This is a genomic window from Cupriavidus sp. FW305-26, assembly GCF_058787975.1.
In genome coordinates, this window is the sequence record NZ_JBYTAH010000003.1 from 171,952 (window position 1) to 225,222 (window position 53,271).

Below are 53,271 nucleotides of genomic sequence, written 5' to 3' on the forward strand. Positions count from 1 at the left end.
GACTAATGCGGAAACCTGAAAGGAGACCAGTCAATGCAATCAGGTCCTATGGCATGGCGTCTAACGACCCATGTCCGACAAACACATAACGGAAGTGATCACCTGCCCGAGCGATCGCGACGCCAAATAGTCCTTGTCACGATGGGTGCGTCAGCGGAGCAATGAAATGGCAACGATCGCAAGTCTTCCCCAAATGCTGTCCCTTCACGCTCAGCGCACGCCGAATAAGATCGGCGCGCAGGATCTCGAGCGAAGTCTGACGTTTCGCCAGTGGCATCAGCGGTCCCGCAAGCTGGCCAACGCGCTGTTGGGGCTTGGGCTTAAGAAGGGGGATCGCGTTTGTGTCCTCGCATACAACAGCATCGAGTGGTTAGAAATCTATGCCGCAACGGCGATTGCGGGACTCATCGCAGTGCCGGTCAATTTCCGTCTAGTTGGTACCGAAATTGCCTATATCGCGCAAAACTGCGATGCGCGAGCATTTCTCGTGCAAGCCGAATTGCTCGGGCCGTTCGAAGACGCGCGCAGGGAATTGTCCTTGCCTGAAAGGAACTGCATCGTCTTTGGGAGCAGTCAACCAGCAGCCGGCTTTAGTCAATACGAAGCATTGATCGCTGCAGCAGCGGACACCGAGCCGGCATCACTGCTCGCTGCGGATGATCCCTGGACGTTGATGTACACGTCGGGGACTACAGGCAAGCCTAAGGGTGCGCTCCGAAGCCATGCGGGCAGCGCATCGCTTTCGCTTGCCACGCTGGCTGAGATGGGGCTCAGCCATGACGACGGCGCCTTGCTCGTCATGCCACTCTGCCACGCTAACTCCTTGTACTTCTTCGGCGCCTTTCTCTATGCAGGCGCCACCTGTACGGTCTACAGTCGCAAGAGCTTTGATCCCGAGCACCTGCTACAAACCTTCTCGACAGGCGAGAGTACATTCACCTCTCTGGTGCCGACGCACTACACCATGATGCTCGGTTTGGAGCCGCAGATTCGCAATCACTACGATGTGAGTCGAGTCCGAAAGCTGATGATTTCATCAGCTCCAGCTCGTCGCGAAACCAAGCTGGAGATTCTCGAATACTTCAAGAATTCCGGCTTGTACGAAATGTACGGATCCACCGAAACCGGTTGGGTGACGATGCTTCACCCGAATGAGCAGCTTTCGAAGCTCGGCTCTGTTGGGAGGGAATGCGTGGGAGGCCGGAGAATCCGCTTCCTTGACCAAGACGGCAACGAGGTTCCCGATGGTCAGCCCGGCGAGCTCTATGCAAGCAACCCCTACTTATTCGACGGCTATTGGGGGCTGCCAGAGAAGACGCAAGATGCTTTCCGTGGGGAATACTGCACCGTAGGGGATTTCGGATTCAGAGATGAGGACGGCTACATTCATCTTGTTGACCGTAAGAGCAACATGATCATCTCTGGCGGGGAAAACATCTATCCCTCAGAGGTCGAGACCATGCTTGCCGCCCATCCGAAAGTCGGAGACGTTGCTGTCATCGGTTTGAGCGATGAGAAGTGGGGGGAGCGGGTACACGCGGTGGTGGTCCCTCGCGTGGGGGAAACACTGACGCCTGACGAGGTGATTGCCTGGTGCAAGGACCGAATCGCGGGCTACAAGAGGCCGCGCTCCGTCTCGTTCATCTGTGACGGCGAAATGCCCAGAACCGCGACCGGAAAAATTCAACATCGTCTATTAAGAACAAGGTTTGCCGAGCGCGACGGCAATCATTGACGCACGAGGAGAGTAGTCATGAGTCTCAATAAGCATCAGGACGTCAATCAGGACGTTAATAGTTGTGCTGCCTGGATCGCCAAATTTCTGAAGGCACAGGGTATCGATCGTGTATTCGGCCTGCAGGGCAGCTATCTGCAACCGCTGTGGGACCATATCGGTCGAACCGGGATACAGATTGTCGATGTGCGCGACGAGGATGCCGCGGTTTATATGGCGCATGCTCATGCGGAGTTGACAGGACAGATTGGAGTAGCACTGGCCACCGCCGGTCCCGGCGTCACCAATACCGTTACGGCTATGGCGAACGCCTTTGTATCGCGTGTACCTGTACTGTTAATCGGCGGTTGCCCGTCGCAGCAGCAGTCAAATATGGGGCCGTTGCAGGACATCCCTCACGTCGACATCCTGAAGCCCGTCACGCGTTATTCGCGGACGGCTCGCATCGCCGACCATGTCGTGCGCGAATTCAATGAGGCCTTCGCCTGTGCCGCTGGCTATGTGCGTGAACCGGGACCGGCATACATTGAGGTACCTACTGATGTGCTGCGCACCCCGATACTGCCACAACTGATTCTTGATGACTGGATGCAACCCACGCCGCGACGGCCCATGTACCCGGATCCCGTCGCGACGCGCGAAGCCATGGAGGTGTTCTGGGCGGCAAAGCGACCGGTAGTTATTACCGGCCGTGGTGCGAAAGGCGCTGGGGACGCGATCGTCCGTTTGCTGGAAGCCACCGGCGCTCTGTATCTCGACACGCAAGAGAGCCGTGGCGTCGTGCCCTATGACCACCCGGCGTCGGTGGGCGCGGCGCGGTCTCAGGTGATGACTGACGCCGACGTGGTGCTGCTGGTCGGTCGAAAGCTGGACTACCAACTCGGCTATGGTTCTCCCGCGGTGTTCCCGCATGCGCGCTTCATTCGCATTGCCGACGCGCCTGGTGAATTGTTCGACAACCGGCGCGGGCGTCCTGAAATTCTGGCTTCCGCACGAGAGACCATCGAATCGATGCTGTCTCTGGCGGACGGTCGATCCGCAGCCGTGGATGTGTCGTGGGCCGCGAATGTGCGCGACCGGCATCTGTCGCGGGTGGCCAGAGCGGCTGCGCTGGAGCAACGCGAAACGCTCGGCAGTGACGGGAAGATCCACCCGCGGGTGATCTTCGATGCCATCGCCGAAGTGGCATTTCAGGACTACATTGGCGTTGCCGATGGCGGAGACTTGTTGAGCTTCGCGCGAACCGGGCTGCAATCCAATACTTACATGGATTCGGGGGCATTTGGGTGCCTCGGCGCGGGCGTTCCGTTTGCCATTGCCGCAGCGCTTGCGCAACCCGGCCGTCAAGTGATCTCGGTGAATGGAGACGGCGCGTTCGGCATCAACGCGATGGAGATCGACACAGCGGTCAGGCATGGCGCCAAGGTGGTCTTCATTGTCTCCAACAATGCGGCTTGGAACCTTGAGCGAATCGATCAGGAAATGAACTATGGCGGACGTGTCGTGGGGACGACCCTACGTCATTCCGACTACGCCGGATTGGCGCGATCACTCGGCGCCCATGGTGAACGCGTGGAGAAGCCAGAAGATATGGTGGGCGCATTGGAGCGCGCACTCGCCAATGCTCCGGCCTTGATCGACGTCGTGACCTCACAATCGGTGGTTTCCTCAGACATGCAGAAGGGCTTGAGTCTGGTTCCTGACTATCAGGCTTTGATGGCATGGGATGAAGCCGAACGCCGCCGACGACAGTAGGTCCGTCGGCGGCCAGGCGATCTGGCCGCCTATCCTGCTTTCGTTCGCTGGCACTTCGGGTGGTCAAGGCAGGCCGTGACATTGCCGGGATCGGGCGTCGCAAACGATGGGTATCCGTTGATCTGCAGCGATTCTCACGCTGGAGAAGCGGTCACCTGTAGGCGCCTGGTGCCGAGGCCGAGCGATCTCGTTGTCTGCGTTTCTCACCTTGTCGTCGAAAAGGCGCCGACAGAAGCGCCGGTCACCCCGCCACGTGCGGTGGAGTGATTGTTGTTGCCGGGTCTGGTGAGGTCACCACGCCGCCGGCTACTCATCCATCATGCGCGGACCGCCGGTCCGCAAGGAGACTCATATGCAACGAATAGAAGCGCTATCCCCAAGTGGGCTGGTCAGTCTGGAGACCGTCGCCTATCGCAAGGTCATGTGGCGAATCATTCCGCTGATGGCGGTCTGCTTTGTCTTTGCATATCTAGATCGAGTCAATATCAGCTTCGCGAAGCTTCAGATGCAGGCCGATCTCGGGTTCTCGGACGCGGCCTATGGGCTGGGCGCCAGCATCTTCTTTGTGGGCTACTTCATATTTGAGGTACCTAGCAATCTGATACTCGCCCGGACTGGAGCGCGGAGATGGATTGCGCGCATCATGATCTCGTGGGGCATCGCCTCTGCCGCCATGATGTTCGTCACCAATGAAACATGGTTCTACATCCTGCGCTTCCTGATCGGTGCAACTGAAGCCGGCTTTCTGCCGGGCGCAATCCTGTACTTCACGTACTGGTTTCCCGCCCCGCGGCGCGCGCGTATCACCGGCTACTTCATGACATCGATCCCGATTTCCGGCGTATTGGGCGGGCCGCTTGCCGGTATCATCATGACCAATTTTGCAGGAATCAATGATTGGGCAGGGTGGCAGTGGCTGTTCCTGCTTGAGGGAATACCAACCGCATTGTTGGGCTTCGTGGTGCTGTTCTGCCTAACCGATAAGCCAGCTCTGGCGACATGGCTGTCCGAGGAGGAGAAGAGGGTTCTGCAAGCCAACTTGGCCGGCGATGCAACCGGAACATCGGTACACAAGTTCGGTCTCGCCCTGCGTCAACCGGCCACCATTTTTCTGGCAGTCGTTTATATGTTCATCCTGATGGGCATGTATGGGCTGACGTTCTGGATGCCGCAATTGATCAAGAACACGGGGATTGCCAGCACCGAGGTCGTCGGATTGTTGAGCGCCATCCCATATGCAGCAGCCGGTATCGGGATGGTGTGGATTGGGCATCGGTCGGACCGTACAGGGGAGCGCCGCTTGCATCTGGGCCTTGCCGTGCTAGCCGGGGGAATTGGCTACATCATTTCTGCGGCATTTGGTGCGCACACCGGAATCGCACTGGCGGCCCTGACATTGTCCGCCGTGGGAATCATGGGATGTCTTCCGGTGTTCTGGACGCTTCCTCCCAAGTACTTCCGTGGTACGGCTGCAGCCGGTGGTATTGCGTTGATCAATTCCGTGGGCAATCTTGGCGGCATGATCAGCCCTTATCTGGTGGGTAAGGTCAAAGACCTGACCGGCGACACGACCCTCGGGCTCTATGCGGTTGCCGCATTCACCCTTCTGGCAGCGTTGCTGATTCTCTTTGCCCTGCCGCGCACACTGGCGGGACAGGATCCCACCGCGGCCGACGCGTAAGGCAAGCGGCGCGTCGCACAGACGCGTGACGGAAGCCCGTCATCCCGCGGGTAAGTGGTCGCATGTCCTCGGATACCCGGGCACTGCAGCGGGGTGATACAAGCTTGTCTCCGTGATCGCGGTTCGGGGGCGCCATTGCCATACTGCGGATCTCCGTTATGGCGAAGAGATTCAGATCCGCCTGCCATGCGCATCACGACCGACGCGCCGCAGTTGTTCGGCGGCTACGGCTATTGACAACCACGACTATCGCGTTGAGCGCCTGCGCGACGCCAAAATTACCCAGATCTGGGAAGAGATCAATGTAACCGTCAGCGGAACCCGTCTGGCGAGCGACGGTAAGCGGTGGGGGCTACAGGTCGACGACCTTGCGCAGTAGCGCGAAGGAGACCCGCCAGTGGCCTTCGTTCGGGTCGCACTCGATGGAGGCGGTTTTCTGGTTGATGCGCACGATGGTGCCGATGCGTTCGCTGAGGTGCTGGTCGGTGAAGGTGACGGTATCGCCGACCCGGAAGTCCGCGCGCTGCGCCCGGGGCGGTGGTGGCGGTGAAGCGTGCGGTGGTTGCTGCGCGGCGGTAGTGGGCTCGGCGAGCACGGCGGCGTAGGGCAGGATCCAGTGGCGGCCGCTGCTGGTGTCCTGGACCAGGGCCTGGGTCTGACGCAGCTCGAGGACGCGCCCCTGGCGCAGCGGCTGGGTCAGGTCGTCGGCGACGTAGCCCACGGTCATGCCGATATGCAGGTGCCTGCGGGCCTCGAGGATACGCTTGGGATCGTTGATCATTCGCCCGATGGTCAGATACAGGCGGTACAGGTCGGCACTTGGGGCCAGGCGCAGGGCGTCAAGGATGTCCATGACGCGCAGTGTAGCGGTTAGCGCGCCAGCGGCAGCAGTTCGTGGACCTGGCTGTGGGGTGGGCCGGCAGGCGCTCCAGCGTGTCCTTGAGCCAGCCGTAGGGCTCGATGCCGTTCAGGCGGCAGGTCCCGAGCAAGGAATACATCGTGGCAGCAGTGCGCCCGCCGCGCCCGCGAACATCCAGCTCGCCCTGCCGAGGGCAATCGGGCGGATCGCGCGCTCGAGGCGGTTGTTATCGGGCTCGAGGATGCCGCTCTCGGTGTAGCGCACCAGCGCCTGCCAGTGCCGCAGCGCATAGCCGAAGGCTTGTGCCAGCGGCTGCCTGGCAAGCAGGCCGTGGGCATTGCCCTGCAGCCACTGGTGGAACTGCGCCAGCAGCGGCACAGCCTCGGCCTGGCGCGCCGCCAGCTTGTGCTCCGGTGACTTGTCCTTGATGTCGGCCTCGATGGCATACAGCCGGGCGATCCACGTCAGCGCCTGCGCCGCCAGCCCTGGTGTCTTCTGGGCTTTGGCGATCTCGAAGAAGCGTCGACGGCAATGCGCCCAGCATCCGACCTCGATGATCCGACCGGTACGGTAAAGCGCATCGTGGCCACTGTAGGCATCAGCCTGCAGGTAGCCGTGGTAGTCGCGCAGGAAGTTCAGGAGGTAGGTCCCGGTGCGGGACTCGGCGAACTCGAACAGGACCGCCGGCGGGTGGTCAACCCACAACCCGTTCTCCTGCCGCTGCCCGGCCCCGAGGTAGCCCCACAGATGGGCCTGCCGTGTGCTTGTGCGACCGCGTTCGAGCAATGGCAGCGTGGTGTCGTCCAGATGCACGCGCGGCGCTCGCAGGACGTGGTTGCGCAAGGGCGGCAGCAGCGTTGCCAGCAGCTCGGCAGAAGCCAGCTTCCATTCGCACAGGGTGGCCCTTGGCAGGTGCACCCCCAGGCGCGCATAGCGCGTTTCCTGCCGATTGATCGGCAGGTGGTCCACGAAGGTGTCGACCTGAATGCTGGCCAGCAGCCCTGCGCTGGCGTTGCTCTTGGGCAGCGGCGAGGGCTGCGCGGCAGCCGTCACGATGGTGGACTCGCCGCCCTTCGTGGCCACGTATTTGAAGCGGATGTGCTCGATCACGCTGAGCCTGGCCGGCTCGTAGTGCAGCGTCTCGCTGCGCTCCTCGCCGATGCGCTCCAGGGAGTCGAAGCTTGCCTTCTGCGCCTCGGACAGGTCGTATTCGATGCGCGTGCGTGGCAGGTCCTTGGGCAAGGCAGGACGGCCCTTGCGGATGTGGCCAGTCACCTTGACCTGCGGCGCCGCCGGCGGTGATGGCAAGTCCAGCGGCTGCGTAAAGAGTTCGGCCTGCCCCGGCAGGCGCTCGGAACTGGCGCCGAACCGCGCACGGTTAAGCTGCGCGACCTGATGCTTCAATATCTCCAGTTGCTCCCACAGCGCGCGGGCGACCCGGTTCTGCTCCAGCGCGAGAGTACGTACCGCCTCGAGATCGGCTGGCAGGTCGGAGGGTGTCAGTACCGGAAGCATGGCGCCATGATGCGCCAGCGCCGGCAGGTTTACAAGTCACGAGATGCGCGTGGCCGTGACAGTGCGGTGGGGTCGAACCGCCGGGATCTCGATGCCTTCGAGCCAAGCGTTCAATTCGGCCAGTGTGAAGCCACGCTGGGCTAGTGTCGCGGGCGAGGGAAACCGGCCGTGCGAAAGCCGCTTGTACCACAACGCGAAGCCGGTGCGGTCCCCCAATACAGAATCTTGACCTTCGATCGATCTCGGCCGACGAAGACAAACAAGTGCCCCGACAGCGGACTCTTGGCCAGCAACGGCTCCACCAGATACGATAGGCCGTCGATGGACTTGCGCATGTCGACCGCGTCACGGCAGATGAAAGCCTGCACATCGCCGCCGATCAGCACCGGCCGCCTCCCAACTGCCCCAGCACGAAGCGCACGATGCGTTCGGCATGCATCCCACTCAGCTCGATACGCGCGCCGCCGAGCGTGACGACCACTTGGTCGCGAGACTTCGACGGTAGTGGGTCGCTCGCCGACACGACAGTCGGTACTGCGACCGTTGCCGCGGCGATGAATGCCGTGTCCGCGGTCAATGCCATTGGCGGCACCACGGGCAGTTGCTGCTCGTGGCTCAAGCGCTTGCGCCACAAACCGAAAGTGCTGACCGCCAAGCCGTGCTTCCGGCAGAAGGCGCGGATGCTCCCGCCACTGTTCCCCCATTGCGCCAGTAGATCGCGCCAGAAAGCTTCATCGTGGCGGTCATACCTTGCCCCGGCTCGTCCGCTCTTGCCTTCCCGCTGATTGGCCATCGCTTCACTCCCAGTGATCGTGAAGCTCCTACCTTCTCATCGCCGCCCTCTACTCGCCAGACGGGTTCCGCTGACGGTTACAGATCAATCAGGTGCACCGCCAGTTGATTGGCCGCAGCTTCCTGAGGAAATAGGAGACGGATATGACAACCATTCAAACCGTCGGCGTCGCGGGCGCCGGCACCATGGGGGCGGGCATTGCGATCGTTGCGGCCCGCGCGGGATTCCGGACCATTGTGTTCGACATGCGACAGGAAGCGCTGGATCGTGCCCGGGGCCAGACGGAAGCGTTCCTGACGAGATCTGAGCAGCGCGGCAAGCTGCCGGCAGGCGCCGCCGCTGCCGCGATGCAACGCTGGAAAGGAACGACGGAGCTGTCTGGGCTGGCCGAGTGCGACCTTATCATCGAGGCCATCTTCGAGGATTTGTCGGTCAAGCATCAATTGTTCGGTAAGCTCAACGAGGTTTGCCAGCCAAGCACCATCTTCGCGTCCAATACGTCGACGATATCAATCACCCAGATCGCCGGCGGATCCGGCCGCCCGGACTGCTTTGTGGGCATGCATTTCTGCCTGCCGGCACAGTTGATGAAGCTGATCGAAATGTCGCCTGGCCTGGCCACCTCGGACGACACCTTCCAGAAGGCGTGGGCCTTCGCCCAGGCCATGGGACAAAAGCCCGTGGCCACGCAGGATACGCCGGGGTTCATCCTTAACTATTTCCTGATTCCCTTCAACAACGACGCGATTCGTCTGGTCGAACAAGGGGTGGCCGAGCCCGCCGATATCGATGTCGCCATCAAGACAGCCATGGGCTATCCGATGGGACCCCTCGAACTGCTGGACCTGGTCGGCATGGATACGCAAAAGCTGCTGTGTGAAGCCATGCACGGCCTCACCCACGAGCCGCGCGCGGCCTGCCCCCCGCTGGTGCGACGCATGATCGCGGCCAACCGCCTGGGCAAGAAGACCGGACAGGGTTTTCGCACTTATGACGACACCAAGATGTTTGGAGCCTGATATGCGCTACGAGATCGTACAAGCCGGCCAGAGCCGCTCCTTTCCTTCCGCCCACGCGTTCTTGGAGCAAGCCGCGCCACAAGGCGAAGGCCTGTGTTACCTGGGCGCCAAGGCAGGTCGGGCATACAGCCGGGGCGCCGGGCACGCGTCTCGCACGTTCGTCGCCATTGAGCTGGGAGCCGAATGCCTGGGCTTCCACACCGGCGAAAGCCGGGGTCTCGAAGGGTCCAACGTGGTGGGCTTCGCCCGCTTCCGTCTGGGCGATGGCGAACCCAGCCCCCTCGTGGAACTGGTCAGGCAGCCCGGCACGCATCCCGCTGCGCTGCAGGCGGCCAAGGCGGCCTTCCAGGCGGCCGGCCTGGTCGTGGCGGTGTGCAATGATTTCCCGGGACGTATCGTCGACAGGCTGATCCGCCCGTATTTCAATGCGGCGCTGCGCCGGCTGGACGAGAAGCTGGCCAGCGCGGACGACCTCGACAAGACCCTGTGCCTGGGCCTGGGCTATCCGGAAGGACCGATCTCGCTGCTGGAGCGCACCGGCCTGGTCCACCATTTCCACGTCACCCAGGCGCTGCATGAAGCGCTGGGGCAGGAGCCCTACGCCCCTGCGCGTCGTGCGCGGGTGGCCGCCGAGCGTGATGACCGGGTCAAGCGGGGAATGCCATGATGCAGCCACAGAGCGGTGTCGAGGTGCTGGACTTCAGCACCCTCCTGCCCGGGCCACTGTGCTCCCTGCTGCTGGCCGAAGCGGGCGCCGACGTCATCAAGCTCGAGCGCACGGTGCGTGGTGACGAGATGCGCCTATGAGCCAAAGGTCGACGCGGACAGTGCAAACTTCGTGCTGCTCAATCGCGGCAAGCGTTCGATTGCCATTGACCTGAAGTCGCCCGACGCGCTCGACCAACTGACGCCGCTGATCCGGGATGCCGACGTACTGATCGAACAGTATTGTGCCAGTCTGATGGAGCACCTCGGACTGGGCTATGCGGCCCTGGCGGAGATCAATCCGTGGCTGGTCTACTGCTCGATTACCGGCTTCGGGCAACACGGTCCCCGCGCCGCGGAGGCCGCGCACGACGTTGGGGTTCGCAGGGGGATTCTCGGCAATCCTCGACTATCGTGTTCCGGATTTCATCTCTGCGATCAGTCTGGCTTCGGCTGGGTACGGCGTGGCTGTCATACCCGAGTCCATGCGGAATTTTCTACAGCCGGAGGTTTGTTACAGAGCCATCCAGGACTTTGAATATGCTGTTGATTTGGCAATCGCTAGCCGGAAGCGAGAGCTTTCCCCTGCAGTTCGCGCCTTTGTTGAGGAGTCATTGTCTTGTGAAACTCGGTCATAGCATTGCCGTATTCAAGTGACGGGCTTTTTCGGCTTGTCTCTCGCAGAGCAGGGTGGTCTTCGACTGGGTCTGCGGGCCGCAGCCGATCCTTCGGGCACCCGAGCACTGATTGATACCGGCATCAATTGGGCGTCTAATGGCCCATAAGGCGGGCCGGAGTGGTCGAGAGGTTATATGCGCTGCACAAAATGTGGGTTCGAGAATCCCATAGCGGCAAAATTCTGCGAAGAATGCGGCGCCAAGCTGACATGCGTCTGTCCACGCTGCGGCCACGAGTCGAGCCCAACAGCCAAGTATTGCAGTGAGTGTGGCGCGTCTCTAAGTGCAACCCCGCTTGCGGAGTCTGCTGCCCCGGTTCATTACACGCCACCCCACTTGGCCGAGCGCATCCTGGCCGAACAGGCAACGCTGGAGGCCAGGGGGGAGAGCGCGGGCGAGCGCAAAACGATCACGGCGCTGTTTGCCGACATGGCCGGATCGACTGCGTTGATCCACGACCTGGATCCCGAAGAAGCACGCCATCTCATTGACCCTGTGGTGGCACTTATGATGGAGGCCGTGCATCACTACGAGGGCTACGTCGCCAAGTCCCTGGGCGACGGGATCCTGGCGCTGTTCGGTGCGCCGATTGCCCATGAGGACCATCCTCAGCGAGCGTTGTATGCGGCACTACGCATGCAGGACGCGATGCGCCGCCATGCCGACCGTGTTCGCCTGGAACGGGGTATTGCACTGCAAATTCGGGTTGGCATTCACACGGGCGAAGTGGTGGTCCGCTCGATCCGCAAGGACGACCTGCGTACCGACTACGACCCGGTGGGGCATACGATTCACATTGCATCCCGGATGGAGTCGATGGCCGCGCTCTCGTCCATCCTGGTGAGCGAATCGACATATCGATTGACCGATGGATACTTTGATTTCAAGGCATTGGGGGCGATTCAGGTCAAGGGAATCCCCAAGCCGCTCGATGTCTACGAGGTCCTGGGCCTCGGCCCGCTGCGGACCCGGCTGCAGGTGGCGGCACATCGGGGCCTGGCCCGGTTCGTGGGCCGCCAGGCTGAACTGGACCATATGCACCACGCGTTCAGGGAAGCGGCGGCGGGGCAGGGCCAGATCGTCGGCGTGGTGGGCGAGGCCGGGATAGGGAAGTCACGACTGTTCCACGAGTTCAAGGCGCGTTCGCAGCGCGGCTGCCTTGTGCTGGAAACCTTCTCGGTTTCTCACGGCAGGGCCTTTGCCTATTTGCCGCTGATAGAACTCTTGAGGAATTACTTCCAGATTAATGCGCAGGATGAGGAGCGGGAGTGTCGGGAGAAGGTTACCGGTAGGGTCCTCACGCTTGAGCGCGGTCTGGAGGATCTGGTGCCCTACCTGCTCTATCTGCTAGGTATCAACGAGCAAGGCTCGGCGCTGGGCGACATGGACGCCAGTATCCGGCGCGAGCGTACCTTTGATGCGATCACGCGCCTGCTGGTGCGCGAAAGCCTGAATCAGCCGATCGAGCTCCTGTTCGAGGACCTGCAATGGCTGGACGCCGAGACGGAGGCGTTCCTCACATTCTTGGCGGAGCGCCTGGCGGATGCCCGCATCCTTCTCCTGGTGAACTACCGGCCCGAGTACCAACCGACTTGGGGCCCAAAGTGCCGCCACACCCAACTCGTGCTGGCGCCCTTGGGGCCGGCCGAAGCGCAGGGTTTGCTCAGTACCCTGTTGGGCGATGATCCCGGACTCGCCTCTCTCAAGCAGAGAATCCTGGAAAAGACCGAGGGCAATCCGTTTTTCATCGAGGAGGTAGTCCAGACACTGGCCGAGGAGAAGGCGCTGCTGGGCGTGCCCGGAAACTACCGAATCGAGAAGACGCCCGCCAGCTTGCACATTCCGACAACGGTGCAAGGGGTGCTCGCCGCCCGCATCGACCGGCTTCCCCTGGCGGAGAAGGCGCTGCTGCAAACGCTTGCGGTGATTGGCAAAGGGTTCCCTCTGAGCCTGATTCGGCAGGTTGTCGGGCAGCCGGAAGATGAGCTTCGTCGTTTACTATCCCGCCTCGAGACTGGCGAGTTCATCTACGAGCTGCCAGCCTTCCCTGAGGTGGAGTATTCGTTCAAGCACGGCCTTACGCAGGAGGTCGCCGGCCGCTCCCTGCTTACGGAGCAGCGCATTGCGCTACATGAACGCACGGCCCAAGCTATCGAGGCGTTCTACCCCTCCCGGTTGATGGACTATTGCAGCGTACTGGCTCACCACTACAGCCTGAGCGGCAATATTCCGAAAGCGGTGCAATACCTGCACTGCGCGGGGCAACAGGCCCTCCAGCGCTCATCCAATTCTGAAGCGGTTCATCACCTGAACGCGGCCCTTGACCTGCTCAGGCGCCTGCCCGATTCGCCGGAACGGGGCCGCCAGGAACTCTCAGTGCAGGTTACGCTCGGGCCGGCCTTGATGGCGACGAGGGGTTACGCCGCCGCGGAGGTGGAAGCGACTTATACGCGCGCGCTCGCATTGTGTCGGCAGATTGGGGAAACTCCCCAACTTTTCCCGGTGCAACAGGGACTGCGGCTGATCTATCAGTTGCGAGCGGAGTACGAGACCGCAAGGGAAATAGGTGAGCAGTTCCTCCATGTTGCCCGGAATGCCCAGGATCCGGAACTGCTTGTGGAGGCCCATTGCGGACTTGGGGGGAGCGCATTCTGGCAAGGGGAGTTCGTTCCCGCCCGTGCTCATCAGGAGCAGGCGCTTGCCCTCTACGACCCCGAACTGCATCGTGCGCATGCTTTCATCTACGGTCTGGATCCGGGCGTCCGCGCCCTGGACTTCGCGGCTTTGAGTCTGTGGCAGCTGGGCTATCCGGATCAGGCCTGCAAAAAAAACCAAGAGGCACTTGCCCTGGCCCAAAAGATTTCCCACCCGCTTGGCTTGGCCTTCACGCTGGTCACCACGGCCATGTTTCGCCAGTTTCGACTTGAAGCGGGTTTGACCCGGGAGTACGCGGAGTCGGCAATCACGCTTTCGACCGAGCAGGGGTTTCCGCTGTACCGGGCTTGGGGAACCATCCTCCGGGGCTGGGCACTGGCAGAGCAGGGGCACGGCGAGGAGGGGATCGCTGAGATACTTCAGGGTCTGGAAGCCTACCAGGCCACAGGGGCGGCTCTGGGTCGGTCGTACTTTCTGGGGCTGCTTGCCGCAGCCTACGGGCACGCCGGACAGGTGCAGGCTGGGCTGAAAGCGCTGGACCGGGCGCTCTCGGTAGTGGAGGGGACGGGAGAGGGTTATTACGAGGCGGAACTGCATCGCCTCAAGGGAGAATTGACCCTTCGTCATCAGGGTGGTCAGTCTAAGGAGTCGCCGGGGCTACAGGAAGCAGAAGCGTGCTTTCATCAGGCAATTGCAGTGGCGCGCCACCGCGGTGCAAAATCTCCTGAGCTTCGCGCCATACTGAGCCTGGCTCGTCTTTGGCAACAACAGGGCCAGCGGGAGCCAGCCTTGCACATCTTGACTGAGATTCATGGCTTCTTCACCGAGGGGTTCGAGACTGCCGACTTGAGCCAAGCGAAAGCGCTGCTTGACGAATTGGCGCAGATCGATGGGCCATAGCGGGAATAGGTTTGATGCGCAACTGAACGTTGCGTCACGCGCAAAGGCAGCTTTTTGTACAAGATGGTCCGTGCTGGCAAGCTGACTTCCCGCTTATCGGCTTATCGTTGCGTGGGACGCAAAGCAATTACCCAGATCAGCTGGATTGTCATGTCTGTGTGGCGGCTCCAAAGTATAGCCATCACATGGAGATGCTCATGGACACCCAGCTCACACCCACTCCCCGCCCTGCCCACCCGGCGCGCCGGGCTCTGATTATCGGTGGTTCGCTCGGCGGCCTTTTCGTGGGCAATCTGCTTCGCCGCATAGGCTGGAACGTCGACATATATGAGCGTTCCGCCCATGATCTCGACAGCCGCGGCGGCGGCATTGTCCTGCAACCGGATGTGGTCGAGGTCTTCCGCCGTACCGGCGTTGACCTGAGTACCGTCGACCTTGGCGTGCGTTCCGCACATCGCACGGTCTTTCACCCGGACGGCTCGATCCAGTCCAAGCAATACGCTCCCCAGACTCAGACGTCCTGGTCGCTGATCTATACAACTCTGAAAGCGGCCTTCGGCGATGCAAATTACCATCGGGCGAAGACCCTGTCGCGGATCGAGCAGGATCAGCAAGCCGGCACTGTCACGGCATATTTCGCTGATGGCTCTAGCGAAACCGGTGACCTGCTAATTGGCGCCGACGGCGGCAATTCGGCGGTACGCCAACAGTTCTGGCCGGACCGCGTGCCAACCTACGCCGGGTATCTCGCCTGGCGCGGACTTGTTCCTGAGGACGAGATGCCGTCGACTGCGCGGGAAATGCTGCTTGGCGATTTCGGCTTTGCCAACAATACGGGTTCGCATATCCTGGGCTATCTAGTGCCGGGCGAGAACAATGATGTGCGTCCGGGACACAGGCTCTACAACTGGGTCTGGTACCGCGTTGCTGACAATCGCCTGCTAGGCGAGATCATGACTGACCGAGAAGGTCACCGTCGGGGCTACTCCATTCCCGAGGGAATGCTAGATGAACGTTGGCTGGCTCATATCCAGCGCGATGCCAGAGCGCTACTGCCACCGCCTTTCCGCGACATCGTTGAAGCGACAGCCCAGCCCTTTGCCCAGGCTATCCGCGATCTGGTGTCCGAGCACATGGTGTCGGGCAGGGTTGTCATATTGGGCGACGCCGCGTCGATCCCCCGCCCCCACACGGCGGCCAGCACCTCCAAGGCCGCAGCGAATGCGCTGGCCCTGGCCGATGCGTTGCAAGGCTCGCCGGATGATGTGCCGGCAGCGTTGGCGCGTTGGGAACCCGAGCAGATCGCGATTGGCAAGGTGCTTCGCCGACAAGGCGTAGAGGCTGGAAACTATCTGCTTTTTCATCGACGCGCCGCGGTAAGTGGTTGAATTCACGTCAGACTAGGCCCGTTGGTTCCAAGCGTCTATTGGACCAAGGCATGCGGACCAGTCGGTGGTCTTGGCCAACAAGGGAAGAGAGGCCTCCTGCGCCAGGCGGTCTCTCAAGCTAGACTCAGATAGTCCGCCCCGAGCATTCGAAGCCGCACCCGTTGCGGCACCACCATGAGCCAAGCCAAATCCAGCGACACGCCAGTCGCCTCCAACTTTCTGCGCAGCATCATCGATCAGGATCTCGCCGCTGGCACGTACGCCGGTCGCGGGGACGTGCAAGGCGATCTGCTGCCGACGGTCATCACCCGCTTCCCGCCCGAGCCCAATGGATATCTCCACATCGGTCACGCCAAGAGCATCGTCCTGAATTTCGGCCTGGCGCGCGACTACGGCGGCCGCTGCCATCTGCGCTTTGACGATACCAACCCGGTCAAGGAAGACCTCGAATACGTCGACGCGATTATCGATGCCGTACGCTGGCTCGGCTTTTCCTGGGACAACGGACAGCCCGGCGGCTCGCCGTACTTGTATTACGCCAGTGACTACTTCGATCAGCTCTATGCTTTTGCTGAGACGCTGATCGAGCGCGGTGTCGCCTACGTGGACAGCCAGAGCGCCGAGCAGATTGCCGCCAACCGTGGCAACTTCTCCGAGCCGGGCAAGCCGTCGCCGTATCGCGACCGCAGCGTCGAAGAGAATCTGCAACTCTTCCGTGATATGCGCGCCGGCAAGTACCAGGATGGCGAGCATGTGCTGCGCGCGAAGATCGATATGGCGGCGCCGAACGTCGTGATGCGCGATCCGGTGCTGTACCGCATCCGCCACGCGCGCCACTACCGGACTGGCGACAGGTGGTGCATCTACCCGATGTACGACATGACGCAATGCATTTCCGATGCGCTGGAGAACATCACCCATTCGCTGTGCACGCTCGAGTTCGAGAACAACCGCCCGCTCTATGACTGGGTGTTGGAACACCTGCGGAACGCCGGCATATTCCACGATCCGCTGCCGCACCAGTATGAATTCGCCCGCCTGAACCTGACCTATGCCATCACCAGCAAGCGCAAGCTCAAGCAGCTGGTGGACGAGCAACGCGTGGGCGGCTGGGATGATCCGCGCATGCCGACCATCGTGGGCATGCGCCGGCGCGGCTACACACCGGACGCCATCCAGCTTTTCTGCGATCGCTTGGGGGTGGCCAAGGCTGACAGCTGGATCGACATGAGCACGCTCGAAGGCGCCGTGCGGGATGACCTGGATGCCCGCGCCGCCCGCGGCGTGGCTGTGCTTGAGCCGCTCAAGCTGATCCTGGACAACTACCCCGAAGGCCAGGCCGAGGAGTGCTCGGCACCGGTCCATCCGAAGAAGCCGGAACTGGGCAAGCGCGTGTTCCCGCTCTCGCGCGAGCTGTGGATCGAGCGCGAGGACTTCAACCAGGCCCCGCCGAAGGGCTATTTCCGGCTGTTCCCGGGCAACAAGGTGCGCCTGAAGTACGGCTACGTGATCGAGTGCACCGGCGTAGACAAGGACGCCGACGGCAACGTCGTGGCCGTGCATGCCAACTACCTGCCCGACACCAAGAGCGGCACGCCGGGCGCCGACAGCGTCAAGGTCAAGGGCGTGATCCACTGGGTCAGCGCCGCCGCGGCCTACGAGTGCGAAGTGCGCCTGTACGACCGCCTGTTCAATGACCCGAACCCGGATGCCGGCGGCAAGAACTTCCTCGAGGCCCTGAACCCGGACTCCAAGAAGGTCATCACGGCCTACCTGGAACCGAGCCTGCGCGAGGCAAAGCCGGAAGACCGCTTCCAGTTCGAGCGCCACGGCTACTTCGTCGCCGATCGCGTCGATTCGCAGCCGGGCAAGCCGGTCTTCAACCGCATCGTCGGGCTGAAGGACAGCTGGGGCAGGTAAGCGCCGAGGAGACCACTACGGCTTCGCTCGAGGGGGGGTCTCCGCCCCGAGCGCCCTGTTGAGCGCAGCGCTACATATTCAGCGCCCGTTTCTGCACCGCAAGCGCTGCTTCGCGCATGACTTCGGATAGCGAGGGATGCGGGTGACTGATCATGCCGATGTCTTCCGACGCTGCCTTGAACTCGAGCGCAGCCACGGCTTCGGCGATCAGGTCCGAGGCATTGGCCGAAATGATATGGACGCCCAGCAGCTCGTCGGTCTTTGCGTCCGCAATCATCTTGATGAAACCGTCCGGGCGGCCGATGCCGAGTGCGCGGCCATTAGCCATCATCGGGAACTGGCCCGTTCGGACCTCCCGTCCTTCGGCACTCAACTGGGCCTCGGACTTGCCCACCCAGGCGATTTCCGGCTCCGTATAGATTACCCACGGAATGCAGTTGTAGTCGATGTGCGGCTTCTGCCCATCAATGATTTCCGCAACCATGACGCCTTCGTCTTCGGCCTTGTGGGCCAGCATCGGGCCGCGTACTACATCGCCAATTGCGTAGATCCCCGGCACGGACGTGCGGCACTGATCGTCAACTGGAACGAAGCCGCGCGGGTCGGAGGACAGGCCCACGGTGTCCAGTCCGAGATTGTCGGTATTGGGGACCCGGCCGATCGACACGATCAGGCGATCCGCATCAAGTTTCTGGTCGGCGCCGTCCTTGTCCGTGTAGGCAATGCTGACCCCTTTGGCGCTCGCGTCGATCTTGCCAATACTGACCCCAAGATGGATCGTCAGTCCCTGCTTCTTGAATAGCTTGGCCGCCTCCTTCGCCACGGACTCGTCGAGCGCCCCAAGGAAAGTTGGCAGCGCTTCGAGCAGGGTCACCTCGGCGCCGAGTCGCCGCCACACCGAACCAAGCTCAAGCCCGATAACGCCCGCACCGATCACCGCGAGCTTCCTGGGGACTGTGTCGAACGACAGCGCGCCCTCGTTATCCGACACGATCTTGTTATCGACGGGAACGTCAGGCAGATGACGCGCCTTGGAGCCTGTCGCAATGATGACGTTACGTGCCGTGACTGTCTTGGTGTCGTTGCCTTCGATCGCTTCCACGGCGATCACGCCGTCGGTGCCGCGACTCTTGAACTTGCCATGGCCCTTGATCCAGGTCACCTTGTTCTTGCGGAACAGGAATTCGACACCGCCCGTGAACTTGTCAACAATGGCAGCCTTTCGCTTGATCATTTGCGCAAGGTCCAGCGCCACTTCCTTGACCTTTACGCCGTGCTCGGCGAGCCCGTGCAGCGCATGTTCAAAGTGTTCCGAGGACGCGAGCAGCGCCTTGCTCGGGATGCAGCCGACGTTCAGGCAGGTGCCCCCGAGCCGGGGCTTGCCCGCGCCGTCTCTCCATTCCTCGATGCAGGCCACGGTCTTTCCCAGCTGTGCTGCGCGGATCGCCGCGATATAGCCGCCTGGGCCGGAACCGATCACGATCACGTCAAAATCAGCGTTGGCTGAAGCGGGTGCGCCGCCTCCAGCAGTCGTGTTGACCTGCGCAGCGACTGATGTGGGAGCCGGCGTTGACGTGGGCGTCGCTACAGGTGCGGAGGCAGCAGGGGCAGCCACGGTTGCCTTGCCTTCCGTATCAACCAGCGCGATCACTTCGTCGGCATGTACCGTGGCGCCATCGGGCTGGAATATTTTGGCCAGCACACCGTTGGCCGGACAGGGCACTTCGAGTGTCACCTTGTCCGTTTCCAGTTCCACCAGAATCTCGTCACGCTGGACGGCCTCGCCGGCCTTCTTTTTCCACTGAATCAGTGTTGCCTCCGAAACCGATTCAGAGAGTTGGGGCACTTTCACTTCGATCGCGGCCATGTGCTCTTCCCTTGTTTTTTGCGTGGCGAGGGTTTTTCAGTTTAGGCGAGCTTACCCTTGACGGGTAGCGACTTGTCTCGGAGGAGTGATCTCAGCCGCGATGCCCGCTCTAGGCCGTCAATGTCCGCTGAAATCTCCTCATGCTCTGCGCTATCTGTGAGACGTACTGGTCCGAAATGCCGCGGTCCGCCAGGGCTGTGTCGAGTCCCAGTATGTAGTCCGCATTAGATCCGAATACACCGGCTGCCTTCGCCGCAAGCCGTGCAACGGTAGGTACCGATGCATCGGCTTCATAAAGCGCCTGTTCGGTGTTCGCGGCAAAGACAATGGCCTGCACCTTCTCGCCATTTTCGAGCACCAGCGGGTTCCAGATCGGCCGATACACTCCGCTGCACATCTCCCTTGCCCACAGGAGGCGCAATTCGTTCAGCGCCTGATCGTCGGGCAGCCGGTACGCAACCCCTTGCGTATTCCCGCCAGGTTCCAAGCCAAGCACGCGCCCCGGCTGCTCCGGCGTACCACGCGCAGATATGGAGCGAATGCAGAAGCTGCGGCGCCATCCTTCGAGTGTGGCAGTCCGGTGCTCGTCGAAGGCGATCAATGGGTTCCAGATTAACGAACCATAGGCGAAGACCCAAATCGAACCAGCGAGGCGCGCATTGAGCGTTGCATTAAGCGATTGCTCGAGAGCAGCGTCGGTCCACGACAGGTCAGCAGGCATGGCAAGTCTGCTGCGGATACTGCCGTCGACAAGATCTTTTCGGGTCAGATTGCCCATGGGGTGCATTTCACGGAGAGTCATGGCAGCCGGCTGGCAACTTCTGCCGCGGAGAGCAGCCAGTATGGCCAGTTGGAACTTGGGACTTTCGCCGTGCCCTTGCTTGGAGATGCGGACACCCGGGGGCAGTGTCTTTCATAAGGACACTGCCCGCATTCGATCTCAGGCTGCCCCGACTTGGTCCTTGCCCGGAGTCCATGCCGTCCCTCGCACCAGTTTGCGTCCAAAGCGGTGCAGCAGGTGCGGAAAATCGGCCAGGGTCGCTGCCTGACGGTCCGCTTCACTGATTAGTTCCAGCCGGACGGCGTCGCCGGCGCGCGGGTCTACGCTAAGGGTTATCTGGTCCCCGCGCCGCAGCAGCAGGTCTTCGCCACTATCGAGCCAGTAGTCCTCTGGATCACCTTCGCGTGTCATCCACAGGTCGGTACCTGCGGCCTCGTCCACGTGGAGGCGCTGTGCCGCATGTATCGACAGCGTGGTAACTTCGCCAGGCCTCAGGGCGAACTCTGTCTTTGTGAGAAAAGCTTGCATGATGGATCTCCTGTCCGCCCCCTGTGGCGTTGTTGCCGGAGCTGTGCTGCGTCCATTCTGACTAGACAATCAAGGGGCGGAAAAGCAGAAAAGTTGGTGCGCCGGTCAAGCGAATTCTAGAGATCGCTCGGCCGCTGGCAAAACGAAATATGTTTCCAGTTGTTGATAATTTTCCTCACATAAAAAAGTGCTCGTGCGATTGGGGAACGAGGAGAGAATGGGCCTGTGGCAGTGCCAAAACGTGGCGCCCTTCCGCGTACAGGCCGACGTCCACTCAATCAATCCCCGTATCTGCTTGTCCAGCTCATGCCGCTGTCGGATAGTCGATGTAGCCGTTGGCACCGCCGCCAAAGAAGGAACTGGCATCGGGCGTGTTCAAGGCGAGGTTCTCCTTCAGGCGTACCGGCAGATCCGGATTGGCAATAAACGGGCGGCCAAAGGCAATGATGTCGGCGCGGCCGCTGGCCAGTGCGCGTTCCGCGCTCTCACTGTCGTAGCCGCCGGCGAGCATCAGCACGCCGCTGTATTCCGCACGCAGGAGCCGGATGATCGCGTCCCAGCGGGGATCGAAGTTCTCGTCCTTGACGGTCCCGACCATCGCAGGCTCGACCAGGTGCAGGTAGGCCAGCTTGCGGCTGTTGAGCTGCCGGACGATAAAGCCGAAGGTAGCCTCGGGCGTATCGTCGCCCATGCCCATGAAGCGGCCCATGGGCGTTAGCCGTACCGAAACGCGTGACGAGCCAATTTCCGCGCTGATGGCGTCAACCACCTCCAGAAGCAAACGGGCTCGATTCTCGATCGTGCCGCCGTAGGCGTCGGTGCGCTTGTTGCTGTTGGAGTTGATGAACTGGTCGAGCAGATACCCGTTGCCGGCATGAATCTCGACCCCGTCCATCCCCGCAGCGATGGCGTTGAGGGCTGCCTTCCGGTAGTCCTCGACGATGTCGCGAATTCCGCTGTCAGTCAGTTCCTGAGGAACAGGAACATCGCCCCAGACGCCGTTGCCATGCTCGTCGATGATGAATGTCTTGCCAGGAACCGGCAGGGCACTGGGCGCGACAGGCAGCGCCCCATTCGGCTGGAAGACCGGGTGCGACACGCGTCCAACATGCCAGAGTTGCAGGAAGATCGTGCCGCCCTCGTTGTGAACCGCTTTGCTGACGGCCTGCCAGGCCTCGACCTGCTCCTCGGTGTGAATTCCCGGTGTCCAGGCGTAGCCCTGGCCTTGCTGGGAAATCTGGGTTGCCTCGGTGACGATAAGCGCCGCGCCGGCGCGCTGGCGGTAATACTCGACGTTCATCGCGGTCGGGAGGTTGCCCGGCTGGCCGGCACGCGAACGGGTCAGCGGTGCCATGGCGACACGGTGGGCCAGGGTGTGGTTGCCGAGACGAATCGGATTGAAGAGATGCTTGGTCATGGTGGTTTTCCTGTAGTCGGAATGGATCGATCAGCGGGAGACTGTTCGTGCTCTGCTTGCGCTTGAATCTCGTTCGAGATTTCCTAAAGGTTAGGCGCCAACCTGTTTGAAGAGAATCGGAGTGCGACGCAAGATTGCGTTGCGTGGGCAGCAATCCGGAAGCTGTGTGTGGCCAAGGAGGACAGCCACGACAGACGGCCACGCCCTGTGGGGCATCTCCGTCTGTCGAAGCATGTGGATTCAGTGTCGCGCGATGCTCATGATGCGGTTGCCCATGCCGATTCCCCATTCAGTCATCTGCATGCCTTGCTCTAGACGGTCCTGCTCCCAGGTCCGCAGTGCGCGCCCGAGGTTGGTGACACCGTCCAACGCCTTCGCCAGGGAGACGGCGTCGGCGGCGGCCTTTGCCGTGCTGCCTGCGGTGTGGGGACGCGGGATGAACGCCGCATCGCCCGTCAGCAAGACTCGACCGAACCGCATGCGCGGCACCTGCAGGTCCTGAATCTCCTGGACGAAGATATCCTGGGTGCTTTCGATCAGGGCCTGGAATGCCGGATTGGCGTGACTGGCGCCCATCTGTCGAATCCACTCCTCCTGGTCGGCCGCAAGCGACCCGGGCGGAACAGAATGACTGCGCCGGTTCCCCTCGCGATCGGTCAGCACGCCGCCGAGCTCTGCGCCTGGCTCGGCCTTCAGGTACCAAAGCCAGTTGTAACGACGGTGACCCGGGGCGGTCGAACCGTCGACGCCGGGCACCATGTACTGCAGCATCATGGAGCCTGGGTCGTGCTGGAACACGAAGTTCTCGTAAAGCAGTGGCTTTGCGGCTTCAGGCAGTCGATTTTCTTCGATCAATCCGCGCCATACAACATAGCCCGCATAGGTCGGCGACACATCGGGGAGCATGAGCTTGCGCACAACAGAGTTCGCCCCATCCGCGCCAATCAGCAAGTCGCCGGTTTCCCGGCGCCCATCGGAGAAGGTGGCGTATACGCCATGTTCGTCCTGCTCGACGCCGGTGAGCTGGGCGCCCCGATGATAGTGCTCCTTGGGGAAGTTCTTGAGCAGTGTGGAATAGAGCGTATTCCAGGAAGTCTGAGTCTGCGGGGAATGTTGCCGCTGAATCACGTCTCCGCTTTCGTCGAGGTAGAGCCTGTCGTGGGATCGCACGCCTAAGGCCCCGTCGGGAACAATGCCTGCAAATGAAAAGGCGCGCAGCACTTCCGGCTGTAGAACGATGCCGCCCCCACGGCTGATGAGGTTTGAGGGAGAGCGCTCGAAGACTTCCACGTCCCACCCGACGGCGCGCAGCGCGGTCGCCATGAACAGCCCGCCCAGCGAACCGCCGGCGATCAGGGCCTTGCGCGGATTCCCCGCAGATATGGTTGGCCTGCCCTCGGCGGGCGCCAGCGGCTGGGCATTCGAGGATCGATTCGCGTCCATGTGTTGCTCCGATTTGCGATTGGATGGCGTGAATCGTAGAAGCGCCTGCCCGAATCCAGAATGGGGTGGCAATGCAAGGCTGTGTTGCGGGGAAGGCAAGGACACATTCTCCACGACAGTTGGAGAACCGCCTTGCACGCAGCGTTGTGGCACGAGCAATGCAGGTTTGCACGGCCATGCCATTCTGTTCATTGCCGGCACAGCCTAACCTAGCTCCATCATCAATCGCATGGAGTGGTCATGAAACCCGTTGAAATCCAGGTCACCTATGACTTCATTTGCCCGTGGTGCTGGATCGGCCATCAGAACCTCAAGCTCGCGACGCAACGCGTGAACAGCGAGGTCGCGCCCAGGATTTCCTATTCACCCTACGAGCTCAATCCGGATATGCCCAAGGCCGGCGTCGACCGCAAGGCGTACCGGACCGCGAAGTTTGGCAGCTGGTCGCGCTCCCAAAGCATGGATGCGGAGGTCGCCCTTGTAGGCAAGAGGGTGGGGTTGGCATTCAACTACGACGCAGTGGCGATCACTCCCAACACCCGGCTCGCGCACCGCCTGATGGCGTTTGCTCAGCGCACCGGCAGTGCGACTATGGTCGAGGGCTTGTTCGAGGCGATCTTCGCCGCGTATTTCTCTCGTGGCGAAAACATCGGGTTAATCGATGTGCTGGCGCCGCTGGCAGCATCCGTCGGCTTTGACGAAAAGGCCGTGCGCGATTACCTGGTGAGCGGGGAAGGGGAGGCTGAAGTCATTGCCGAGGAGATGCGCGCGAGCCTGAGTGGGGTCCGCTCAGTGCCGACGATTCGGATCGGCGATGCAATGATCGGTGGTGCGCAACCGCCGGCAGTGATGGAGCAGGCCCTGCAAGCCGCTTCTGCCAAAACATCTGCTGCACTCGAGACGCTTTGAACCTGGAGAACTGAAATGGACAAGCAAGCAACCCTTCACTATGTCTATGATCCCTATTGCGGATGGTGCTACGGGCTCGCACCTCTCGTGAGCGTTGCGGACGAGATGCCCGGCCTGAAGGTGGTCCCGCATAGCGGGGGCATGCTGGCTGGACCCCAGGCGCAGATGATGTCGCCTGAGTGGCGCGACTTCGTCCGTCCCCACGAGGAGCGCATCACTGCGCTGAGCGGGCTGAAGTTTGGCGAAGCATATCAGCAAGGCACCCAGTTTGACTATGACGTCAAGCTCGATTCCGGGCCGCCGACAGCAGCGATGCTCGCTGCGGAGTCGCTGGCCGGCGCGGGACTGAAGATGCTAAAGCGGCTCCAGACAGCCTATTACGTGGAAGGCAAGCATATTTCCGACCCAGAGGAACTGGTGCGCATTGCCGTCGAACTCGGGCTGGATGCGAAGGCATTTACCAGCGCCTACGAAGCGGCTACGCTCGGCCTTGATGAACACTTCAAGAATACGCAAGGCTTTCTTGATGCGTTGGATGGGCGCGGCTACCCGACCCTGGCAATTGAGCAGGACGGGAAAGTATCGAGGCTTCACCTGGGCCGGTATTTCGGGAAGCCAGAGCAGTTCCGCAAAGCGCTTGCAGACATGCTGACGCCTTCGAAAACCTAGCGCCAAGGAAGGCGCGCTCCGCAAGTCTGAGCAGCCTCTCCTTGGGCGGCGACTTTGCAAGGCAATTCCTTTGCCGCATGCAGGTCGCTGCCCCTCGGGCCAACTAGTAGTCAGCCCGACAGACAGTGGTTGGGGGCATTTATCGGCCAAGGCGTTGTACAAACGGCTTGTCGAGCGACAAAGAGCGGATTGTCCCTATCTTGTCGCGAGCTCGCTGGTCAATGCATCCTCCATAAGCCTGAGTCGCTTGTAGAGATACGAACGCGAGATGCCAAGCTCTTCCGCAACGCGCTTTTTGTTGCCACCAGTACGGCGCATCGCCTCCAGGATCATCTCGGACTCGACGCGCTCCATTGCTTTGCGCATGTCCGGGTTGGCGTTCTCGCCGTTCCGTGGCAGGCTACTCACGGAGCCCATTGCCAGCACCGAATCGGCGCTTTCCAGATTGCCGAAATCTGCGATGGAAAGAATCGGGCCGTCGCAGAAGATCGCAGCCCGTTCGATAGCATGCTGCAATTGCCGGACGTTGCCCGGCCATGCGCAAGATTGCAGGAAGCGGATTGCGGAGTCGGAAATCGCCTTCTTTGGCGCACCATGGCGGGTGCCAAACGCCTCCAGGAACTTGTCGGCCAACTCGGGGATATCCTCCAGCCGATCACGCAGAGCGGGCAGGCGCAATGTCACTGCGCTGATGCGATAGAACAGATCCAGGCGGAAGCTTGACTTGGCGATCATGGCACTGAAATCGCGGTTACTCGCGGAAATCAGCCGGAAGTCGGAATGCCGCGCCCGCTCCCCGCCGATACGCTCGAACTGCCCATCCTGCAGCACCCGAAGCAGCTTGACCTGCATGTCGACCGGCATGTCGCCGATCTCATCCAGGAACAGCGTACCGGTATCGGCGGCTTCGAACTTGCCTTTGCGCCCTTTGCGATCTGCGCCCGTAAAGGCGCCGGGCTCGTACCCGAACAGCTCACTTTCCACCAGGTTCGGCGGCATCGCCGCGGAGTTTACTAGCACCAGTGGCTTGTCGCTGCGCGGGCTCAGCATATGGATGGCATGGGCAACCAACTCCTTGCCCGAGCCACTTTCCCCCGCTAGCAGGACGGGTACGTCCAGCGGTGCCACGCGCAGAATGTCTTCCTTGAGCCGGCGCACCGCGTCGCTGCTCCCGACAATCTGATCCAGCCCGTAGGTACGATTTCCGATGCCGGAAAGCTCTCGGCGGTAGAAATCCAGTTCCTGACGAACTTGCGCCAACTCGGTCGTCACTGCCTGCATCGCTTCCGGCCCTTTGAACATCACCTGTCCTATCGCGGCAACGACACGCTGATTGCGATCCAGGACCGGCAGGCGCGACACCACGCGCTTGATGCCGTTCATTTCCTGTAGCTGGCCAACCTGACCTTTGCCAGTCACCGCGACCTCTTGCAGCTTCGTATTCTCGATCACGGTGGTGACATGCCGACCCAGAGCCTCGCCGCGCTTGAGGCCAAAGAACCGTTCATGGACCGGGCTCATGTACGTGATCTTGCCCGCGGTGTCCACCACCACCATGGCCTTGTAGGGATCGGTGATGAAGTGGCGAAGAATGTCTTCCGCCGAGTCGACAGTCGCCAGGAATTCGCTCAGCTCGTTGGCTTCCTGTAAGGCAAAGATCAGGAAGCACACCGCGTCCCGTGATGGAATGGCGGCGATTGTCATGGGGTGTTCCAAATCGGTCATGGCAGACACGCGCTTGAGAGGAGTCCGCATGCGGTCCTGCCAAAGGCGGACGAGGTGACCCGCGATCAAGGCGTCGTGCCCGAGTCCGCTGGCGAACTTCATGGTCCCGTCCGCATCGAGAACGAGGATGCCTTCTGCTTCACGCTTCATTGTCTCTCACCATGGTCACGAGTCGCCGTCATGGACTCCACTGCGTCAATTGCCATTGCCGGGCGTTGCCGGCCGCCCGCTGCTTTGAGCGGTGCGGCCTATTAATTATCGTGCGAAAATTAACATCGGTGCCAGAGTGTTAGGGTAATTACTACCCTGCGATGGGAGCCTCACTCCGCATTCTGACCATATGTAATCGATCGATCACCAATGTGTGGCCGTAGATGCTGGGTAGAATCTGATCATTGATGTTGGGCGTGCAGACTGACCATGTGCATCCAGGACCCGTCATGGACTTGCGACAACTACCAAATCTGAGCTCTCTGAAGGTATTCGAGGCCGCAGCCCGCCTGGAGAGCTTCTCGCGGGCTGCGGAAGAACTGTTCGTCACCCACAGTGCCGTCAGTCATCAGATCCGTTCACTGGAAGCCGACCTTGGCATCGCGCTGTTCAAGCGGGATGGCAGGCGAATAACGTTGACCGATCGCGGGCGGCGCTATGCGGAACAAATCCGGTCTTCTCTGTTCGATATCGCGTCGGCAACCGAGTCGATGCGCTCGGGTGATCGCGAAAAGCGTCTTGTGATCAGCTTGCTCCCATCGTTTGCCGCGCGCTGGTTGACGCCCCGCATTGGACGCTTCATCGAGCAGTACCCCGAACTCGACGTCGAACTGCAGTCCACGCATACGCTCACCGATTTCAACCGTGATGACGTCGATGTCGTGCTGCGTTTCGGGGACGGCAATTATCCGGAGCTATTCGTCGAGCCGCTGCTCGACGAGGTCTTTTTCCCGGCCTGTGCCCCAACGTTCAATGGCGGGAACTTGCCAAAGACGCCTGAAGACCTGGCTGGCGTGACCTTACTACGCCACGACTACGAGATGTGGAGGGCCTGGTTCCTGGCCGCGGGCCTGGAAGGATGGACAGAACCGCGACGCGGCGTGCTGTATCAGGATGCGTCGCACCTGATACAGGCGTCGATGGATGGTCAGGGCGTTGCGCTGGTGCGGCGCTCGTTGGCCATGCAGGACGTCGTCAATGGACGCCTCGTCCGCTTGTTCGACATCGATGCGGCTAGCCCGTGGGCCTATTGGTTCATCTGCCCCCAACCCTTGCTGGAGACATTCAGGGTCCAGGCGCTGCGTAAGTGGCTACATGAGGAAACTCGGCAATTTCAGGCGATGTACGCGCGAAGCCCGCACGCTGTGGGGAAAGCGGGGAAAGCCGGTGAGGTGATGCGACAAGCAAAGAAGGAGCATAGCCGCGAAGCCCCGAGCCAGGATACTGATCAACGCATCAGCTGACACAGGCGGCGCTGGCGGAGGACCTGAGGGTAACGCCTTCCGATGGATTCTGGGAAGGCTCCAATCCGCCGAATGCAATCCGCATTTCGCTGGGCGGCGCCCAGGACCGCGCACAGTTATCGCAGGCATTGCGCAAACTGGCAGCATTACTGGAGCGCAGGCCGACGCCAGGGGCCGGAGCTGGTCCCGAATGCTGCCAAAGCACTACGCGGCGCCGGGCGGCCAGAGCATCACGCCTTGCCTTTGATGCAACGCAGCGTTGCACGCCACCGTCATTCACCGCGCAGAGTCGCCGGACTATCCTTGGTCACCAGATCAGATACCAGGGAAATTCGGAATGGACACGCAAACACACTCAGGAACCAGCGGTCGCTGGGCCAACACGCAGTTCCTTGTCATGGCCTACACGCTGAGCGCCATCATGGCCGGTGCAACCGTCGCCAGCCCGTTATATCCCATATATGAAGAAGTGTTTCATATCGGGCCGGGCGGCGTGACGATTGCCTATACCGCTTACATGGTCGGCACGCTGTTGGCATTGCTGTTTCTCGGTCATCTCAGCGACCATCTTGGCCATATCCGGACGTTGCGGGTGGCAGCGACACTCGCACTTGCCGGACTCGTCCTTTCCGGAGTCGCTCCGGATCTTCTGATTCTTTCGATCGGGCGTTTCACAATCGGAGTCGCCGCAGGCATTGCTTCCACGTCAGCGACGGCCGGACTGGTAGCGGCTTCGCCGCCAAACCGACTGAGGCAAGCTTCATCGATCGGGTCATTGATGACCATTGTCGGCCTAGGCCTAGGACCACTGGTTGGTGGTTTTATCGCGCAAGACTTGCCATTCCCGCTGCACCTGCCTTACGGCGTGCTGGGCGGTGCGCTGTTGCTGGCTCTTGTGGCATTGGGCAGCCAGAGACACGGGCAACCTTCAACAATCGCCGGCTTCTTTCCGCGTCTACGCTTTCATTTGCCCGACATGCATCAGGTCAAGCAATTTGCCACGGTGGCGGTCATCGCGTTTATTGGCTACACCCTTTTCAGTCTCTTTGCATCACTGGCGCCTTCATTCTTTGATACCTTTCTTCCATGGGACGGGCCGGCCGTTGGCGGCATTGGGGTCGCCATGCTCTTTGCGGCATCAGCGGCTGCTCAAGTTACGTTCACTGGGATCGATCCTAAAAGAGGGCTTGTGGTGGGTTCCCTTCTCGTGACCGCCGCCCTGGCGATGCTGGCAGCATCAGTGAAGTTTTCCTCCGGGTTGTTGTTCATCGCAAGCGATGTACTCGGTGGATTCGGTCAGGGCCTTACCTTCATGTCCGCTCTGCTGGTCGTCAATGCCATGACGACGTCTGTGCGCCGGGCAGGAATGATTTCATCCTTCTTCACTATTGCCTATCTCGGCGGCATTGTTCCCGTGCTTGGTCTTGGGGTTGCAGCAGACCGGCTGGGGCTTGACGCGTCTCTGATTGGACTATCGATCCTCATGGCTGCCATCGCTGGTACGCTCACTTTCGCCGCGCAGCGTCTGGTTTCCAATGTTCAGTGTCACAGCCGCTAGAACGACGAACTCACTGATTGCCCACGCTCGCGCAGTTTGACGACTTCGCGAGCATTATCGTTCGTGCAGGCCTGTCAGGCAGTACGCGTTTCCATTGTACCGAACGCACATGGCCCAGTCTTCCACGCAATCATCGATGGTCAAGTTTTACTCACAAGACGACAAAGAAAGTTCATTTTGCCGGCGCAGACGGCATGGCTATCATCTGTACATCCCTAGTCATCAGGAGAACGCGGGTAATGACCACCGCTGAAGGAACTTGCCACTGGGGCATCCTAGGCTCTGCGAGCATCGCAAAGAAGAACTGGCATGCAATCATTAATGCCGGTAACAGCCGTATTGTCGCGGTCGGTAGCCGCTCGGCTGAGAGCGCACAACGGTTCATCGATGAATGTCAGGCGTCGGTGCCCACGCCTTACGCCGTGGAAGCAGTCGAAGGGTACGAGGCGCTGATCGCGCGTCAGGACATCGACGCCCTCTATATTCCGCTTCCGACCGCCGTCCGGACCGAATGGGCGGTCAAAGCGGCGCAGGCAGGCAAGCATATCGTGATCGAGAAGCCTTGCGGTATCACGGCGGCCGACCTGCAGCGGATCATCGATGCGGCCAACGCCTCCGGCGTGCAGGTAATGGACGGCGTCATGTTCCAGCACTCGACGCGCTTGCAGGCGATGCGCTCAGTGCTTGATGACGGCATCAGTGTTGGCGAGATTCGCCGTATTGCCACGCATTTCAGCTTCATTGGAGATGACGGATGGATTCAGCGCAACTGCCTGACGGAACCAGCCGGCTGCCTTGGTGATGTGGGTTGGTACAACATTCGGCTTATCCTCTTCGCCCTGAACTACGACCTGCCTGTTGAAGTGCGTGGCCGCATCCTGCAAGGCGTGCAACGACCCGACGGCTCAGGTGTGACGCCTGTCGAATTCTCGGGTGAACTGTTCTTTGGCAATGGGGTTTCGGCGACGCTCTACAACGCTTTCAACACCAGCCGCCAGCAGTGGGCCTACATCAGCGGATTGAATGGCTACTTGCACCTGAAGGACTTTGTATTGCCGCACTACGGAAATGAGATCTCGTTTACGGTAGGCAACGACAGCTTCGGCGGGAACGGATGCTTCTTCAACCTGGAGAAACACGAGCGTACGATCTCGCTGCCGGAGTACAGCAACAACCACACGACCGCGCAGGAGTCGAACCTGTACCGGACGTTCGCCGAACTCGTCCTGTCGGGTAAACGCGATCCGTTCTGGCCAGAGGTGGCGCAGAAAACGCAGCGCGTCCTGGATGCGCTGCTGGAATCCGCCAACGCTGGCGGCGTCTCCATCATGCTGTCCTGAATTCAGCCAAGCTCGCCAAGCCGAGAGGAGGGATCTGCATATGTCTGCCAGATTGCAGCTCTACGTAGATGCTAACTTCGTCAGCCCATTTGCAATGCCGGTGTTTGTTGCCCTGCACGAGAAGGGGTTGCCATTTGACCTATGCACCATCGACCTCGGCAGGAAAGCGCAGCATACGCCCGCCTATGCAGCCGCGTCACTGACAAGCAAGGTGCCTACTCTGGTCCATGGTGAATTCGCGTTGTCCGAGTCTTCCGCCATTACGGAGTACATCGACGAGGTGTTCGCGGGGACAGCGCTATATCCCCGAGATCCGCAGCAGCGGGCGCGGGCGCGGCAGGTCCAGTCGTGGCTGCGTACGGACCTGATGCCGCTCAGGCGTGCCCGTACGTCGGACAGGCTCTTCTGCAAGACTTGGGCAGAGCCCTTGGATAGCGAAGCAGAAGAGGCTGCGAACAAGCTGTTCGCCATCGCTGACAGGCTGGTCCCTGCCGGCGCGCCACAACTGTTCGGTGAATGGAGTGTGGCCGACCTGGAGCTGGCCATCATGCTCAATCGCCTGATCCTGAGTGGCGATCCTGTTCCGCAACGACTGGTCGACTACGCTGGGCACCAGTGGCAACGACCGTCCGTGCAACGCTGGATCAATTTGAAACGGCCGGCTCCCGACCCGCTGCCTGTGTACAGGCATGAGTGAATCTGCCGGTGTGACATCGACAGACCCGTTGCCACCCGGAGTGACGAAATGAACAATCCTCCCGATTACATGCCGCCCAAAGTCTGGACCTGGAACAGGAGCGGTGTCAGTTTGAATCGGCCGATTGCCGGCGCTACCCGCGAACAGGCGTTGCCGGTCGGCCGTCATCCGCTGCAGTTGTACTCGCTTGCTACCCCGAACGGCCAGAAGGTAACGATCCTGCTGGAGGAGTTGCTGGTGCTGGGTCACGCCGCCGCGGAGTATGATGCCTGGCCGATCCGGATCGGCCAGGGCGAGCAGTTCGGCACCGGTTTTGTCGCGGTCAATCCAAACTCGAAGATCCCGGCACTGGTCGATCGTTCCGGCGCTGAGCCCTTGCGAATCTTTGAGTCCGGGGCAATCCTGCTTTATCTGGCCGAAAAGTTCGGCGAGTTCCTCCCGACCGACGCCGCCGCGCGCGCCGAATGTCTGTCGTGGCTGTTTTGGCAAATGGGAAGCGCCCCTTATGTCGGTGGCGGATTCGGACACTTCTATGCCTATGCCCCGACCAAGATCGAGTATGCAATCGACCGCTTTGCCATGGAGGCCAAGCGCTTGCTCGATGTGCTCGACCAGCGGCTGGCGCAAACCGAATACCTGGCAGGCGGCCAATACACGATTGCCGACATCGCGACATTTCCGTGGTATGGGGGACTGGTGAATGGCTGGCTCTACGACGGCGCCGAGTTCTTGTCGGTGCAAGACTACCGGCACGTGCGGCGCTGGGCTGATTCCATTCTGGAACGGCCGGCGGTAAAGCGGGGCCGCATGGTCAACCGCTTGAGCGGAGAGGCTGCCGGCCAGTTGCATGAGCGCCATGACGCCAGCGATTTTGAGACCCGAACACAGGACAAGCTGGGGGCGGTGCGCTGAGATCGTCCGGGTTCATGCCAGGAAGCGTGTGAGAAGTACTGTGGTCACTCGTCGCTCCTGCTGGCGGGGTTGCTGATGTTCCTGCTGATCTTGAGGAGCGGCCGGCGGGGCATCCCGAACGGACAGGATGCTCCGCCGGTTGCGATGCCTCAGCTCACCTGCTCATTCAGAAAGGAATGTTGGTGCTGCGCCCGAAATGCGTTGCGATGCAGTTGCGGGACACAGCGCAGATACTGGGGGACAGCGGTAGCCGTTCCACCAAGCGCGGCGGCGGCATGCCACGGCCATCGCGGATCGTAGATCACCGTCCGGGCCAGGCCGATCAGGTCGGCGTCGCCGGCGGCGACAATCGCATCTGCATGGGTGGGTTCGGAGATTAGGCCGACGGCGACCACCGGAATCTTCACCGCGGCCTTGACGGCGCGTGCATGCGGCACCTGGTAGCCCGGCGCGAGCACAATTTTCTGAGCGGGATGCAGGCCGCCAGTCGACACGTTAATGGCATCCGCCCCGCGGGCTTCGAGCATCTGCGAAAAGGCGACAGCCTCATCGAGCGTGAAGCCCCCTTCAACCCAGTCGGTCGCCGAGATGCGGACCGAAACGGCGCGGTCGGAAGGAAAGGCATCCCGAACCGCGTCGAGGACTTCCAGCGGAAAGCGGGCGCGGTTCTCCAGAGATCCCCCATATTCGTCTGTGCGCTGATTCGAAAGTGGCGACAGGAACGTGTGTAGGAGATAGCCATGCGCAGCGTGAATCTGGACGGCATCGATGCCGAGCCGGGCGGCGCGTCTGGCCGCGGCGGCGAATGCATCTCGCACCCGCTTTAGGCCGTCCTTGTCGAGAGCGGTTGGTGGCAGATAGGAGGAATCCAACGGAATGGCAGATGGGGCCTCAGTTTGCCAGCCGTTTTCATGATCCGGCTGAATCTGACTGCGTCCAAGCCACGGGATGTCTGTCGAAGCCTTGCGGCCAGCGTGGGCCAGTTGGATGGCAATGGGCATATCTGACCAGCGTCGCACGCCTTCGAGGGTCCTGGCCATGGAGGATTCTGTTGCGTCATTGTAGAGACCGACGTCGCCGTAACTAATGCGGCCCTCCGGCACCACAGCAGTTGCTTCGATTGTCAAGAGCGCGGCCCCGGAGAGGGATAGCTGTCCGAGATGGATCAGGTGCCAGTCACTCATGCAACCATCGGTAGCCGAGTACTGGCACATCGGGGAAATGACGATGCGATTCGGGAGATCAAGATTCCGCACGCGAAGGGGGGTGAAAAGGGCTGGTGACAAAGGAGGATTCTCCATTCAGGATAGACACGCCCACACCAAGATATGACCTCGAATCAAGCGAGGTTTCATCGTAGAGGTGGGTTTGAAAAAGTTCGGGTTTTGAAAGGTCAGATGGGGTCAGCCAGTTTGGCCGCGCGAGCTACTTGAGCAAGCGTCATGCCAGATACCAACGCTTGCGTTCCGCTACGGATGAAGGAAGAGCCGGTAATCGTCTGAAAGACACATGTGTCGGCAGAAACTACAGTGTGTCGTTCGCAGAGACAGCCCGTGGTAGAGCAGATTGCGCAGAGTCTGATGCGCGGCGCTGCTGAAAATAGCCGTAGTGTCCATAGGGCGGCTTCGGCTGATCCGCGATGTGCCAGCATCCGCTGGCCGCCGGCCCGCGCTAGAGTATCGGGGACGTACGGTTCTGCACGGTCTTGAGTGCAAAGCTGGACCGTATGTGCTCAACGCCCCGGATGCGGGTCAGTGTCCTGCTCAGGAAGTGCTGGTACGCGCCCATATCGGGCACCACCACGGCGGCCCGCGTGGTTACTCAAGCGAGGCTACTGGTGCATGGGGTTTGGCAGCAGCCGAGCAGCGAACATTCCTGACAGGCATTCAGGCACTGGTTCGCCTGCCGATAATACAGCGTGAGCTCGACAGTGTGCGTGGCCTCTGTACCGCCTGGCTGGTGTCCGGTTATCGCGGGTCCCATTAGGTGCATACGACCAGGAGCTCTGGAAGGCGTCCAAGCAGCTCGCCGCCCACGACGTGGTGATTCAGCTCGGCCTCAATGAGGATCTTGCCACCACGGCGCTTGGGGCGCGCAGATGCACCAGGCCTTCCGCGACTGCGCGAGCCTGGCCGAGCACATCGACGGCGTAGAGTTCCTGGCCCGGCGCACCTTAAACCCTCGCACGACAGACCAGTCTCCTAAGCTCGACTCGGTAGCCGTACTCAGGAGCTTTGATTCTCCAGCGTCGGGTAGTCAGTGTAGCCCTGTGCGCCGCCATCCAACCAGTCGGTGTTCACCCGGGCCAGCAGCGTTCCATGGTGCAGGCGTTCGACAAGATCGGGGTTGTTGATACGGACCGGCCGAAGGCGTCCAGGTCGGCCTTGCCGCCTGCGATGGCCTGTTCGGCCAGGGCTAAGTCATAGCCGTTATTGAGCATCCATGCTGCTCGATTGGTGTCGGCGCCTTAGTGACCCGTCCCGGCCACCGCGCGGTAGTCAACGCCCCCGCTGCGAGCCAGTTGCACAAGCAGTACCATCAAACCGAGGGTGGAGATCACGGCGCCCGCGATGCCGGTGTAGGAAACGCCCAGGGTGCCGAGGGTCATGCCGCCGACCAGGGAACCGAGCGCGATACCAGAGTTGAAGCCGGCGATGTTCAGGCCGGCGGCCACGCCATGGGCGTGGGGAGCATGCTGCTCGGCGACGCCGACCAGACGGGCTTGCAGGGCCGGCACTGCAGCGAAGGTGAACATGCCCAGCAGCGCGACAAGAATGCCCATTGCGGGGGATGACGAGGCAAGCGCCCACATGCCCAGTGCGATGGTGGTAATGCCGGCGATCAAGGCTACGCTTGCCCGGTTTACCCCGAGTCGGTCGGTAAGCTTGCCCCCGATCACGTTGCCAATCGCGGCAAGCACGCCATAGACCAGCATAAAGATGCCGACCGTTTGGCTGCTGACGTGCGTGACCTTCGTAAGCAGCGGTGCGATGTAGGTGTAGGCGGTAAACGAGCCGGCATAGCCCAGGACCGTCACGAGGGCGGCGAAGAGCAGAACGGGGTCGACGATCGCCTTCAACGCCTGGCCGACGGAGTCCGAACCTTCATGCCCCTGCGTTTGCGGAGGCTCCTTCATGCCCAGCAGTAAGCCCAGGAAGCCCAATGCACCGAATGCCCCGATCGCGCCGAGCACCGGGCGCCAGGAGATCGTGCCGCCCAGGTAAGTGCTGACCGGGACGCCGATTGCCATGGCGATCGTGAAGCCACCGAATACGACGGCCACAGCGCTGCTGGCCTTCTTCGCTCCCACAAGACGAGCTGCCGTGCTGGAGGCAACCGCTAGGAACAGGCCGTGCCCCATTCCAGCGACGAAACGCGCGATCAGCAAGGTGGACAGATTGGTAGCGACGGCCGCGGCCAGGCTGCCGACGGTGAAGACTAAGACGGTCATCAGCATGGTGCACTTGCGCGTCCATCCGGCCGTCAAAGCCGTCAGGACTGGCGCGGCAAAGGTCGCGCCCAGCGCGTACGTCGTCACAGCGCTTCCGGCTTGCTCAATATCGACGTTCAGGCTGTGTGCCATGACGTCGGTCAGGCCGATGGGAACGAACTCCGCGAGGCCCAGTGCAAACGCACTGAGCGTGAAGATGTAAACAACAAATGGCATGGATCTCTCTCGACTGTCCTTGAGGGCGGCTTGACGCCGCAACTGATACGAATCGTAGAGCGCTTGCATAAATAGATAAAATTATTATTTTTTTGTCTATGGATAATTATTCTTATTGCTGCTGGGCGAGCTGATGCTGTCATCCGAGCAGCGTTTCTTGACCTCTGCTCCGAGTACGGAGGAATCAATTTTAAGGACTTGGATAAATATTCTTATGGGTGAGATACTGTCGGGAGCCCGGCTGGCGTGCGACGGTAGGCAAGTGGACGCTGCTTCATACAGGCCGCGGTCACACTACCTGATCTTCGTCGCGAGCGTGTTGCCAGCGGCGATAAGTCGACGCCATGAGCCACCTCGACCATCTTCGGACGTTCCGGCGCTCCCGCTCATTGCCTATGACGAGGATTTGCCATTGATCCGGCCGATCTGGGCGGCCATGTTCCAATTTGCGCCGACATTGCAGGCCGCGCTGACCATCCCCGATTTGCGCATCATCCAGGACCTGGTCGTCAAGGGACAGGGGTGGAGCGTGTTGCCCGACTATCAGTGCACCGAGGCGCTGGCGTCGGGACGACTGGTTTCCGTCACCCGAGCCAAGGACGCGCCGACCAACAACCTCTATCTGGTATGGAACAAGGCCTCGATGCGCAATCCACGCATCGTTCATGCGCGCGATTTCATTCTTGGCCTGTTCAGCCGGAAGACCTAACGCTCCATGTCGCCCGGTACAAGCCTACATCCTGTATGCGGCTAGCAGAGGTGCGTGCCAGTCGGTACGGCCCTCCTGCCTTAGGTGACCATCACCCAAACTGACATAGTTTCACGATCATGAAAATACATGGCGGGCCAGTACGGCTCATTTGCTGTCTCAAGTTGCTGGTGCAGACCGTTCATTGCGTCGATCTCCTGCTCTGCGCTGCTCCGGTCGGCGCTGCGCGCCAACCCTAGACCACGCGCAAAGCGCGTGATCGAATCCGCGAAGTGGCAATGCCTCGAACGGCGCAAGCCGCGTCTTCATCACCTCAGATGAGCGTGGTTCAAGCAACTACGTGACCATGGCGCATCCATCGTTGCATTGCCTGGCTATCGGTGCTGTCGAGATACTGGGAGACCCGATCCAGTAACCGCAAATCGATACCGGTCGTATCCGCCAGCTTCTTTGCCAGGTGCAGGTCCTTGCTGACGACATTGTGAAGTGAAGTGAATGCGGCTTCGGATCGGGCCCATGCGGCGTACTGGCTTCGGCCAATCCCGGCATCTTCGGTAAGAAAATTGCGTCCGGTACTGACATTCAGAATGGGGGCGAGGCTCTCAAAGCTGACGCCATAGCGTTCCGCCAGGTCGATGGCTTCAGCCGTCAGGAACATGTTTGCGATACAAAGCATGTTGTTGATGATTTTCACAACCTCGCCAGAGCCAAGGGCCCCGCAGTGGAAGATGTTTTTTCCCATCGATCTCATCAACGGCATCACAGCAGCCACATCTTCTGGATCGCCCCCCATCATGACCGTGAGCGTGGCTTGTTCTGCGCCCACGATCCCACCGCTGACGGGCGCATCGATGAGGCGTGCCCCGGAAGCACGCAAGCCGGCGCTGATGGTCTGGAGCGTATCGGGCAAGGTCGTGCTCATCATGCAAACGACTGGCTGGTGTCCCGCCGGAAAGGCGTCTGCAAGTCCGCCCGGCCCGAGCATCGCTTCCAGGATCTGAGCGTCGTTGGCTAGCAGGACGATGATCGCATCTGCAGAGGCACATTCCGCCACCGAGGTTGTCACGCGCGCTCCCTCGCCCGAAAAGGCGTCGAGCACGGCCTGATTCCGATCGCAGACGATGAGATCGAATCCTGCGCGCCGCGCACAGCGAGCCATGGGCGCGCCCATGCTTCCAGCGCCGACAAAGGCCACCCTCTTCATTTCCATCATTTCATCTCCTTCAGACCGAAGAGCGCTGCGAGAATGCCGGCGCGCGCTTTTCCTGCAGGGAGGCCAGCCCTTCGCGTGCCTCGGGACCGCCAAAGCCGATAAATTCCAGTGCCAGCGAGGTGTCGAAAATCGGGCCGGCCTGACGCAGCCAGTTGTTCAACGCATACTTGCTCCAGCGAATCGCCGACGGAGCCCCCGATGCGAGCCGTGTGGCCACTTCCACCGCCTTGTCCTGAAGCGCGGCCTCGTCGACGCACAGCGAAACCAGCCCGATCGATTCCGCCTCTTCGCCATTGAGCGGCTCGCAGAGCAACAGGTGGTATTTCGCTTTTGCCATGCCGCAGAGCAGGGGCCACACGATGGCTGCGTGGTCTCCCGCCGCGACACCCAGCCGGGTATGGCCGTCGACGATGCGTGCGGATCTGGCCGCGATCGAGATGTCCGCGAGCAGGGCGGCCACCAGTCCCGCGCCGACCGCAGGACCGTGAATGGCCGAGACGATCGGCTTCGAGCAGTTGATGATGTTGTAGACCAGGTCCCGGGCTTCACGCCAGACACGGGTCCGGACGTCGAAGTCCTCCGTCATCTCGCGAATCATCTCGAAGTCGCCACCGGCGGAGAAGGCCCGGCCTGCGCCGCACAGGACGACCGCGCTGACCTCCGGGTCGCTGTCGATCCCCTTCCAGACTTCGGCCAGCTCGGCATGTCCACGCGAATCCAGTGCATTCATGCGCTCGGGCTTGTTGAGGGTCAGGCGAAGTACGCCCGTGGCGGGACGGTCGAATGCAATGTTCTGGTAGTCCTGATACAAGGTGCGATGATTCATGGCAGCTTTCATCCTTTGAATAAACAGCGAGAAGCCGGAAGCGGGCCCGGCGCGTCAGAGCAGTCCGGTTGTGTAGAACACCCCGATCACGAAGAACACGGCAAGCGTCTTGATCAAGGTAATGGCGAAGATGTCGCGATACGATTCGCGGTGCGTGAGGCCGGTGACGGCCAGCAGCGTGATGACCGCGCCGTTGTGGGGCAGCGTGTCCATGCCACCGCTGGCCATCGAGACCACGCGATGCAGTACCTCCAGCGGAATCTGCGCGGCGTGCGCACCCTGAATGAACGCTTCGGACATTGCGGCCAGCGCGATGCTCATGCCGCCCGATGCCGAGCCGGTGATGCCGGCCAGCGTGCTGACGGAAATGGCCGCGTTCACAAGCGGGTCCGGAATGCCGCGCAGCGCGTCGCTGACCACGAGGAAGCCTGGCAGCGCGGCAATCACGCCACCGAATCCGTACTCTGACGCGGTATTCATCGACGCCAATAGCGCGCCCGAGACGGCTGCCCTGGTGCCTTCCGCAAAGTGCCGGCGCACCGCGCCGAAGGCCGTCACGAGCACCACGACGATGCCCAGGACCAGCGCACCTTCCACGGCCCAGATCGCGGTCACGCTTGCGACCTTGGTTTCGACCGGCTTCGACAAGCCCGGCAACGACACGCTGTGGGCGTGGCCGTACCAGAGCGGAATCAGGCGCGTGAGCCAGAAGTTCGACACGCCGACCACAATCAGCGGCAGGATGGCCAGCAGCGGCGAAGGCAGCTTGCTTCTTTCCACTCGTTGCGGCTCATTGAGGAGGTTAGTGCCGTAGCCCTCGCCGCGCTTGGCTGCGGCGCGCCGGCGGGATTCCAGATAGAACAGGCCGACCAGGACAAGGAACAGGGACCCCAGAATGCCGAGCATCGGCGCGGCCCACGAAGTGGTCTTGAAGAAGGTGGTCGGGATAATGTTCTGGATCTGCGGCGTGCCCGGCAGCGAATCCATCGTGAACGAGAATGCGCCCAGCGCGATGGCGCCCGGCATCAATCGCTTCGGGATATTGCCCTGACGGTAGAGCTCGGCGGCAAACGGATAGACCGCGAACACCACCACGAACACCGACACGCCACCGTAGGTCAGCAGTGCGCAGACGGCCACAATGACCAGGTTGGCGCGCGCAGAGCCGATATACCGGATCGCGGTGGCGACGATCGATTCGGAAAAGCCTGCCAGTTCGATCACCTTGCCGAACACGGCGCCGAGCATGAACACGGGAAAGTACAACTTCACAAAGCCGACCATCTTCTCCATGAAGACGCCGGAGAAGACCGGCGCGATCGCTGACGGATCGGTCAGCAGCACAGCGCCCAGCGCGGCCAGCGGGGCGAACAGGATGACGCTGTAGCCGCGATAGGCGGCCACCATCAGGCACGCCAGGGCGGCGAGCGCGACAACGACGGACATGGGTGTCTCCAACACTTATTTTGGGATCCTCGAGCAACGAGTGCGGCGGTCGCTACGCTGGCGCGCCCTGTCTGGTTCCGGCGGGGTCGGCTCGAGGTGTTGGAGATTATGTGTATTGCTTTTTTGCACGACAACGGCAAATATGCAAGATTACTGTGCGTCCATGCACATATGGAAATGCCATGCGGAAACATCCGGAATGGAACGACTTCAGGTTCTTTCTCGAACTTGCGCGGAACGGGAAGATTTCCCTGACCGGGGAAAAGCTCGGTGTTGAGCACTCGACCGTGTCACGTCGGATTGACCGTCTGGAAGAAAGCCTGGGCACGGTGCTGTTCGACCGGCGTCGCAATGGCTATTCCCTCACCGACGCCGGCAAGGCGCTGGTTCCGCATGCGGAGCGGATGGAGAATGCGTTGCTCGGCGCCATCGAAGAGAGCGAGGGCCAGTCGGGCGACGTCGTCGGCACGGTTCGGGTTGGCACGCCAGAGGCGTTTGGCATCAACGTGCTGGCGCCCAGCCTGGTGGATCTCCATGCCCGGCATCCCGATCTGCATGTCGAGTTGATGGCGCAGCCCCAGTTTCCCAGCCTCGTGACGCGCGAGGTCGAGATCCTGGTGACGCTGGAGCCGCCGCAGGTCGGCCGCTATACGACGGCGCGCCTGGCTGAAGTGGACTACTTCCTCTATGGCTCGCCGGCGTATCTGAAGGCCCGCCCTGCGATCGGGGCGCTTGCCGATGTTGCCGAGCACGCGTTCGTGGACTACGTCCACGACGGCTCGGTCAGCGAGCGGTATCGCATCCTCGAAGAGCTGACGCCGAGTCCCAGACGGCACTTCACCACGACGAGCGTCCTGGCCCAGCGGGCCGCCGCCGCAGCGGGGATGGGCCTGGTCCTGCTGACGCCTTATGTCGCTGGCACCGGCTCAGATCTCGTCAGCATCTTCCCTGACCAGCCGCTGATTACGCGCACTTTGTGGATCGCCGCGCCCGAAGACCTGTTCCGGATCAGGCGTATCCGCTGTGTGTGGGACTTCATTCGCGAAGTCGTTTCCCGTCACCCGGACGAGTTTCGGCGATAGTTAGCCGCAACACCGCTTTCGCCCAACCCTCCCGTCATCCTTTGTGCATCTGCGCACAACGACCTTGCGTTCGTTGCCGTTGTTGTTGAAAAAAGCACGAACAATAATGGGCAGCACGACAGCGACGTCGGCGGACTTCCTCGACTGATCTGTCAGAACCCCTTGTCAGAAGTGGATGGTGACGGAGATGAACAAACTATTCAGAAGCGCCATGGACGCGCTCGATGGCATTGTCGAGGACAGACAGACCATAGCAGTCGGAGGATTCGGGCTTTGTGGCATTCCGGCGGCCCTGATCTGCGCATTGCGCGATACCGGCGTGACCGGTCTCACCTGTATCAGCAATAACGCCGGCGTTGACGATTTTGGACTGGGCCTGCTGCTCCAGACTCGTCAGATCAGCAAAATGATCGCGTCCTATGTAGGCGAGAACAAGGAGTTCGCGCGCCAGTACCTCAGCGGCGAACTGGCGCTCGAATTCAATCCTCAGGGCACATTGGCGGAGAGGCTGCGCGCTGGCGGCGCTGGCATTCCGGCGTTCTACACACGGACGGGCGTTGGTACCGTCGTGGCCGACAACAAGGAAGTACGCGAGTTCGATGGCGAGCGCTACGTCATGGAGCGCGGCCTCAAGGCCGATATTGCGCTGGTGAAGGCGCGAGTCGCCGACCGTGCCGGCAATCTCATGTTCGGCCGTACCGCCCGCAACTTCAATCCGGAAGTTGCGATGGCCGGGCGCATCACGGTGGTGGAAGTGGAAGAGCTTGTGGAAGTCGGTCAGCTCGATCCCGACGAGATCCATCTGCCCGGCATCTTTGTCGACCGTCTGGTTGTTGTTCCTAATCCGGAGAAACGTATCGAACGCAAGAGCTTCCGCTCGCGCGACAACAAGGAGGCAAGACATGGCGTGGACGCATGACCAGATGGCCGCGAAGGCGGCCGCCGAACTTCGCGACGGGGACTATGTCAATCTGGGCATTGGGTTGCCAACGAAGATAGTTCAGCACGTGCCGGACGGCATGCAGGTATGGCTTCAATCAGAGAATGGCTTGATCGGCATTGGACCACCTCCGTATGAAGACGAGATCGATCCTGACCTGATCGATGCCGCCAAGCAAACCATCACGATGGCGCCAGGCGCATCCATCTGTTCCTCATCGATGTCTTTCGCGATGATCCGCGGCGGTCATATGGATCTTACGATCCTGGGAGGCATGCAGGTCAGCGCGGCTGGGGACCTGGCAAACTGGATGATTCCGGGAAAGATGGTCAAGGGCATGGGTGGCGCGATGGACCTCGTCGGTGGAGTGCGCCGCGTCGTGGTGGTTATGGAACACAACACGCGCGATGGCGAGATGAAGATCCTGGAGCGCTGTTCATTGCCGCTCACCGGAGCGGGAGTGGTCAACCGCATCATCACCGACCTGGCGGTCATCGATGTGACTGGCGCCGGCCTCATCGTCCGAGAGATGGCCCCGGGCGTTTCCAGGGATGTGCTCCAGGCGAGGACTGAGCCAACACTGAGCTTCGATGCCAGCGGTTCTTTTCTATCCGTATAACGAGGTACTGAACGTCTGAAGATGAATGCGGATGCCTTGTCTCCCGGCAAGTATATCTGCGATGTGTCAGCCAAAGCCGGCCATGCCGGCGGTGACGAGGAGCCGGCGGCAACGATGTTGATCCGATGCGAGGTGATGCACAGCTAGCTGCAGAATCAGCATACCTTCGAAGACGCTGCGGATGCTGACGAGGAGCCATGTGCCCACTGTATGGAGCCCTGAGCGCGCGGCAAACAACCAGTCTGTAGGTCACGCTCCATGTGGCGCGAATGACGGGTCCCGCGCCAGCTGTGGTGCCATTTGACATGCGGCTTGCCCCCGGGACCTCCTGCATCGCGATGTTTATCTTGATAGCGGGTACAACCCACCTCCTCTCAAAGAAAGTGGGCCGTAAAACCCAGGCTAAACTTCCTTGGTGTCGAATATGAGCATGTCAACGCCGGACGGGGCAAAGTTGCCGACGTCAGCTGCCGCGGCGGCGCCCTCACGGGAAGCCATCGCCTGCTGGAGCGCAGCCAGCGAATCGAAGCTCAGCACTGCAATCAGGTGAAACGGCGAATCGCCGGCAGGGCTTGAAACTGGGCCGCTGCTGACCTCGTAGCGTCGCAGGCCGGGGATTTTCTTGGCGATTGGAACATGGGTCGAGAAGTAATATGAATCGAACGCCGCCGTGTCTGCAGGCTTCTTGTATAGCACCACCAACTTTGCCATCGTAGTTTCCCTAAAAAACGTGAGTTTGCACAGCACAGCGATCAATGCAAGGACTAGCAGCCGACCGTTGCGGGTTCAGGCTGTCGTGACTTGGTCCTTGCTTGGCGTCCATGCCGTGCCTCGAACCGATCAGCGTGCGCCAGCTCGGGTTCGGGTCGCGCTCAAATCACGGTGATGTCTTAAAGGTTAGGCGCCAATGCTGTCAGAGAGAATTGGCCCGCTGCGCAAGATTGCGTTGCGTGTGCCGCAACCTGAAAACTATGTATGTGATGGAAACGAGACAAAGCGGCCACTGAGGCATGCACTATGCAATCTACTGGTCTGCGCGCCGTTGGAGAACGGCCGTCTTGCGCGCCGGATGACGTCCAGGCGGCCTCGACGAACACCCGCCGCACGTGGCTATTGCCGGCCTTGGTTATGCCGCCTCGTCGGTCTCGTTTGCCGCTGGAATGCTCGCTTGGCACCAGGCCCGAATACGCCATCCGTTGCGGCGCATCGGAGAAGCGTCGCTAATCGCCAAGCTCGGCGACTACGGTTACTGGAGCAATCAGGCTGACATCCTGCAAGGCCATCCATGCCTCGGTCACCGGCCACACCGGGCAGTCTTACACCGCGCGTTCGATTGCCTGCTCCAGGCTCGCTACAAGTTGGCTGCAAGACTTGACCGTTAGCCAGTCACTTCAGATCGATGTATGAGCAAGAGTCCGTGTGCCCCCGCATTGACGGGTGAGGCGATGCCGGAAGGGAAACCCGCGTGCAGCCCAGAATCTCGGAAACGCGTGGGAAGAAGGCGAAGGGGGCTTGGTGAGGAACGATAGTTTTTGCCGGCGGAAGCTGACGTCCTGCGCTCAGTTGCGCGCATAGGGAACCGCAATTGAGCCGGCGACTATGGAATGATCCGATTCGCGCGTAGTTTGTCGAACTGCCGCAGGAACATGTCCTGCGATTCTTGAGCTTCATCAAAGCCATACTGACGCGCCTTGGCGGTCAACGGCCCGGCAAACGGGCGCCGATTAGGGTGACCACCCGCGAGCGTTCTTCCTAGTACCGGCCAGCACCCAGCATGCCGCCGGTTGCGGGTCGGCCAAGAAGCGCTCGTAGGCGAGCATGTCCTCATGAGTCAGTGACGAGAGTGGCTTATCCAGTTGCAGCACGGCCCTCTTTCGACATCGTTCTCCCCAACTTTCCCACGCACTCGTATATCTGGGGCGAACGCCATCGCAGCGCGTTTATGCGTGTAGCTCAGCGACAATACGTTCCGCGAGAAAATCGCAGGGGGGCCGGTTCGACTTGACACTCCGCGCAAGTATGATCTCGAGCGTGCCAATCTCAGGCAGTCCCTGCGCAGACCCGAGCAACGTAAAGTCAGGCGGCACCGCACACCGTGCCAGTGGGGTAATGGCGAGGCCGGCTCGGGCCATCGTTAGCAGGCCCAGCAGACTCGGACTCTCATATGAGGTTCGATACGCAATCTTTACGCGCTCAAGGCTTCGAATCGCCTTCTCGCGTGCGACGCTTCCAGGCAGAAACACGGCAATGGGTAGCGGCCGCTCTCGCCAGATATCAGTGGAGCCTGGGGCGGCTGCCCACACCATGGGCTCATGCCGCAAGAACTCACCGGTCAGCCCTTTGACACGTGTCGCGCAGACGAGATCTACCGTGCCGTCTCGCAGCATCGGGGCTAGCGCGACGCTGGGTAGCCCGATCACCTGGATTTCGACCTTGGGATAGCTGGCCGAGAACTTCTTGAGAATCGGCGGAAACAGTGAGGTCGCGTAATCGTCAGGTACGCCGATCACCACGCGGCCAGTGACGTCCGGTCGCACGACCGCTGCCCATGCCTCATCGCGTAGTGCAATGATCCGGCGCGCATACGTCAGAAGGACCTCTCCGTCCTGCGTCGGAATCACGCTGCGCGGCTTGCGCACGAAGAGCGCCTTGCCGAGGGCCGATTCCAGCGTTTTGATCTGCATGCTCACCGCCGATTGCGAGCGATGCACGAGGTCGCCCGCTCGGCTGATCGTGCCCGTATCTGCGACGGCGATGATCATGGTGAGAACGTCGACGTCGAGGGCTTTCCGCTCAGTGCTCATGCGCTTTCTCTTGTACAGGTATCAGAAAATCTGAAAGATTCCATCAATATTATGCGATTTTCTTTTTGGGTGCGGTGCAGCAAAGTCTGCGAAAAGGAGTTAGACATGAATGCCCGAGCGCCCCTTACTACGCTGGCTCTTGCCGGTGCCTGGCCACAACCCTCTTTTGTTTCCACCGCCTCTGGCATCGCCGTTCCATACGTGGAAGCTGGAAGCGGCGAGCCAATGGTATTCGTGCACGGGTCGCTGTGCGATTTCCGCTATTGGGACCCGCAGCTCGCTTCGTTATCGAAGAACTTCCACTGCTTCGCTCCGAGCTTGGGCCACTATTGGCCGGAAACCGGTGCATTCGGACGCGGCGCCTTCAGTTGGGAGGCGCACGTCGCTGAAATTGCGGAGTTCATCGCGGCGCTGGGTCTGGAGCCGGTCCATCTGGTCGGGCACTCGCGCGGCGGTTGCATCGCGTTTCACCTGGCGCGCGAATACCCTCACTTGGTGAAGACGCTCACCCTCGCTGATCCGGGCGGCCCAGTGCAGGCAACGCCGCAAGCAGAGGCCGGAAAATTGCCGCCGGCCACCCACGCGTTGAGAGCGAAGGCCGCAGAACTGATTGAGCAGGGCGAATTCGATGCCGGTCTGAATCTGTTTGTAGACTCGGTAACCATGCCTGGCTTTTGGAGCAAGAGTTCCCAGAGCTTCCGCAGGATGGCGCTCGATAATGCGCCCACACTGCCGAAGCAGCTGCTTGACCCGTTGCCCGCCTACACACGTGAAGCCGCCCGTGAAATCCAGTGTCGAACGTTGCTGATCGACGGGCAAAAGAGTCCGCGCATGTTCCGTAGCACGGTCGAGAAGCTTCAAGAATGGATCGGGCGCGCTGAGCGTCAGACAATTGCCGGAGCATCTCACGGCATGAATATTGCCAACCCAGGCGCGTTCAATCGGGCGGTTGCCGGGTTGGCTACTGGCTAGAGGGGCCTTGCGTCCAGGGCACACATGGGCTTCTCTCGCCTACGGGGGCGGCCTCTAGCGGGCATACAGTCTGGCTTGCCGGACGATAGTAACAAGTCGTCTGGCACAACTGCCTTCCGACGTGCCAGACGCCGCTACTTGGTGCAGTTGCTTGGCGCCGACCCGCGCGAGATCATCTGGACCTCGGGCGCGACCGGGGGGAATAACTTGGCGATCAAGGGCGCTGCGCAGTTCGATCGAGCGGCGGCATCTAGTGACCGTTCGCCCCGAGCACACGGCCGTGCTTGACACTCGCCGAGAACTGGAGCGGCGGGGTTTCGAGGTGACGTACCTGGAGGTCGGTTCCGACGGCCTTATCTACCTCGACACGCTCGCAGCGTCTACAGGCCAGCACGCGTCCAGCCCTTCGTTGCCGTTGAGGTCATGTCCGCCGGCACCTACGCCAAGGCGTAAGCGGAAAATGGAAGTACGCGGTCCCTGGCACGACGCGCTCGGGACCCTTGATTTTCAAGAACGCTCTCTCCGCCGCGCCCTATCTGTTCGCGACATAATCGTGTTGGTGATCGGCGTGCTCGTCGACAGTGAGCCGCGTGGTCACTTCGCTGGCCGGTCGTCGGCGCCACCTTATGCGCGCGTCAGTCGCGGGCGAGCTCGGCAATCACCGAGTCGGTCACAGGCACCGGGGTCTTGGCTTGTCGCCTGCGACCGACGATTTCCAGCTACCAGCCCTGGTCCCCCCTGCGCGTCGCTGGCAGGGGGTCTCAGCGCTTTCAGTCCAGCCTCCCAACCAGCCAGACGATGGCAAGATAGGTCAGCACGTGCGCGTACTGGTCCAGGCCAAATGCCCACCAGAACTGCGGCAGATTCGGTGTCAATTTGGCGCGTCGGCCGAGACGCACCTTCCAGCGATCGATCATGTAGTGAACGACAGCGTCGGTGATCCCTAGCCAGAGCCAGTAGGCCATACCGAAGCCGGCGAGCAGCACCGCGGTACACAGGCCATGCAAGCCCGCGTGGGCATAACCACCGTAAGCGCGAAATTAAGCGCACCTAGCTTTTGTGGCTGAGAGTGGGCAGGCTTGCGTCCGCAACCACCATTTGCGGACGCAAGCATGATGGACAACGAATGTGAAGTTCCGCCGCTGAGAGTGACCCGTGTTCGCTCCAACGGGAAGCGAGACTTTGACCCCAGGGATAAGCGCCAACTGGTCGAGGCGTGTCTGCGGCCAGGGGTATCGGTAGCTGGGATGGCGCTCAAGGTCGGCATCAATACGAACCAGTTGCGCAAGTGGATTCGGCTGCACCAAGCGGCAACGGAAGCCGCGGCGGCCGACAGCGCGGAGCTTGCAGTGCCAGCGTTCGTACCGGTCATCGAGATTAGCGGGGTAAAGCGAGTTCCGGAGTCGCCGCTGGCGCGGGAATGCCTGCCAGCCCAGGCGCCTGCTTCCACCCAACCATCGGTACGACCGTCGCTGAAACCTGCACTACTGACGGCGCGGCTGCCCAACGGCGTGACGGTCGAACTTGAATGCGGCGGACAGGACGTTGCGCTGGTGAAGGCGATGATCGAAGCGCTGGGAGCGCGTTGATGTTCCGATTCGACGCTAACGTACAGGTCTACCTGCACCGCAATGCGGTGGATTTCCGCCTCGGGATCAACGGGTTGGTTGCCCTGGTCGAACAGTCGATGCAGCTTGATCCGTTTGCCCGCGCCGTCTATGCCTTTCATAACCGTCGGCGCAACCGCATCAAGCTGTTGCTGTGGGACCGCAACGGCTTCTGGTTGCTGCTCAAGCGCCTGGAGGAAGACCGCTTCGTGTGGCCACGGCGCCAGCAGGCGGTGATCGAGCTGACAACCGAGCAGTTGCACTGGCTGCTGGACGGCATCGACGTGGACGCGGTGAAGCGCCACCCGTCACGCAAATATCAGCACACGGCTTGATGGTCGTTCGGGGTGACGTATACCCGATTGCGCCATGGCTGCACTATCGTGTTCAGCATGAACGAACACGACCTCTCCCAATTGCCGCCGGCCGCCCAGGCCTATATCCGCGAGCTCGAAGCGAAGGCTGCCACCAACGCCCAGCACATCGCCGAGCTGAACGAGCGCATCAAGCTCCTTGAGGAACAGTTCCGCCTCGCACAGTCCAAACGCTTCGCACCAAGCAGCGAGAAGCTCAAGGACCGAGTGTTCGACGAAGCCGAACAAATGGCCACTGCGGAGCCGGCCGACGACGATGAGGATGACGCGCTCGCGCCGCCAGACACGGGGCTGCCAGAGCCTGATAAGCCCGCAGGCCGCAAACGTGGCCGCAAGCCGCTGCCGGCGGACATGCCGCGCCAGCGAATCGAGTACGACCTGACCGAGGACCAGAAGATCTGCCCATGTTGCCAGGGTTCGATGCACCGCATGGGCGAGGAAGTCAGCGAGCAGTTGCACATCGAAGCAAAGGTCTCCGTTCTGCAGCACGTCCGCTTCAAATACGCGTGTCGGCACTGCGAGCGCAATGCCGAACGCACGCCGGTGTTGACTGCGCCGATGCCGGCGCAACCACTGCCGGGCAGCAACGCCAGCCCAGCGATGCTGGCAACGGTGACCACCGGCAAGTACGTTGATGGCACGCCGCTCTATCGGATGGAAGACGCGCTGGGTCGCGCCGGCATCGAAGTTGGCCGCGGCACACTGGCCAACTGGATCATCCGGCCTGCGCAACTGCACTACAGCCGGCTGTACGAGGCGCTGCGCCGCACGCTGCTGTCGCAGCCACTGATCCATGGCGACGAGACGACGGTGCAGGTGCTCAAGGAGGAAGGCAAGGCCGCGCAGAGCAAATCGTACATGTGGGTGTATCGCAGCGCGGAGGACTGCGAGCATCCGGTGGTGCTGTTCGACTACCAGCCGGGGCGCGGACAGGAGTATCCGCAGGCGTTTCTCGCCGGCTACGAGGGCATGCTAATGACCGATGGCTACAGCGCCTGGCGCACGCTCGAAGGCGTTACCCACTTTGGCTGTGTTGCGCACGCGAGGAGAATGTTCGTTGATGCGCAAAAGGGGCAGAAAAAGCCCAGCGCTCGAGTACTAAAGGCGCTCGAGTACTTCCAGGCCCTGTATCAGGTCGAGACGCTCGCCAAGGCAGACCTGCCCGAAGGCGAAACGCGCGTCAACTACACGTACCGGCTGCGTCAACAGCACAGCGTGCCGCTGCTGGAAGCCCTCAAGGCATGGCTGGACCAGCAGGCGCCGCAGGTACTGCCGGAAAGCCTGCTGGGCAAGGCCATCGCCTACGCGCGCAACCAGTGGGAATACCTGAGCCGATATGTTATCGATGGGCGTGCGCCCATCGATAACAATCCGGTCGAACGTGACATCCGCCCATTCTGCACAGGGCGAAAGGCATGGCTCTTTGCAGACACTGTCGCGGGGGCGAAGGCGAGCGCCATGATCTACAGCCTGATGCTTACGTGCCGCGCCTGTGAGGTCGAGCCGTATGCTTATCTGCTCCACGTGCTCACAGAGCTGCCACAGCGCGCGCTGGAGGCTGACATCAGCGACCTGTTGCCGTTCAACTTCCCCCGGCGGCAAACCGCGCCGCCGCACCCTGCCTGAGCGGCGGGTCGATAGTTGCCTGGGTATTCCGGTTCAACGTGACCGCCGATTCCGGTATCGTGACCGGCCATTCCGGCATCGTGATCGGCCATTCCGGACAGCCGGGAAAATCGGTCACGTTCATCCGGAATCGGCGGTCACGTTCACCGGAATACGCAGTTGCCCCCAAGTCGGGGACTCCATCACACGGAGAGAAGCCCCTCGTTACCCGGTAACAGCGAGGCGCTAGCGGGGGACGTTGAAATAGAGATCCCACTGCTCCGAATCCGGATTGAGCCTGCGCACGATCGCGTCGTCCGCTCGTGCGATCAGCCGCTCCAGCATCTGACGCTTTGTTACCGTGTAACGGTGCGCCAGCCGGGCGAGAGCAAGGTCGGCTTCCGTACTGACCCACATATCCAGCCGCCGCTCTCCGTTGCCGTCCTTGCCCGCCGTCGCGCGCCTTGCCCGATAGGCGGCCTGCCGCTGTGCTGTCGTCTGCGCCATCTGCACTCCTCATGATCGTTACCCGGTAACACTCCGGTGTGGCGACGTTACCGGGCGTGAAGTGTAATAAAAGTAGTTCGTCAGTGGCTGAGCACAAGGCCAATTAAATCAATAAGTTAGCGTTTCTTGTGTGGGCGTCCGTATCAACATTGCTACGATTTTTCGAGTAGTAATCCTGGCACTTTCGTGAGGCGCGAAGTAATTCTGAAACGATCGCGGGTCCGTCACCTCGTGTCATCTTTACTACTTTTCGCTCTGACTACGCGGATTCGCTCGGGGTGATTAAAAGGAGCGTTCGCGCGAAACATTCCAAAATAAGGCTGCAATCGCAGCCGAGAACTCCGAATGTGAGGTGGCCTTGCCGCAGAGTGAGAGTAGTCGCGCAGGGGACACGATTTCTCCGAACTGCGGAAGTAAAGATGATACGTTCTGCGTGATTAAGCGCGCGAATCAACATTACTTCGCACAGGGAGCGCGATTACTACACTTCACGCCACCGGGACCTTGTTTCGCATGGGAAAGATACAGTCGCACGAATGCTGAGCGAAAAATTGCTACGTTCGCATGAATGTTGAGCGTGGCTCGCACGAATGGCGATCCTCAACAGAAGTAGAGCGCTTCGACGAGACGCCGCCGCCAATGCGCGCGTTCGACCCGCCTCCTCATGTCCCGTAAGCGGCTCTTATAAAATGCAATTAATCACCTTGATGCGCCCGAAGACTTGAACGGGAAGCTTGCATCAATGGGATGGCGCCGAAATTTCACGATGGTGATGATACGGCGCCCGGTTGCTATTTCTTGCTTCCCCAACCAATCCGATGCCGCTCCTGCGTGGCCTCATGCCGCGCATCCTCCTCGCTGTGCAGGTAGCCGCTCGTCGTCGACAGCGAGCTGTGCCCGAAGTTGTCCCGCACAAAGCGCAGGTCGACCTGCTGGTCGGTCATATGCGAGCCAGCGGTGTGGCGCAGCCAATGGGCCGAGGCACTGGCCAGCACCGCGGCCTGTGCTTCCCATTCCGGCCCCCGCGCGCGCAGGCGCGCCGCGGCCATGCCAAACACCTCTTTCAGGATCAGGTGCAGCGCTCCGCGTGACAGCGGTTTCTCGCTGTCCGCTTTTCCAATCACCGGCAGCACCAGTGGCCGCGTCTCCCCGAACTGCGGAGTCGGCGGCAATGCGTGGGCGCGGCGGTAGCGCGCCAGTTCGGCAATCAGCTCGTCGGTCGCCGGCACCAGCCGCGTCTTGCTGCCTTTGCCGGTCACCTCCAGCCACCAGCGCTCGATGCCCTGGGCATCGCGGCGGCAGAAGAACGCCCCCATGGGGGTGGCCGTCACCTCCGACGCACGCAAGCCGCCCAGATAGAGCACGGTCAGCACCCAGCGGCAGCGCGCCGCATGCAGGCGTTCTCGCGCGTTTTCGGTTGGCATCGCTTCGACCGTGTCTTTGACGATCGCCCACATGTCGTGGCTCAGATAGCGGGTGATGCGCGCCTTGGTTGGCGCGCGCCGACGGCGGGCGAGGGCGAGCGGGTTACCGGCCACGTAGCCCGCCTCGGTGAGCCAGGCGAACAGCGCGTTCAGGATCACCAGCGCCTGGCGCACGCTGCCGGGCGACAGCGGCCCGGCGAACGGGCGCCAGTCCGGATGGCTGCGCGCGAGCTTCTTGCTGCCGGCCAGGACCCAGCGGGCGGCCGGCTGCGGATCGGCCAGAAAGCGCTCATAGACGAGCAGGTCCTCGTGCGTCAGGGAAGACAGCGGCTTGCCGAGCTGTAGCACGGCCCACAGGATCAGCCGCTCCACCTCGCGGCGATAAACGGTCACCGTCGCCGCGCTGTCGGCGTAGCGCGCGAGCCAGGCGGTCACGGCGGACAGGTCGTCGGTCGCCGCGATGCGGGTGGCCGTGGCGGGCGCTCGGTTGCTGCCGTCGTGCCCGGACAGCGCCGACGGCAGCCGTAACTGCTCCAGCGGAGTGGGTAGGGCGGCGAGGGGGGCGGACGTAGGT

The 53,271-nt window shown here is 61.3% G+C and carries 49 protein-coding genes and 5 pseudogenes; 27 read left to right on the forward strand and 27 right to left on the reverse strand.

Annotated elements, in window-relative coordinates:
* Positions 1–166: 166 nt before the first annotated feature.
* From AC3WQZ_RS03820 to AC3WQZ_RS03830, 3 genes are all read left to right on the forward strand, one after another.
* A complete protein-coding gene (locus AC3WQZ_RS03820) occupies positions 167–1,735 on the forward strand; it encodes a class I adenylate-forming enzyme family protein (protein WP_058697591.1) in 1,569 nt (522 codons plus the stop codon).
* Between the two features lie 18 nt (positions 1,736–1,753).
* Positions 1,754–3,490, forward strand: coding sequence for a 2-hydroxyacyl-CoA lyase (locus tag AC3WQZ_RS03825; protein ID WP_058697592.1), 1,737 nt, complete (start codon positions 1,754–1,756; stop codon positions 3,488–3,490).
* A gap of 352 nt (positions 3,491–3,842) precedes the next feature.
* Positions 3,843–5,171 (forward strand): MFS transporter, encoded by a 1,329-nt coding sequence (locus tag AC3WQZ_RS03830; protein ID WP_058697593.1) that lies wholly within the window; start codon positions 3,843–3,845, stop codon positions 5,169–5,171.
* 352 nt (positions 5,172–5,523) lie between these two features.
* Here the strand turns inward: AC3WQZ_RS03830 and AC3WQZ_RS03835 are convergent, their stop codons facing one another.
* From AC3WQZ_RS03835 to tnpA (AC3WQZ_RS03860), 6 genes are read right to left on the reverse strand one after another with little or no spacing between them, the layout of a single operon-like run.
* Positions 5,524–6,024, reverse strand: coding sequence for a hypothetical protein (locus AC3WQZ_RS03835; protein WP_058697594.1), 501 nt, complete (start codon positions 6,022–6,024; stop codon positions 5,524–5,526).
* Entirely contained in the window at positions 6,011–6,169 is a 159-nt protein-coding gene (locus tag AC3WQZ_RS03840; RefSeq protein WP_081050228.1) for a transposase domain-containing protein, read from the reverse strand. Before AC3WQZ_RS03840 ends, AC3WQZ_RS03835 begins: the two co-directional genes overlap by 14 nt.
* Complete coding sequence (tnpC, locus tag AC3WQZ_RS03845; RefSeq protein ID WP_081050229.1) at positions 6,139–7,545, reverse strand: IS66 family transposase; 1,407 nt, start codon at positions 7,543–7,545, stop codon at positions 6,139–6,141. Before tnpC (AC3WQZ_RS03845) ends, AC3WQZ_RS03840 begins: the two co-directional genes overlap by 31 nt.
* Before the next feature lie 36 nt (positions 7,546–7,581).
* Entirely contained in the window at positions 7,582–7,761 is a 180-nt protein-coding gene (tnpB, locus tag AC3WQZ_RS03850; protein ID WP_338404736.1) for an IS66 family insertion sequence element accessory protein TnpB, read from the reverse strand.
* Entirely contained in the window at positions 7,686–7,931 is a 246-nt protein-coding gene (gene tnpB / locus AC3WQZ_RS03855) for an IS66 family insertion sequence element accessory protein TnpB (protein ID WP_058697597.1), read from the reverse strand. Before tnpB (AC3WQZ_RS03855) ends, tnpB (AC3WQZ_RS03850) begins: the two co-directional genes overlap by 76 nt.
* Positions 7,925–8,338: an IS66 family insertion sequence element accessory protein TnpA gene (gene tnpA / locus AC3WQZ_RS03860; protein WP_058697598.1), complete on the reverse strand. Its 414-nt coding sequence runs from the start codon at positions 8,336–8,338 to the stop codon at positions 7,925–7,927. Before tnpA (AC3WQZ_RS03860) ends, tnpB (AC3WQZ_RS03855) begins: the two co-directional genes overlap by 7 nt.
* Before the next feature lie 143 nt (positions 8,339–8,481).
* Here tnpA (AC3WQZ_RS03860) and AC3WQZ_RS03865 point away from each other — a divergent pair, with 143 nt between their 5' ends.
* The 8 genes from AC3WQZ_RS03865 to AC3WQZ_RS03900 all read left to right on the forward strand — a co-directional run bounded on the left by AC3WQZ_RS03865 (position 8,482) and on the right by AC3WQZ_RS03900 (position 17,602).
* Positions 8,482–9,357, forward strand: coding sequence for a 3-hydroxyacyl-CoA dehydrogenase family protein (locus AC3WQZ_RS03865; protein WP_058697599.1), 876 nt, complete (start codon positions 8,482–8,484; stop codon positions 9,355–9,357).
* Position 9,358: 1 nt separating this feature from the next.
* Complete coding sequence (locus AC3WQZ_RS03870; RefSeq protein WP_058697600.1) at positions 9,359–10,024, forward strand: 3-hydroxyacyl-CoA dehydrogenase family protein; 666 nt, start codon at positions 9,359–9,361, stop codon at positions 10,022–10,024.
* On the forward strand, positions 10,021–10,164 hold the full coding sequence (locus AC3WQZ_RS03875; RefSeq protein ID WP_412459401.1) for a CoA transferase: 144 nt from the start codon (positions 10,021–10,023) through the stop codon (positions 10,162–10,164). Before AC3WQZ_RS03870 ends, AC3WQZ_RS03875 begins: the two co-directional genes overlap by 4 nt.
* Before the next feature lie 31 nt (positions 10,165–10,195).
* Positions 10,196–10,600 carry a CoA transferase gene (locus AC3WQZ_RS03880; protein ID WP_412459402.1) on the forward strand — a complete coding sequence of 135 codons (405 nt, stop codon included), beginning with the start codon at positions 10,196–10,198 and terminating at the stop codon, positions 10,598–10,600.
* A complete protein-coding gene (locus AC3WQZ_RS03885) occupies positions 10,506–10,700 on the forward strand; it encodes a LysR substrate-binding domain-containing protein (protein ID WP_233528068.1) in 195 nt (64 codons plus the stop codon). Before AC3WQZ_RS03880 ends, AC3WQZ_RS03885 begins: the two co-directional genes overlap by 95 nt.
* Before the next feature lie 174 nt (positions 10,701–10,874).
* Positions 10,875–14,294 (forward strand): adenylate/guanylate cyclase domain-containing protein, encoded by a 3,420-nt coding sequence (locus AC3WQZ_RS03890; RefSeq protein ID WP_081050230.1) that lies wholly within the window; start codon positions 10,875–10,877, stop codon positions 14,292–14,294.
* Between the two features lie 197 nt (positions 14,295–14,491).
* On the forward strand, positions 14,492–15,682 hold the full coding sequence (locus tag AC3WQZ_RS03895; protein WP_058697677.1) for an FAD binding domain-containing protein: 1,191 nt from the start codon (positions 14,492–14,494) through the stop codon (positions 15,680–15,682).
* 174 nt (positions 15,683–15,856) lie between these two features.
* Positions 15,857–17,602, forward strand: a complete 1,746-nt coding sequence (locus tag AC3WQZ_RS03900) for a glutamine--tRNA ligase/YqeY domain fusion protein (RefSeq protein ID WP_058697601.1) — start codon at positions 15,857–15,859, stop codon at positions 17,600–17,602.
* 70 nt (positions 17,603–17,672) lie between these two features.
* On the opposite strand, the gene lpdA is transcribed toward AC3WQZ_RS03900, so the two are convergent.
* The 6 genes and pseudogenes from lpdA to AC3WQZ_RS03930 form a co-directional block, all read right to left on the reverse strand.
* Positions 17,673–19,088: a dihydrolipoyl dehydrogenase gene (lpdA, locus tag AC3WQZ_RS03905; RefSeq protein ID WP_058697678.1), complete on the reverse strand. Its 1,416-nt coding sequence runs from the start codon at positions 19,086–19,088 to the stop codon at positions 17,673–17,675.
* Positions 19,089–19,256: 168 nt separating this feature from the next.
* A pseudogene (locus tag AC3WQZ_RS03910) lies at positions 19,257–19,469 on the reverse strand (biotin/lipoyl-containing protein); the annotation flags it as partial.
* 109 nt (positions 19,470–19,578) lie between these two features.
* Positions 19,579–20,247: a gamma-glutamylcyclotransferase gene (locus tag AC3WQZ_RS03915; protein ID WP_058697679.1), complete on the reverse strand. Its 669-nt coding sequence runs from the start codon at positions 20,245–20,247 to the stop codon at positions 19,579–19,581.
* Positions 20,248–20,409: 162 nt separating this feature from the next.
* Complete coding sequence (locus AC3WQZ_RS03920; RefSeq protein WP_058697602.1) at positions 20,410–20,778, reverse strand: DUF2917 domain-containing protein; 369 nt, start codon at positions 20,776–20,778, stop codon at positions 20,410–20,412.
* A 304-nt stretch (positions 20,779–21,082) separates the two neighbouring features.
* Entirely contained in the window at positions 21,083–22,195 is a 1,113-nt protein-coding gene (locus AC3WQZ_RS03925; protein WP_058697603.1) for an alkene reductase, read from the reverse strand.
* 240 nt (positions 22,196–22,435) lie between these two features.
* Positions 22,436–23,638 (reverse strand): FAD binding domain-containing protein, encoded by a 1,203-nt coding sequence (locus tag AC3WQZ_RS03930; protein WP_081050232.1) that lies wholly within the window; start codon positions 23,636–23,638, stop codon positions 22,436–22,438.
* A 240-nt stretch (positions 23,639–23,878) separates the two neighbouring features.
* Here AC3WQZ_RS03930 and AC3WQZ_RS03935 point away from each other — a divergent pair, with 240 nt between their 5' ends.
* The gene (locus tag AC3WQZ_RS03935; RefSeq protein WP_058697604.1) at positions 23,879–24,547 is read left to right on the forward strand and encodes a DsbA family oxidoreductase; all 669 of its coding nucleotides are present in this window, start codon (positions 23,879–23,881) and stop codon (positions 24,545–24,547) included.
* 15 nt (positions 24,548–24,562) lie between these two features.
* The gene (locus tag AC3WQZ_RS03940) at positions 24,563–25,216 is read left to right on the forward strand and encodes a DsbA family protein (protein ID WP_058697605.1); all 654 of its coding nucleotides are present in this window, start codon (positions 24,563–24,565) and stop codon (positions 25,214–25,216) included.
* Between the two features lie 195 nt (positions 25,217–25,411).
* Here AC3WQZ_RS03940 and AC3WQZ_RS03945 read toward each other — a convergent pair whose 3' ends face one another.
* On the reverse strand, positions 25,412–27,091 hold the full coding sequence (locus AC3WQZ_RS03945; RefSeq protein WP_058697606.1) for a sigma-54 interaction domain-containing protein: 1,680 nt from the start codon (positions 27,089–27,091) through the stop codon (positions 25,412–25,414).
* 290 nt (positions 27,092–27,381) lie between these two features.
* Here AC3WQZ_RS03945 and AC3WQZ_RS03950 point away from each other — a divergent pair, with 290 nt between their 5' ends.
* The 5 genes from AC3WQZ_RS03950 to yghU all read left to right on the forward strand — a co-directional run bounded on the left by AC3WQZ_RS03950 (position 27,382) and on the right by yghU (position 32,902).
* The gene (locus AC3WQZ_RS03950) at positions 27,382–28,395 is read left to right on the forward strand and encodes a transcriptional regulator GcvA (RefSeq protein ID WP_233528046.1); all 1,014 of its coding nucleotides are present in this window, start codon (positions 27,382–27,384) and stop codon (positions 28,393–28,395) included.
* Between the two features lie 337 nt (positions 28,396–28,732).
* Complete coding sequence (locus AC3WQZ_RS03955; RefSeq protein WP_058697607.1) at positions 28,733–29,953, forward strand: MFS transporter; 1,221 nt, start codon at positions 28,733–28,735, stop codon at positions 29,951–29,953.
* A gap of 239 nt (positions 29,954–30,192) precedes the next feature.
* Positions 30,193–31,293 carry a Gfo/Idh/MocA family protein gene (locus AC3WQZ_RS03960; RefSeq protein ID WP_058697608.1) on the forward strand — a complete coding sequence of 367 codons (1,101 nt, stop codon included), beginning with the start codon at positions 30,193–30,195 and terminating at the stop codon, positions 31,291–31,293.
* A 40-nt stretch (positions 31,294–31,333) separates the two neighbouring features.
* Complete coding sequence (yfcF, locus tag AC3WQZ_RS03965; protein WP_058697609.1) at positions 31,334–31,990, forward strand: glutathione transferase; 657 nt, start codon at positions 31,334–31,336, stop codon at positions 31,988–31,990.
* A gap of 48 nt (positions 31,991–32,038) precedes the next feature.
* The gene (gene yghU, locus AC3WQZ_RS03970; RefSeq protein ID WP_058697610.1) at positions 32,039–32,902 is read left to right on the forward strand and encodes a glutathione-dependent disulfide-bond oxidoreductase; all 864 of its coding nucleotides are present in this window, start codon (positions 32,039–32,041) and stop codon (positions 32,900–32,902) included.
* A 149-nt stretch (positions 32,903–33,051) separates the two neighbouring features.
* On the opposite strand, the gene AC3WQZ_RS03975 is transcribed toward yghU, so the two are convergent.
* The 4 genes from AC3WQZ_RS03975 to AC3WQZ_RS03990 all read right to left on the reverse strand — a co-directional run bounded on the left by AC3WQZ_RS03975 (position 33,052) and on the right by AC3WQZ_RS03990 (position 36,569).
* Positions 33,052–34,203 (reverse strand): NADH:flavin oxidoreductase/NADH oxidase, encoded by a 1,152-nt coding sequence (locus AC3WQZ_RS03975; protein ID WP_058697611.1) that lies wholly within the window; start codon positions 34,201–34,203, stop codon positions 33,052–33,054.
* A 370-nt stretch (positions 34,204–34,573) separates the two neighbouring features.
* The gene (locus AC3WQZ_RS03980) at positions 34,574–34,705 is read right to left on the reverse strand and encodes an Lrp/AsnC ligand binding domain-containing protein (RefSeq protein WP_327077274.1); all 132 of its coding nucleotides are present in this window, start codon (positions 34,703–34,705) and stop codon (positions 34,574–34,576) included.
* Positions 34,706–35,198: 493 nt separating this feature from the next.
* Positions 35,199–35,342: a hypothetical protein gene (locus AC3WQZ_RS03985; RefSeq protein ID WP_176844242.1), complete on the reverse strand. Its 144-nt coding sequence runs from the start codon at positions 35,340–35,342 to the stop codon at positions 35,199–35,201.
* A gap of 27 nt (positions 35,343–35,369) precedes the next feature.
* Entirely contained in the window at positions 35,370–36,569 is a 1,200-nt protein-coding gene (locus AC3WQZ_RS03990; RefSeq protein WP_058697681.1) for an MFS transporter, read from the reverse strand.
* 214 nt (positions 36,570–36,783) lie between these two features.
* Between AC3WQZ_RS03990 and AC3WQZ_RS03995 the strand changes: the two genes are divergently transcribed.
* Positions 36,784–37,278, forward strand: a complete 495-nt coding sequence (locus tag AC3WQZ_RS03995; RefSeq protein ID WP_233528047.1) for a LysR substrate-binding domain-containing protein — start codon at positions 36,784–36,786, stop codon at positions 37,276–37,278.
* A 328-nt stretch (positions 37,279–37,606) separates the two neighbouring features.
* On the opposite strand, the gene AC3WQZ_RS04000 is transcribed toward AC3WQZ_RS03995, so the two are convergent.
* From AC3WQZ_RS04000 to AC3WQZ_RS04010, 3 genes are read right to left on the reverse strand one after another with little or no spacing between them, the layout of a single operon-like run.
* Positions 37,607–38,491: an NAD(P)-dependent oxidoreductase gene (locus tag AC3WQZ_RS04000; protein WP_058697613.1), complete on the reverse strand. Its 885-nt coding sequence runs from the start codon at positions 38,489–38,491 to the stop codon at positions 37,607–37,609.
* Positions 38,492–38,501: 10 nt separating this feature from the next.
* A complete protein-coding gene (locus AC3WQZ_RS04005) occupies positions 38,502–39,317 on the reverse strand; it encodes an enoyl-CoA hydratase/isomerase family protein (RefSeq protein WP_058697614.1) in 816 nt (271 codons plus the stop codon).
* Between the two features lie 54 nt (positions 39,318–39,371).
* The gene (locus tag AC3WQZ_RS04010) at positions 39,372–40,763 is read right to left on the reverse strand and encodes a GntP family permease (RefSeq protein ID WP_058697615.1); all 1,392 of its coding nucleotides are present in this window, start codon (positions 40,761–40,763) and stop codon (positions 39,372–39,374) included.
* A 182-nt stretch (positions 40,764–40,945) separates the two neighbouring features.
* Between AC3WQZ_RS04010 and AC3WQZ_RS04015 the strand changes: the two genes are divergently transcribed.
* From AC3WQZ_RS04015 to AC3WQZ_RS04025, 3 genes are all read left to right on the forward strand, one after another.
* Complete coding sequence (locus AC3WQZ_RS04015; protein ID WP_058697616.1) at positions 40,946–41,845, forward strand: LysR family transcriptional regulator; 900 nt, start codon at positions 40,946–40,948, stop codon at positions 41,843–41,845.
* Positions 41,846–42,032: 187 nt separating this feature from the next.
* Complete coding sequence (locus AC3WQZ_RS04020; protein WP_058697682.1) at positions 42,033–42,764, forward strand: CoA transferase subunit A; 732 nt, start codon at positions 42,033–42,035, stop codon at positions 42,762–42,764.
* The gene (locus AC3WQZ_RS04025) at positions 42,748–43,404 is read left to right on the forward strand and encodes a 3-oxoacid CoA-transferase subunit B (protein WP_058697617.1); all 657 of its coding nucleotides are present in this window, start codon (positions 42,748–42,750) and stop codon (positions 43,402–43,404) included. The genes AC3WQZ_RS04020 and AC3WQZ_RS04025 overlap by 17 nt, the downstream gene beginning before the upstream one ends.
* A 402-nt stretch (positions 43,405–43,806) precedes the next feature.
* On the opposite strand, the gene AC3WQZ_RS04030 is transcribed toward AC3WQZ_RS04025, so the two are convergent.
* The 4 genes and pseudogenes from AC3WQZ_RS04030 to AC3WQZ_RS04045 form a co-directional block, all read right to left on the reverse strand.
* Positions 43,807–44,115 (reverse strand): EthD family reductase, encoded by a 309-nt coding sequence (locus AC3WQZ_RS04030; RefSeq protein WP_058697618.1) that lies wholly within the window; start codon positions 44,113–44,115, stop codon positions 43,807–43,809.
* A 316-nt stretch (positions 44,116–44,431) separates the two neighbouring features.
* A pseudogene (locus AC3WQZ_RS04035) lies at positions 44,432–44,783 on the reverse strand (transposase); the annotation flags it as partial.
* A gap of 314 nt (positions 44,784–45,097) precedes the next feature.
* Positions 45,098–45,272 (reverse strand): annotated as a pseudogene (locus tag AC3WQZ_RS04040) (tyrosine-type recombinase/integrase); the annotation flags it as partial.
* Between the two features lie 72 nt (positions 45,273–45,344).
* Entirely contained in the window at positions 45,345–46,208 is an 864-nt protein-coding gene (locus AC3WQZ_RS04045; protein WP_058697619.1) for a LysR substrate-binding domain-containing protein, read from the reverse strand.
* Positions 46,209–46,313: 105 nt separating this feature from the next.
* On the opposite strand from AC3WQZ_RS04045, the gene AC3WQZ_RS04050 reads away from it, so the two are divergent.
* Together AC3WQZ_RS04050 and AC3WQZ_RS04055 are read left to right on the forward strand one after the other, a co-directional pair.
* Positions 46,314–47,180 (forward strand): alpha/beta fold hydrolase, encoded by an 867-nt coding sequence (locus AC3WQZ_RS04050; protein WP_058697620.1) that lies wholly within the window; start codon positions 46,314–46,316, stop codon positions 47,178–47,180.
* Between the two features lie 129 nt (positions 47,181–47,309).
* Positions 47,310–47,562, forward strand: a pseudogene (locus AC3WQZ_RS04055) (aminotransferase class V-fold PLP-dependent enzyme); the annotation flags it as partial.
* Positions 47,563–47,950: 388 nt separating this feature from the next.
* On the opposite strand, the pseudogene AC3WQZ_RS04060 reads toward AC3WQZ_RS04055, so the two are convergent.
* A pseudogene (locus AC3WQZ_RS04060) lies at positions 47,951–48,190 on the reverse strand (DUF3307 domain-containing protein); the annotation flags it as partial.
* A gap of 102 nt (positions 48,191–48,292) precedes the next feature.
* Here AC3WQZ_RS04060 and tnpA (AC3WQZ_RS04065) point away from each other — a divergent pair.
* Genes tnpA (AC3WQZ_RS04065) through tnpC (AC3WQZ_RS04075) form a run of 3 tightly spaced genes read left to right on the forward strand, consistent with a single transcriptional unit; the run spans position 48,293 to position 50,787 of the window.
* Positions 48,293–48,769, forward strand: a complete 477-nt coding sequence (tnpA, locus tag AC3WQZ_RS04065; protein WP_058697621.1) for an IS66-like element accessory protein TnpA — start codon at positions 48,293–48,295, stop codon at positions 48,767–48,769.
* On the forward strand, positions 48,769–49,122 hold the full coding sequence (gene tnpB / locus AC3WQZ_RS04070) for an IS66 family insertion sequence element accessory protein TnpB (protein WP_058697622.1): 354 nt from the start codon (positions 48,769–48,771) through the stop codon (positions 49,120–49,122). Before tnpA (AC3WQZ_RS04065) ends, tnpB (AC3WQZ_RS04070) begins: the two co-directional genes overlap by 1 nt.
* A 57-nt stretch (positions 49,123–49,179) precedes the next feature.
* On the forward strand, positions 49,180–50,787 hold the full coding sequence (gene tnpC, locus AC3WQZ_RS04075) for an IS66 family transposase (protein WP_058697683.1): 1,608 nt from the start codon (positions 49,180–49,182) through the stop codon (positions 50,785–50,787).
* A gap of 225 nt (positions 50,788–51,012) precedes the next feature.
* Here tnpC (AC3WQZ_RS04075) and AC3WQZ_RS04080 read toward each other — a convergent pair whose 3' ends face one another.
* On the reverse strand, positions 51,013–51,273 hold the full coding sequence (locus tag AC3WQZ_RS04080; RefSeq protein WP_058697623.1) for a hypothetical protein: 261 nt from the start codon (positions 51,271–51,273) through the stop codon (positions 51,013–51,015).
* Between the two features lie 791 nt (positions 51,274–52,064).
* Positions 52,065–53,271: tyrosine-type recombinase/integrase (locus tag AC3WQZ_RS04085; protein ID WP_492300048.1), on the reverse strand; the 1,207-nt coding region annotated here is incomplete at its 5' end.

Bases quoted from the DNA above. Each gene is read 5' to 3' on its own strand.
- AC3WQZ_RS03820 (WP_058697591.1), top strand. From the start codon at position 167: ATGGCAACGATCGCAAGTCTTCCCCAAATGCTGTCCCTTCACGCTCAG.
- AC3WQZ_RS03825 (WP_058697592.1), top strand. From the start codon at position 1,754: ATGAGTCTCAATAAGCATCAGGACGTCAATCAGGACGTTAATAGTTGT.
- AC3WQZ_RS03830 (WP_058697593.1), top strand. From the start codon at position 3,843: ATGCAACGAATAGAAGCGCTATCCCCAAGTGGGCTGGTCAGTCTGGAG.
- AC3WQZ_RS03835 (WP_058697594.1), bottom strand. From the start codon at position 6,024: ATGGACATCCTTGACGCCCTGCGCCTGGCCCCAAGTGCCGACCTGTAC.
- AC3WQZ_RS03840 (WP_081050228.1), bottom strand. From the start codon at position 6,169: ATGTATTCCTTGCTCGGGACCTGCCGCCTGAACGGCATCGAGCCCTAC.
- tnpC (WP_081050229.1), bottom strand. From the start codon at position 7,545: ATGCTTCCGGTACTGACACCCTCCGACCTGCCAGCCGATCTCGAGGCG.
- tnpA (WP_058697598.1), bottom strand. From the start codon at position 8,338: ATGGCCAATCAGCGGGAAGGCAAGAGCGGACGAGCCGGGGCAAGGTAT.
- AC3WQZ_RS03865 (WP_058697599.1), top strand. From the start codon at position 8,482: ATGACAACCATTCAAACCGTCGGCGTCGCGGGCGCCGGCACCATGGGG.
- AC3WQZ_RS03870 (WP_058697600.1), top strand. From the start codon at position 9,359: ATGCGCTACGAGATCGTACAAGCCGGCCAGAGCCGCTCCTTTCCTTCC.
- AC3WQZ_RS03875 (WP_412459401.1), top strand. From the start codon at position 10,021: ATGATGCAGCCACAGAGCGGTGTCGAGGTGCTGGACTTCAGCACCCTC.
- AC3WQZ_RS03890 (WP_081050230.1), top strand. From the start codon at position 10,875: ATGCGCTGCACAAAATGTGGGTTCGAGAATCCCATAGCGGCAAAATTC.
- AC3WQZ_RS03895 (WP_058697677.1), top strand. From the start codon at position 14,492: ATGGACACCCAGCTCACACCCACTCCCCGCCCTGCCCACCCGGCGCGC.
- AC3WQZ_RS03900 (WP_058697601.1), top strand. From the start codon at position 15,857: ATGAGCCAAGCCAAATCCAGCGACACGCCAGTCGCCTCCAACTTTCTG.
- AC3WQZ_RS03915 (WP_058697679.1), bottom strand. From the start codon at position 20,247: ATGGGCAATCTGACCCGAAAAGATCTTGTCGACGGCAGTATCCGCAGC.
- AC3WQZ_RS03920 (WP_058697602.1), bottom strand. From the start codon at position 20,778: ATGCAAGCTTTTCTCACAAAGACAGAGTTCGCCCTGAGGCCTGGCGAA.
- AC3WQZ_RS03925 (WP_058697603.1), bottom strand. From the start codon at position 22,195: ATGACCAAGCATCTCTTCAATCCGATTCGTCTCGGCAACCACACCCTG.
- AC3WQZ_RS03930 (WP_081050232.1), bottom strand. From the start codon at position 23,638: ATGGACGCGAATCGATCCTCGAATGCCCAGCCGCTGGCGCCCGCCGAG.
- AC3WQZ_RS03935 (WP_058697604.1), top strand. From the start codon at position 23,879: ATGAAACCCGTTGAAATCCAGGTCACCTATGACTTCATTTGCCCGTGG.
- AC3WQZ_RS03940 (WP_058697605.1), top strand. From the start codon at position 24,563: ATGGACAAGCAAGCAACCCTTCACTATGTCTATGATCCCTATTGCGGA.
- AC3WQZ_RS03945 (WP_058697606.1), bottom strand. From the start codon at position 27,091: ATGAAGCGTGAAGCAGAAGGCATCCTCGTTCTCGATGCGGACGGGACC.
- AC3WQZ_RS03950 (WP_233528046.1), top strand. From the start codon at position 27,382: ATGGACTTGCGACAACTACCAAATCTGAGCTCTCTGAAGGTATTCGAG.
- AC3WQZ_RS03955 (WP_058697607.1), top strand. From the start codon at position 28,733: ATGGACACGCAAACACACTCAGGAACCAGCGGTCGCTGGGCCAACACG.
- AC3WQZ_RS03960 (WP_058697608.1), top strand. From the start codon at position 30,193: ATGACCACCGCTGAAGGAACTTGCCACTGGGGCATCCTAGGCTCTGCG.
- yfcF (WP_058697609.1), top strand. From the start codon at position 31,334: ATGTCTGCCAGATTGCAGCTCTACGTAGATGCTAACTTCGTCAGCCCA.
- yghU (WP_058697610.1), top strand. From the start codon at position 32,039: ATGAACAATCCTCCCGATTACATGCCGCCCAAAGTCTGGACCTGGAAC.
- AC3WQZ_RS03975 (WP_058697611.1), bottom strand. From the start codon at position 34,203: ATGGAGAATCCTCCTTTGTCACCAGCCCTTTTCACCCCCCTTCGCGTG.
- AC3WQZ_RS03985 (WP_176844242.1), bottom strand. From the start codon at position 35,342: ATGCTCAATAACGGCTATGACTTAGCCCTGGCCGAACAGGCCATCGCA.
- AC3WQZ_RS03990 (WP_058697681.1), bottom strand. From the start codon at position 36,569: ATGCCATTTGTTGTTTACATCTTCACGCTCAGTGCGTTTGCACTGGGC.
- AC3WQZ_RS03995 (WP_233528047.1), top strand. From the start codon at position 36,784: ATGGGTGAGATACTGTCGGGAGCCCGGCTGGCGTGCGACGGTAGGCAA.
- AC3WQZ_RS04000 (WP_058697613.1), bottom strand. From the start codon at position 38,491: ATGATGGAAATGAAGAGGGTGGCCTTTGTCGGCGCTGGAAGCATGGGC.
- AC3WQZ_RS04005 (WP_058697614.1), bottom strand. From the start codon at position 39,317: ATGAATCATCGCACCTTGTATCAGGACTACCAGAACATTGCATTCGAC.
- AC3WQZ_RS04010 (WP_058697615.1), bottom strand. From the start codon at position 40,763: ATGTCCGTCGTTGTCGCGCTCGCCGCCCTGGCGTGCCTGATGGTGGCC.
- AC3WQZ_RS04015 (WP_058697616.1), top strand. From the start codon at position 40,946: ATGCGGAAACATCCGGAATGGAACGACTTCAGGTTCTTTCTCGAACTT.
- AC3WQZ_RS04020 (WP_058697682.1), top strand. From the start codon at position 42,033: ATGAACAAACTATTCAGAAGCGCCATGGACGCGCTCGATGGCATTGTC.
- AC3WQZ_RS04025 (WP_058697617.1), top strand. From the start codon at position 42,748: ATGGCGTGGACGCATGACCAGATGGCCGCGAAGGCGGCCGCCGAACTT.
- AC3WQZ_RS04030 (WP_058697618.1), bottom strand. From the start codon at position 44,115: ATGGCAAAGTTGGTGGTGCTATACAAGAAGCCTGCAGACACGGCGGCG.
- AC3WQZ_RS04045 (WP_058697619.1), bottom strand. From the start codon at position 46,208: ATGAGCACTGAGCGGAAAGCCCTCGACGTCGACGTTCTCACCATGATC.
- AC3WQZ_RS04050 (WP_058697620.1), top strand. From the start codon at position 46,314: ATGAATGCCCGAGCGCCCCTTACTACGCTGGCTCTTGCCGGTGCCTGG.
- tnpA (WP_058697621.1), top strand. From the start codon at position 48,293: ATGATGGACAACGAATGTGAAGTTCCGCCGCTGAGAGTGACCCGTGTT.
- tnpB (WP_058697622.1), top strand. From the start codon at position 48,769: ATGTTCCGATTCGACGCTAACGTACAGGTCTACCTGCACCGCAATGCG.
- tnpC (WP_058697683.1), top strand. From the start codon at position 49,180: ATGAACGAACACGACCTCTCCCAATTGCCGCCGGCCGCCCAGGCCTAT.
- AC3WQZ_RS04080 (WP_058697623.1), bottom strand. From the start codon at position 51,273: ATGGCGCAGACGACAGCACAGCGGCAGGCCGCCTATCGGGCAAGGCGC.